The 57,671-nt window shown below is 47.8% G+C and carries 59 protein-coding genes, 1 pseudogene and 1 riboswitch (2 of these 61 cut by a window edge); of the genes and pseudogenes, 10 read left to right on the plus strand and 50 right to left on the minus strand.

All coding sequences use genetic code 11. From position 1 onward, the window contains the following. The 18 genes from GCU39_RS13470 to GCU39_RS13555 all read right to left on the minus strand — a co-directional run. Positions 1–646 carry the 5' portion of a pseudouridine synthase gene (locus GCU39_RS13470; protein WP_152393997.1) on the minus strand. Its footprint begins 101 nt before the window's first position, so the window shows 646 of its 747 coding nt (coding positions 1–646); the start codon lies at positions 644–646; its stop codon lies off the left edge, out of view. Between the two features lie 20 nt (positions 647–666). Beyond that, positions 667–1,005: a hypothetical protein gene (locus tag GCU39_RS13475; protein ID WP_152393998.1), complete on the minus strand. Its 339-nt coding sequence runs from the start codon at positions 1,003–1,005 to the stop codon at positions 667–669. Positions 1,006–1,094: 89 nt separating this feature from the next. Next, entirely contained in the window at positions 1,095–1,628 is a 534-nt protein-coding gene (locus GCU39_RS13480; protein ID WP_152393999.1) for a spore maturation protein, read from the minus strand. A gap of 29 nt (positions 1,629–1,657) precedes the next feature. Further along, positions 1,658–2,287, minus strand: a complete 630-nt coding sequence (locus tag GCU39_RS13485) for a nucleoside recognition domain-containing protein (RefSeq protein ID WP_152394000.1) — start codon at positions 2,285–2,287, stop codon at positions 1,658–1,660. Between the two features lie 21 nt (positions 2,288–2,308). Further along, complete coding sequence (locus GCU39_RS13490; RefSeq protein ID WP_152394001.1) at positions 2,309–3,514, minus strand: D-alanyl-D-alanine carboxypeptidase family protein; 1,206 nt, start codon at positions 3,512–3,514, stop codon at positions 2,309–2,311. A 231-nt stretch (positions 3,515–3,745) separates the two neighbouring features. Beyond that, on the minus strand, positions 3,746–4,237 hold the full coding sequence (gene ytfJ / locus GCU39_RS13495) for a GerW family sporulation protein (RefSeq protein WP_152394002.1): 492 nt from the start codon (positions 4,235–4,237) through the stop codon (positions 3,746–3,748). Then, positions 4,210–4,893, minus strand: a complete 684-nt coding sequence (locus GCU39_RS13500; protein ID WP_152394003.1) for a DUF2953 domain-containing protein — start codon at positions 4,891–4,893, stop codon at positions 4,210–4,212. Before GCU39_RS13500 ends, ytfJ begins: the two co-directional genes overlap by 28 nt. 303 nt (positions 4,894–5,196) lie before the next feature. Next, the gene (scpB, locus tag GCU39_RS13505) at positions 5,197–5,796 is read right to left on the minus strand and encodes an SMC-Scp complex subunit ScpB (RefSeq protein ID WP_152394004.1); all 600 of its coding nucleotides are present in this window, start codon (positions 5,794–5,796) and stop codon (positions 5,197–5,199) included. Further along, positions 5,765–6,562: a segregation and condensation protein A gene (locus GCU39_RS13510; protein ID WP_152394005.1), complete on the minus strand. Its 798-nt coding sequence runs from the start codon at positions 6,560–6,562 to the stop codon at positions 5,765–5,767. The genes scpB and GCU39_RS13510 overlap by 32 nt, the downstream gene beginning before the upstream one ends. 41 nt (positions 6,563–6,603) lie before the next feature. Beyond that, complete coding sequence (ribH, locus tag GCU39_RS13515) at positions 6,604–7,071, minus strand: 6,7-dimethyl-8-ribityllumazine synthase (RefSeq protein ID WP_152394006.1); 468 nt, start codon at positions 7,069–7,071, stop codon at positions 6,604–6,606. A 60-nt stretch (positions 7,072–7,131) separates the two neighbouring features. Next, the gene (locus GCU39_RS13520; RefSeq protein WP_152394007.1) at positions 7,132–8,370 is read right to left on the minus strand and encodes a bifunctional 3,4-dihydroxy-2-butanone-4-phosphate synthase/GTP cyclohydrolase II; all 1,239 of its coding nucleotides are present in this window, start codon (positions 8,368–8,370) and stop codon (positions 7,132–7,134) included. Between the two features lie 28 nt (positions 8,371–8,398). Next, the gene (locus tag GCU39_RS13525) at positions 8,399–9,067 is read right to left on the minus strand and encodes a riboflavin synthase (RefSeq protein ID WP_152394008.1); all 669 of its coding nucleotides are present in this window, start codon (positions 9,065–9,067) and stop codon (positions 8,399–8,401) included. A gap of 37 nt (positions 9,068–9,104) precedes the next feature. Next, entirely contained in the window at positions 9,105–10,205 is a 1,101-nt protein-coding gene (ribD, locus tag GCU39_RS13530) for a bifunctional diaminohydroxyphosphoribosylaminopyrimidine deaminase/5-amino-6-(5-phosphoribosylamino)uracil reductase RibD (RefSeq protein WP_152394009.1), read from the minus strand. A gap of 223 nt (positions 10,206–10,428) precedes the next feature. Next, a riboswitch (FMN riboswitch) is annotated at positions 10,429–10,589 on the minus strand. 139 nt (positions 10,590–10,728) lie between these two features. Then, positions 10,729–11,160: a peptidylprolyl isomerase gene (locus GCU39_RS13535; protein WP_152394010.1), complete on the minus strand. Its 432-nt coding sequence runs from the start codon at positions 11,158–11,160 to the stop codon at positions 10,729–10,731. A gap of 158 nt (positions 11,161–11,318) precedes the next feature. Beyond that, the gene (gene lysA / locus GCU39_RS13540; RefSeq protein WP_152394011.1) at positions 11,319–12,650 is read right to left on the minus strand and encodes a diaminopimelate decarboxylase; all 1,332 of its coding nucleotides are present in this window, start codon (positions 12,648–12,650) and stop codon (positions 11,319–11,321) included. 129 nt (positions 12,651–12,779) lie between these two features. Next, the gene (locus tag GCU39_RS13545; RefSeq protein WP_193726980.1) at positions 12,780–14,399 is read right to left on the minus strand and encodes a spore germination protein; all 1,620 of its coding nucleotides are present in this window, start codon (positions 14,397–14,399) and stop codon (positions 12,780–12,782) included. Positions 14,400–14,556: 157 nt separating this feature from the next. Further along, on the minus strand, positions 14,557–15,018 hold the full coding sequence (locus GCU39_RS13550; RefSeq protein ID WP_152394012.1) for a stage V sporulation protein AB: 462 nt from the start codon (positions 15,016–15,018) through the stop codon (positions 14,557–14,559). After that, entirely contained in the window at positions 14,981–15,616 is a 636-nt protein-coding gene (locus GCU39_RS13555) for a stage V sporulation protein AA (RefSeq protein WP_152394013.1), read from the minus strand. Before GCU39_RS13555 ends, GCU39_RS13550 begins: the two co-directional genes overlap by 38 nt. 161 nt (positions 15,617–15,777) lie before the next feature. On the opposite strand from GCU39_RS13555, the gene GCU39_RS13560 reads away from it, so the two are divergent. Beyond that, positions 15,778–16,110 (plus strand): ArsR/SmtB family transcription factor, encoded by a 333-nt coding sequence (locus GCU39_RS13560; protein ID WP_152394014.1) that lies wholly within the window; start codon positions 15,778–15,780, stop codon positions 16,108–16,110. Between the two features lie 34 nt (positions 16,111–16,144). Further along, positions 16,145–18,352, plus strand: coding sequence for a heavy metal translocating P-type ATPase (locus tag GCU39_RS13565; protein ID WP_152394015.1), 2,208 nt, complete (start codon positions 16,145–16,147; stop codon positions 18,350–18,352). A gap of 72 nt (positions 18,353–18,424) precedes the next feature. On the opposite strand, the gene GCU39_RS13570 is transcribed toward GCU39_RS13565, so the two are convergent. The 10 genes from GCU39_RS13570 to GCU39_RS13615 all read right to left on the minus strand — a co-directional run bounded on the left by GCU39_RS13570 (position 18,425) and on the right by GCU39_RS13615 (position 31,176). Further along, positions 18,425–21,334, minus strand: a complete 2,910-nt coding sequence (locus GCU39_RS13570; RefSeq protein ID WP_193726918.1) for a choice-of-anchor I family protein — start codon at positions 21,332–21,334, stop codon at positions 18,425–18,427. Positions 21,335–21,558: 224 nt separating this feature from the next. After that, complete coding sequence (locus tag GCU39_RS13575; protein ID WP_152394017.1) at positions 21,559–22,287, minus strand: NAD-dependent protein deacylase; 729 nt, start codon at positions 22,285–22,287, stop codon at positions 21,559–21,561. A 28-nt stretch (positions 22,288–22,315) separates the two neighbouring features. After that, positions 22,316–24,133 carry a methyl-accepting chemotaxis protein gene (locus GCU39_RS13580; protein ID WP_152394018.1) on the minus strand — a complete coding sequence of 606 codons (1,818 nt, stop codon included), beginning with the start codon at positions 24,131–24,133 and terminating at the stop codon, positions 22,316–22,318. Positions 24,134–24,301: 168 nt separating this feature from the next. Next, positions 24,302–25,057, minus strand: coding sequence for an RNA polymerase sporulation sigma factor SigF (sigF, locus tag GCU39_RS13585; protein ID WP_018755251.1), 756 nt, complete (start codon positions 25,055–25,057; stop codon positions 24,302–24,304). A gap of 11 nt (positions 25,058–25,068) precedes the next feature. Then, complete coding sequence (gene spoIIAB / locus GCU39_RS13590) at positions 25,069–25,542, minus strand: anti-sigma F factor (RefSeq protein ID WP_152394019.1); 474 nt, start codon at positions 25,540–25,542, stop codon at positions 25,069–25,071. After that, positions 25,539–25,892: an anti-sigma F factor antagonist gene (gene spoIIAA, locus GCU39_RS13595; RefSeq protein WP_152394020.1), complete on the minus strand. Its 354-nt coding sequence runs from the start codon at positions 25,890–25,892 to the stop codon at positions 25,539–25,541. Before spoIIAA ends, spoIIAB begins: the two co-directional genes overlap by 4 nt. 105 nt (positions 25,893–25,997) lie before the next feature. Further along, positions 25,998–27,197, minus strand: coding sequence for a D-alanyl-D-alanine carboxypeptidase family protein (locus GCU39_RS13600; RefSeq protein WP_407671677.1), 1,200 nt, complete (start codon positions 27,195–27,197; stop codon positions 25,998–26,000). A 463-nt stretch (positions 27,198–27,660) separates the two neighbouring features. Then, on the minus strand, positions 27,661–28,233 hold the full coding sequence (locus tag GCU39_RS13605; RefSeq protein WP_152394021.1) for a PadR family transcriptional regulator: 573 nt from the start codon (positions 28,231–28,233) through the stop codon (positions 27,661–27,663). Then, positions 28,187–29,758, minus strand: coding sequence for an MDR family MFS transporter (locus GCU39_RS13610; RefSeq protein WP_152394022.1), 1,572 nt, complete (start codon positions 29,756–29,758; stop codon positions 28,187–28,189). The genes GCU39_RS13605 and GCU39_RS13610 overlap by 47 nt, the downstream gene beginning before the upstream one ends. An 86-nt stretch (positions 29,759–29,844) precedes the next feature. Beyond that, positions 29,845–31,176: a pyrimidine-nucleoside phosphorylase gene (locus tag GCU39_RS13615; protein WP_152394023.1), complete on the minus strand. Its 1,332-nt coding sequence runs from the start codon at positions 31,174–31,176 to the stop codon at positions 29,845–29,847. Between the two features lie 84 nt (positions 31,177–31,260). On the opposite strand from GCU39_RS13615, the gene GCU39_RS13620 reads away from it, so the two are divergent. Next, complete coding sequence (locus GCU39_RS13620) at positions 31,261–31,467, plus strand: hypothetical protein (protein ID WP_193727021.1); 207 nt, start codon at positions 31,261–31,263, stop codon at positions 31,465–31,467. Between the two features lie 209 nt (positions 31,468–31,676). Here the strand turns inward: GCU39_RS13620 and GCU39_RS13625 are convergent, their stop codons facing one another. The 5 genes from GCU39_RS13625 to ald form a co-directional block, all read right to left on the minus strand. Next, entirely contained in the window at positions 31,677–32,480 is an 804-nt protein-coding gene (locus GCU39_RS13625; protein ID WP_152397233.1) for a purine-nucleoside phosphorylase, read from the minus strand. Positions 32,481–32,550: 70 nt separating this feature from the next. Continuing rightward, positions 32,551–33,738, minus strand: coding sequence for a phosphopentomutase (gene deoB / locus GCU39_RS13630; protein ID WP_152394025.1), 1,188 nt, complete (start codon positions 33,736–33,738; stop codon positions 32,551–32,553). A gap of 29 nt (positions 33,739–33,767) precedes the next feature. Continuing rightward, the gene (xerD, locus tag GCU39_RS13635) at positions 33,768–34,670 is read right to left on the minus strand and encodes a site-specific tyrosine recombinase XerD (protein ID WP_152394026.1); all 903 of its coding nucleotides are present in this window, start codon (positions 34,668–34,670) and stop codon (positions 33,768–33,770) included. Between the two features lie 77 nt (positions 34,671–34,747). Further along, positions 34,748–34,981: a DUF4227 family protein gene (locus GCU39_RS13640; RefSeq protein ID WP_152397234.1), complete on the minus strand. Its 234-nt coding sequence runs from the start codon at positions 34,979–34,981 to the stop codon at positions 34,748–34,750. Between the two features lie 97 nt (positions 34,982–35,078). Then, positions 35,079–36,185 (minus strand): alanine dehydrogenase, encoded by a 1,107-nt coding sequence (gene ald, locus GCU39_RS13645; RefSeq protein ID WP_152394027.1) that lies wholly within the window; start codon positions 36,183–36,185, stop codon positions 35,079–35,081. Positions 36,186–36,300: 115 nt separating this feature from the next. Here ald and GCU39_RS13650 point away from each other — a divergent pair, with 115 nt between their 5' ends. Continuing rightward, positions 36,301–37,461: a S8 family peptidase gene (locus tag GCU39_RS13650; RefSeq protein WP_152394028.1), complete on the plus strand. Its 1,161-nt coding sequence runs from the start codon at positions 36,301–36,303 to the stop codon at positions 37,459–37,461. 82 nt (positions 37,462–37,543) lie between these two features. Here the strand turns inward: GCU39_RS13650 and fur are convergent, their stop codons facing one another. From fur to GCU39_RS13670, 4 genes and pseudogenes are all read right to left on the minus strand, one after another. Then, a complete protein-coding gene (gene fur, locus GCU39_RS13655) occupies positions 37,544–38,008 on the minus strand; it encodes a ferric iron uptake transcriptional regulator (protein ID WP_152394029.1) in 465 nt (154 codons plus the stop codon). Between the two features lie 97 nt (positions 38,009–38,105). Beyond that, positions 38,106–38,741, minus strand: coding sequence for a stage II sporulation protein M (gene spoIIM / locus GCU39_RS13660; protein WP_193726919.1), 636 nt, complete (start codon positions 38,739–38,741; stop codon positions 38,106–38,108). A 147-nt stretch (positions 38,742–38,888) separates the two neighbouring features. Then, positions 38,889–40,094: an endonuclease Q family protein gene (locus GCU39_RS13665; protein ID WP_152394030.1), complete on the minus strand. Its 1,206-nt coding sequence runs from the start codon at positions 40,092–40,094 to the stop codon at positions 38,889–38,891. Further along, positions 40,091–40,650, minus strand: a pseudogene (locus GCU39_RS13670) (NUDIX domain-containing protein). The gene GCU39_RS13665 and the pseudogene GCU39_RS13670 overlap by 4 nt, the downstream one beginning before the upstream one ends. Positions 40,651–40,776: 126 nt before the next feature. Between GCU39_RS13670 and mciZ the strand changes: the two are divergent. Then, complete coding sequence (gene mciZ / locus GCU39_RS13675) at positions 40,777–40,941, plus strand: Z-ring formation inhibitor MciZ (protein WP_152394031.1); 165 nt, start codon at positions 40,777–40,779, stop codon at positions 40,939–40,941. 33 nt (positions 40,942–40,974) lie between these two features. Here the strand turns inward: mciZ and GCU39_RS13680 are convergent, their stop codons facing one another. Then, complete coding sequence (locus GCU39_RS13680; protein WP_152394032.1) at positions 40,975–42,099, minus strand: M20/M25/M40 family metallo-hydrolase; 1,125 nt, start codon at positions 42,097–42,099, stop codon at positions 40,975–40,977. Positions 42,100–42,191: 92 nt separating this feature from the next. Here GCU39_RS13680 and prli42 point away from each other — a divergent pair, with 92 nt between their 5' ends. Then, positions 42,192–42,293 (plus strand): stressosome-associated protein Prli42, encoded by a 102-nt coding sequence (prli42, locus tag GCU39_RS13685; protein WP_152394033.1) that lies wholly within the window; start codon positions 42,192–42,194, stop codon positions 42,291–42,293. On the opposite strand, the gene lipB is transcribed toward prli42, so the two are convergent. The 5 genes from lipB to lpdA all read right to left on the minus strand — a co-directional run bounded on the left by lipB (position 42,282) and on the right by lpdA (position 48,292). Next, positions 42,282–42,971, minus strand: coding sequence for a lipoyl(octanoyl) transferase LipB (gene lipB, locus GCU39_RS13690; protein ID WP_152394034.1), 690 nt, complete (start codon positions 42,969–42,971; stop codon positions 42,282–42,284). The genes prli42 and lipB overlap by 12 nt on opposite strands. Positions 42,972–43,258: 287 nt before the next feature. Then, positions 43,259–44,578 carry a dihydrolipoamide acetyltransferase family protein gene (locus GCU39_RS13695; RefSeq protein ID WP_152394035.1) on the minus strand — a complete coding sequence of 440 codons (1,320 nt, stop codon included), beginning with the start codon at positions 44,576–44,578 and terminating at the stop codon, positions 43,259–43,261. 163 nt (positions 44,579–44,741) lie between these two features. Then, complete coding sequence (locus GCU39_RS13700) at positions 44,742–45,725, minus strand: alpha-ketoacid dehydrogenase subunit beta (RefSeq protein WP_152394036.1); 984 nt, start codon at positions 45,723–45,725, stop codon at positions 44,742–44,744. Beyond that, on the minus strand, positions 45,725–46,753 hold the full coding sequence (locus GCU39_RS13705) for a thiamine pyrophosphate-dependent dehydrogenase E1 component subunit alpha (RefSeq protein ID WP_152394037.1): 1,029 nt from the start codon (positions 46,751–46,753) through the stop codon (positions 45,725–45,727). Before GCU39_RS13705 ends, GCU39_RS13700 begins: the two co-directional genes overlap by 1 nt. A 117-nt stretch (positions 46,754–46,870) precedes the next feature. Further along, on the minus strand, positions 46,871–48,292 hold the full coding sequence (lpdA, locus tag GCU39_RS13710) for a dihydrolipoyl dehydrogenase (RefSeq protein ID WP_152394038.1): 1,422 nt from the start codon (positions 48,290–48,292) through the stop codon (positions 46,871–46,873). Between the two features lie 165 nt (positions 48,293–48,457). Between lpdA and GCU39_RS13715 the strand changes: the two genes are divergently transcribed. After that, on the plus strand, positions 48,458–48,742 hold the full coding sequence (locus GCU39_RS13715) for a DUF2627 domain-containing protein (protein ID WP_152394039.1): 285 nt from the start codon (positions 48,458–48,460) through the stop codon (positions 48,740–48,742). 287 nt (positions 48,743–49,029) lie between these two features. Here GCU39_RS13715 and GCU39_RS13720 read toward each other — a convergent pair whose 3' ends face one another. Beyond that, positions 49,030–50,142: a C40 family peptidase gene (locus GCU39_RS13720; RefSeq protein ID WP_152394040.1), complete on the minus strand. Its 1,113-nt coding sequence runs from the start codon at positions 50,140–50,142 to the stop codon at positions 49,030–49,032. A gap of 426 nt (positions 50,143–50,568) precedes the next feature. Here GCU39_RS13720 and GCU39_RS31520 point away from each other — a divergent pair, with 426 nt between their 5' ends. Then, positions 50,569–50,739 (plus strand): hypothetical protein, encoded by a 171-nt coding sequence (locus GCU39_RS31520; RefSeq protein ID WP_193726920.1) that lies wholly within the window; start codon positions 50,569–50,571, stop codon positions 50,737–50,739. A gap of 67 nt (positions 50,740–50,806) precedes the next feature. Here GCU39_RS31520 and GCU39_RS13725 read toward each other — a convergent pair whose 3' ends face one another. Continuing rightward, a complete protein-coding gene (locus tag GCU39_RS13725; RefSeq protein ID WP_152394041.1) occupies positions 50,807–51,235 on the minus strand; it encodes a hypothetical protein in 429 nt (142 codons plus the stop codon). Positions 51,236–51,407: 172 nt separating this feature from the next. Here GCU39_RS13725 and GCU39_RS13730 point away from each other — a divergent pair, with 172 nt between their 5' ends. Both GCU39_RS13730 and GCU39_RS13735 read left to right on the plus strand, forming a co-directional pair. After that, complete coding sequence (locus GCU39_RS13730; RefSeq protein ID WP_193726921.1) at positions 51,408–52,238, plus strand: hypothetical protein; 831 nt, start codon at positions 51,408–51,410, stop codon at positions 52,236–52,238. Next, on the plus strand, positions 52,208–52,498 hold the full coding sequence (locus tag GCU39_RS13735; RefSeq protein WP_152394043.1) for a hypothetical protein: 291 nt from the start codon (positions 52,208–52,210) through the stop codon (positions 52,496–52,498). The genes GCU39_RS13730 and GCU39_RS13735 overlap by 31 nt, the downstream gene beginning before the upstream one ends. 469 nt (positions 52,499–52,967) lie before the next feature. Here the strand turns inward: GCU39_RS13735 and spo0A are convergent, their stop codons facing one another. From spo0A to GCU39_RS13760, 5 genes are all read right to left on the minus strand, one after another. Further along, a complete protein-coding gene (spo0A, locus tag GCU39_RS13740) occupies positions 52,968–53,789 on the minus strand; it encodes a sporulation transcription factor Spo0A (RefSeq protein WP_152394044.1) in 822 nt (273 codons plus the stop codon). Between the two features lie 198 nt (positions 53,790–53,987). Then, positions 53,988–55,316: a SpoIVB peptidase gene (gene spoIVB / locus GCU39_RS13745; RefSeq protein ID WP_152394045.1), complete on the minus strand. Its 1,329-nt coding sequence runs from the start codon at positions 55,314–55,316 to the stop codon at positions 53,988–53,990. A gap of 107 nt (positions 55,317–55,423) precedes the next feature. Next, positions 55,424–57,145: a DNA repair protein RecN gene (gene recN, locus GCU39_RS13750; protein WP_152394046.1), complete on the minus strand. Its 1,722-nt coding sequence runs from the start codon at positions 57,143–57,145 to the stop codon at positions 55,424–55,426. A 25-nt stretch (positions 57,146–57,170) separates the two neighbouring features. Beyond that, positions 57,171–57,620 (minus strand): transcriptional regulator AhrC/ArgR, encoded by a 450-nt coding sequence (ahrC, locus tag GCU39_RS13755; RefSeq protein ID WP_152394047.1) that lies wholly within the window; start codon positions 57,618–57,620, stop codon positions 57,171–57,173. Positions 57,621–57,628: 8 nt separating this feature from the next. Next, positions 57,629–57,671: the end of a hypothetical protein gene (locus tag GCU39_RS13760; RefSeq protein WP_152394048.1), read on the minus strand. Its footprint extends 392 nt past the window's final position; 43 of the gene's 435 nt are visible here — the last part of the coding sequence; its start codon lies beyond the right edge, outside the window; the stop codon is at positions 57,629–57,631.

Here is a 57,671-nt window from a genome sequence, read left to right on the forward strand (position 1 = left end):
TCAGCGACAAGTCGCCAAATTTGATCCGCTTCAGTCTGACAACAGGATGAGAGATCGCATCGAACATCCGGCGCACCTGACGGTTCCGACCCTCATAGATTGTAATTCGAATCGTCGCCTGCTTCTCCTCGACATTGATATCCTGGTATTCAACCTCGGCCGGTGCAGTCATGCCGTCCTCCAGCATAATTCCTTCTTTTAGCTTCTCGAGTTTATCGCCATGTGGAACCCCTTCAACCGTTGCGAGATAAGTCTTAGGCACGTGATGCTTCGGGTGCGTTAGCAAATTCGCAAATTCACCATCGTTCGTCAGCAATAACAAACCTTCCGTATCATAATCAAGACGGCCGACAGGGTATACCCGCTCCTTAATCCCGGTTACATAATCCGTAACGACCTTGCGTCCTTTGGGATCGGTTGCGCTTGTAATTACACCTTTCGGCTTATTCATCATTAAATACACTTTACTCTCGGATTGAATAGCTCGTCCATTCACAGTAATCACATCTTGCGTCGGATCCGCTTTGACCCCAAGCGTTTTCACCGTCTCGCCATTCACTTCTACTTTGCCCTCTAGGATTAATTCTTCGCATTTCCGGCGAGATGCAACCCCAGCAGCTGCTAAAATTTTCTGTAATCTTTCCATGCTTTATCCTTCACCTCGATCTAATGATACCTATCCTGCTCCGAAATCACAAGTTCATTCCATGGGAAAATGGATCCTGGGCATGATTCGGTATGCGAAAAGAGCTGAGCGGGATCAAATTTATACAATGCTGCGAGCGTAACCATCAGTTTCTGGGCAACAAAAAGCTGCTCCTGATGTTCGGGAGCCAGATCGATAATCTTCGAATAATCGCCCTCGAAGCAAATATGAATATATGCCTCATCCATGGGTACAGCAGCGGGAATAATCGTGGCATCCGTACAAATAAAAAAATCAAACCCTTTGCCATTAATCGAGGGGCAAACGGAATGATGAATAATAAATCCTTGCATCTGCATACAGTCCGCCTCATTTCTCGCGCCTCGCGCGAAGTAGAACTGTTACAGTATATGTAATTATGATCTATTGGTGCCCGCCACGTATTGATCTATGCGAACACCAAGAAACAGACCAGTACAGCGGCAACAAAGCCAATCAGATCGGACAGCAACCCAACTTTAAGCGCATAACGGCCTTTCTTGATCCCCACAGCGCCAAAATATACGGTCAGAACATAGATTGTCGTATCCGTACTCCCTTGAATGGTTGAGGCCATACGTCCAATCAAGGAATCAGGCCCGAATTGCTGAATTAAATCCGTCGTAAAAGCTAGTGAGCCCGCGCCTGTGATTGGCCGAAGCAGACCGAGCGGCAGTACCTCGCTCGGAATCCCCATAGCATCAAATAAGGGGCGAACGAACCCGACCATCAGATCCATAGCACCAGAGGCTCGAAATACGCTGATCGCCACCATCATCCCGACCAAATGCGGAATAATCTGAATCGCCGTATCGAAGCCATCTTTCGCTCCATCGACGAACGTCTCATAGACAGGCACTTTACGGAAAAAGGCATATAAAGGGATAAAGACAATAATGGCAGGAATTGCCCACGTCGAAATGGTTGAAATAAGCGAATACATGTCAGATCACCCTTTCATGTCGTCGATGCCTAGGCAGACCGGCTCGGCGGCGACTTCGTAAGAGGTGGGACCTTATTTGCCTTATAATATCGATACCTATACCACCGATCGATTAACATCGCAGCACAAGTCGCAATCATGGTCGCAATCAATGTCGTACCGACAATTTCGGCGGGGTTCGTAGATTCAAATTTGAGCCGAATCGCTATTAACGTTGTAGGGATTAAGGTTATACTCGATGTATTCAGTGCGAGCAAGGTACACATTGCAGGTGTTGCCGCATCCTTGTCTGGGTTTAATTTCTGAAGTTCCTGCATCGCTTTGATTCCCATAGGTGTCGCTGCATTCCCAAGTCCCAGCAGGTTGGCACTCATATTCGACATGATATAACCGAGTGCAGGATGATTCTTCGGGACATCCGGGAATAGAAACCGGACGACTGGGCCGAGCAAACGAGCCACTTTCTGCAGCAGCCCTGCATCTTCTGCGATTCGCATGATGCCAAGCCAGAAGACAAGAATGCTAATGAGGCCGAAGCAAACCGTCACGCCGGTCTCAGCGCCTGTAAAGAGCGCCTTCGTCACTTCCTCTACGCGCCCCTGCAGCACGGCCACAACAAATCCAACCAATATAAAGAACAACCAAATGAAATTGACCATGTCTTCCTCTCCCCCAATCCGTCAATCGAACGCTGTGAACAAAGCATTAAAAACCGCTCTAGCAACATCCACCAAGCTTCCCCGAGCTTGAGATGATGAATGACTAACATAAGCTGTCTTTCCTTGCTCATTGGCGAACACAGATCGATCCTTTGTTCTTAACAACGCGCTGTCCTTCTCATACAACGGAATAACGCCTAGCTGCTTCGTCCCAAGCATCACGAACAGCTTCCCGCGTTCTCCAAATGTGTAATCCATCGATGTACGAACCGTGAGTACAAGCTTGGTTCGGACCTGTTCCATTTCCCCTTCAGCGAAAGGATAAGCGAATGACTTCCCCACCTGGTAGGGGTAGTTCTGCACACCTTGTCCTTTCTGATAAATATCCTTGAGCGGGAAATGCTCAAAGCCGTAATCTAGCATATGTTTATGGTCTACCCAGTCCGTCCCATCATTCAACGTAACTGCAACAAGCTGTTGACCTTGGCGGGTCGCCGAACTGACGAGACAGCGAAGCGCTTTTTTGGTATAGCCTGTCTTTACGCCATCCGCACCCTCATACATTTGCAGCATCTTATTTTTGTTCAACCAACTATAATCCCATTTATCATTCGGATTAGGCGCTTTCTTCACTTTCGTCTTCACAATATCGCGAAAAATGGGATTCTTAAGCGCATATGCCGTAAGAACGGCCAAATCATTCGCAGAAGAATAATGACCTTCCGCATCCAGGCCATGAGGATTCATGAAATGGCTGTTATGCAGCCCTAACATTTCTGCCTTCTGATTCATCATGTATACGAATCCCTCTTCCGAACCGCCAATATGCTCAGCGATAGCCGTCGCTGCATCATTGCCAGAACGCAGCATGAGTCCGTACAGCATGTTCTCCAGCGACATTTCCTCACCAATCTTCAAATAGATCGATGAGCCTTCCTTACCTGATGCGCGTTTGCTGACTTCCACCTTATCAGACAATCGTCCATGTTCGATGGCGACAATCGCTGTCATTATTTTCGTCAAGCTAGCAATACGCATGGGTTCATCGCCATGACTGCTCCATAATATACGCCCCGACGTAACATCAATCAGCGCAGCTGCCTTTGCATTCGTCTGGACTCCCGAATCTATTGTTCGATTTCCTGTCGCCCAAGCAGAAGCACCTGAAATTCCCCAGAATAATACGAAGAATATCATCATCTTCGGTAAACTTATGGCCTTTCTCATTGTCGCCCTCCGTGTTATAGGTTCCTTGTCTTCTCATCTATATGCTTATCCACATCAGAGTATGTCCTAATCAAAAGATCTGTATCCTTAAAAAGGAATGTTACTATTCATCCTTATTGCACCCATACGATAATTATGAGAAAACCTCTATCGAAGCCTTTCGAAGATGAATTCTATTGTGGTTACAAAAAAACCGCCTCGCGCTCATCGTGCAGCGAAGCGGTGTTCTTGTTAACTCGAGAAGTTCGAAGGAGGCATATATCCACTCGGTTCTGGCGGATTCATCGTCGAATTCGCACTGGACTTTGCATTTGATTTATTCTCCATCATCGTCTGATACTTCTCCATAAATTGCGGGATCGAATCGATAACCCGTTCAACAAGATGTGTCTGATTATCCAGAGATACGATACGCACGCCATGCGTTCCTACAACGAGGAATGCAATCGGTGTGATGGATACACCACCGCCGCTGCCGCCACCGAATGGAAGCGCAACATCGGCATGATCTTGTTTTAGATCGTTCGATTTGGCTTTAGTCCGATCATCCGTTTGGAACTCACTTCCCCCTGCAGCAAATCCGAACCCGACCTTACTGATCGGAAGAATAATGCTGCCGTCAGGTGTTTGAACCGGCTCGCCAACAATGGTGTTAACTTCCACCATTTTCTTAATATTTTCCATTGAAGTCTGCATTAGGCCTTGAATAGGATGCTCTGCCACAACTTCAGTCCTCCCTTCACTCTCACAATGCGTACAAGAAGTACAACGCCTGCAATCATAGCGTGTCCGAAGCGAATTTTGGCTATGCAGCGCAATTCAGTGGTAAATTGCGGGTCATTGAAATGGGTATGTACTTGAAGCTGAGGCATATGCTCTAATTGAATCGTATGGGATAACCAGCCGGTTATGGTTCCCTTCATAGCCCAGACGATCCCCGTAGCCATTCCTGTCTCTACAACATCCCCGAACCCGATATGTGTCTCCCACGTTAGAACATCACAATGCACATGACGGAGCAGCTTCCTCACCCAGCGCTTGAAATCCGCTGTAAACCGAATAATGAGTGCGATTTGATTGTAAATGTGCTGAATGAATTCAAAATTGATAGAGATATGTTCGCGGGAATCATGACCATGCAGAATATTATCCTTTTCCTTTCTTTTCATAAGAAAGCCTTGATCGAACCCCTTGAACTTGATTTGTCGGATCTGATAATTCAATTTCACGAGTCCGAAGAGCATTCGCACCTTAATGGTGAAGTAATCATCTTTCTCCACTTTATTGAACAAAATCTTGATATCGATATATGTACATGCTGCGATGAGCAGCGCAACGAGAATACAACCTATGATGCCAATAACAATCCAGATCCACACGAGCAAGAACCCCCTGACTCTAATTCCCTCCGGTTAGAGGTAGTTCAAAAAGTCATCATTTGATCACGAAGTCATTCGAAGAAACATGATCGGCATCGAATCTTACGTTCACCTTCGAAGTCCGGTACTCATTTAGGTTTTGCCTAAACTCCGTTCCTCCTTCTTCAGGTTCTCGCAACCTTCTCGGTGCTGAAATGCCAACTTTTTGAACACGCACGGTTAGTATGGCTGAATTACATTCTTTTCATGACAAAAAACAGCCTACCACGGTTCAACCGAGATAGACTGTTCTTGTGAGACGTTCTATTTCATATCATCAATCGTCATTTGACGACCATCGAGCTTCTCGAAGAGCAACTGCGTCTCTTCATCCAGATCCATTTCACTCTCAAATTGGGAAGAATCGGGCAATCCCTTAAGACTATCGAGTCCAAAATAATCCAAGAATGATTTCGTCGTTCCATAGAGGATCGGACGGCCTATTGCTTCCGCACGTCCAACTTCCTCAATTAAATCTTTGGCGGTCAACGTCTGCAGTGCACGGTCCGACTTCACGCCACGAATCTCTTCAATATCTACACGCGTAATCGGCTGCCGATAGGCAATAATCGATAACGTCTCCAGTGCCGCTTGGGATAAGGTTGAACGTGAAGGCGAATAAGCCAATCGCTCAAAATAGGGTGCGTGCGCAGGTAATGTCGTTAATTGAAAAGCACTTGCAATCTCCGTAATCTGAATGCCTCGCTTGTTGCGTTTGTAATCCCCCTTCAAATCATGGATCACATCCAATACCAGATCAAGCGGCTGTTCGACGACTTCGGCGATCTGCTTTGCAGTTAATCCTTCGTCGCCCGCAACAAATAGTAGTCCTTCAATAATTGATTTCATGGTCTTGAAGTCCATCGATGCTCTCGTCCCCCTTCCATTCGATCACAATATCATCAAATAAATGGTCTTGATAACATCGGATCTGTTTCATCTTCATCAGCTCTAAGATGGCTAGAAAGGTTACGACAATCTCATGCCGGTCCATCTCTTCATTTAGCAGCTTCGAGAATAATACTTTACCGCCTCTTCCTACGCGATGTAAAGTAGTAACGACATCTCGAATACGATCTTTCACAGAAATTTCATCACGCTGGATTCTTGCAACGGTATTGCGACGCGTTGCTTTACGTAGTGCCTTCTGAAAAGCTCTGACCAGATCCGCCGTATGAAGTCCTTCAACAGGATTTTCGATTACCGTTGGCATGAAGGGTGTTAAATCCTCCGGTTCGCGAGAGTAAATCAAGCTTCGCTCGAATTCTCTCTCCCGAAGATGGTCTGCAATGCCTTTATACTTCCGATACTCAATCAGCTTCTGAATCAATTCCGCGCGTGGATCGAGCTCATCCTCAGGATCCATATAAAAATCTTCTTCCCATTCAATAACCGGAGGTTTCGGTAGCAGCAGCTTGCTTTTCATGGAGAGAAGCGTTGCCGCCATCACCAGAAATTCGCTCGTGACATCGAGTTCCAGCTCCTGCATCGTATTTAAGTATTCCATATATTGATCCGTAATTTCACTGATCGACACATTCTGGATATCGATTTCCGCCTTATCAATGAGGTGCAGCAGCAAATCGAGCGGTCCTTCAAATGTCTCCAGCTTATACGTTACCGTGGTCAAAATGACTTCCTCCCGCTTATCTTCTTACTAATAGATAAGCATTATTTCAACTGTTTCGTCAAGTTCGCCATTTCAATTGCCGTCACAGCCGCTTCCCAGCCTTTGTTCCCTGCTTTGGTACCCGCACGCTCAATGGCTTGCTCAATACTATCCGTTGTGATGACACCGAAGATGGTAGGGATACCTGTCTTTAAGTTAATGGCGCTTACGCCTTTCGCAACTTCGCTGCATACGAAGTCAAAATGAGGTGTCGAACCGCGAATCACTGTACCGAGTGTAATGACGGCATCATATTTACCGCTCTCCGCCATTTTCTGAGCGATGAGAGGAAGCTCAAATGCACCAGGAACCCAAGCGACATCAACCTCTTGATCTTGGGCCCCGTGACGTTTGAGTGCGTCCAATGCGCCGCTCAACAATTTCGTTGTGATAAATTCATTGAACCGTCCAACAACAACCCCATATTTTAATCCTGTCGATACTAAATGTCCTTCGAAAATGTTAGCCATGCTTCAACAATCCCTTCTTTTTATCTTCTTTTCTCATGCGATGATTTTATCGTCAACACCTTATTTGACTTCATTCTGCTCGACATCATCGAACTTCAGCAGATGACCAAGCTTCGATTGCTTCGTGTGCAAATATTTGGTGTTATCTTTGTTCTCCTGCATCTGGATCGGGACACGCTCAATGACTTCAAGTCCGTACCCTTCCAGCCCTTTAATCTTACGCGGATTATTCGTGAGAAGACGAATTTGCCGAATGCCAAGATCCTTCAGAATTTGTGCGCCAATTCCGTACTCGCGAAGGTCGGCGGGAAAGCCTAACTTCAGATTCGCTTCCACGGTATCTAGCCCTTGCTCCTGTAATTTATACGCACGGAACTTATTAATGAGCCCAATGCCACGTCCTTCTTGACGCATATAGAGCAATACGCCTTGGCCCTCTTGCTCAATTTGACGCATCGCTGCCTCGAATTGAGGCCCGCAGTCACAACGATGGGAATGGAATACATCCCCTGTCAGACATTCGGAGTGAACACGAACGAGCACAGGCTTCGATGGATCTATTTCACCTTTCACGAGCGCGATATGTTCTTTGCTATCCACTTCATTCGTGTAAGCAACGGCATGGAACTCACCGAAATCCGTCGGGAGCTTCACTTCCACTTCGCGTTTGACCAGCTTATCTTTCTCGTTCCGATAATGGATCAGCTCTTCGATCGTAATTAGCTTCAGATCATGCTTCTTCGCAATCTCGACGAGATCCGGAAGTCTAGCCATCGTGCCGTCTTCTTTAATCACTTCACAGATCACTCCAGCAGGATAGGATCCGCATAAGCGAGCCAAATCAACGGCTGCCTCGGTGTGTCCTGCACGGCGCAGTACGCCGCCCTTCTTCGCAACAAGCGGGAACATATGGCCCGGTTTACGGAAATCTTCTGGCTTCGATGCCGGATTGATCAATCCCTTCACCGTGCTCGAACGTTCAAAAGCCGAGATCCCTGTTGTCGTATCCACATGATCTACAGAGATGGTAAAGGCGGTGCCATGATAGTCGGTATTATGGGATACCATGGGCGCCAAATCTAGCTCTTCCGCACGCTCTTCGGTGATCGGCACACAGACAAGACCGCGTCCTTCCGTAATCATGAAATTAATGACATCGGGAGTCGCTTTCTCTGCAAGCGCAATGAAGTCCCCTTCGTTCTCGCGATCTTCATCATCCACGACGATGACAACCTTCCCCATCATCAGATCATATATAGCTTCCTCAATCGGATCGAACCGATAACGTTCTTCACTCATCTCTCCATCACCTTCACTTTCTTCTTGATTAGATAAACCCATTCTCCGCTAGAAATTGTTCCGTTACGCGATTTGCAGGTCTCGCTTGATCTCCGCTTGAACGATAATGCAGCAGGTGATCGACATATTTGCCCAGCACATCGCATTCGATATTGATGGTTGCTCCCGTACCCTTCTCCTGCAGCACCGTCTCAGCCAAGGTGTGAGGGATGATGGATACAGAGAAGACGCCATCTGCCTGATCAGCCTTCACCACCGTCAGACTAATACCGTCCAATGTGACAGAACCTTGCGGGATAATAAATTTGAACATGGAAATCTCATCTGGTCTGATCCCGAATACGACGGCATTCGCGTCTTCCGATCGGCTAATAATTGTCCCCGTGCCATCGGCATGCCCTTGCACAATATGACCGCCAAATCGTCCATTCGCTCGCATGGCTCGTTCGAGGTTAACTCGACTCCCAGGTTTTAACTGAAATAGATTGGTATGGCGGAAAGTCTGGGGCATCACATCCACGGAGAAAGACCCCTGGTCATAAGCAACGACCGTCAGACAAACCCCATTGACAGCAATACTGTCTCCAAGCTGCACATCATCCATAATCTTAGAAGCTCCAATATGTAAGATCATGGCTTCCCCTTTGCGATAGATCCGCCGCATGGTTCCGATCTCTTCGACCAATCCCGTAAACATCGTATCCTCCTCCTTCCATTCAATCCTTCGTATGACATTAAGCTTGAGCAGGGTAACCTGTTATACAGACATTATCTCCGAGCTGCTCCACCGTTAATTTCTCTAATACGATCGCTTCGCTCATCTTCTCGTATCCTTCGAAGACGATCGTACCCGGAGCCATAAATCCTCCAATAATCTTCGGTGCAAAGAAGAGCATGACCTTATCCACACAGCCCGCCTCGAGCATGGAGCCGTTTAAGCGGCCGCCACCTTCCAACAGAATTGAGCTAATCTCAAGCTCACCCAATCGTTCCATCGCGAGCGCCATATCAACATGTTCGCCAGATCCACATCGGATGATTTGTGCCCCTAGTGCTTCTAACTCCAGTACCCGTTCCTGGCTTGCTTGATCCGTCGTTAGAATCATCGTTGGCGCAGTGCCATCCTGAAGAACCTTAGCTTCTCGTGGAATGCGAAGCTTGGAATCCACAACGATTCGGGTCGGATGAAGACCCGGGACTGACAGTCTCGTCGTCAGGCTTGGGTCGTCTGCAAGTACCGTACCGATCCCGACCATGATCCCTTGATGCTGATGTCGCAACGTATGCACGATTTCACGAGCTGCCTCATTCGAGATCCACTTGCTGTCGCCCGTCTTGGAGGCTACTTTGCCATCCAACGTGCTCGCCGTCTTCAACGTGACGAATGGGCGTCTCGTCGTTATATATTTAATAAATTTTTCATTGAGCTTGATCGCTTCAGCTTCTAGAACTCCTACCTCAACTTCAATCCCATGGGACCGAAGCATTTCAACCCCTGTTCCCGCAACTTGTGGATTTGGATCTAGACAAGCAACAACGACGCGGTTAACCCCTTCACGAATCAATCGTTCGCTGCATGGCGGTGTCTTGCCATAATGACTGCAAGGTTCCAAGGTCACGTAAGCCGTACTTCCTACGGCCTCTGCTCCTGCCATATTCAGTGCATGAACCTCTGCATGTCCTGTTCCACGCTGCAGATGTGTGCCTAGCCCGACTACACGCCCGTCCTTCACAACAACGCATCCTACGACAGGGTTAATTCCTGTCTGGCCGACAGCTCGCTCAGCCATTTGAAGTGCAAGTCGCATATAAAATGCATCATTCATGACTTCCACCCTGATCCCCACCTTTCTCTCTCCAGTTCTCTTCTCTACATAGCATGGCAAAAAACCCCTTGGTACATGCCCAAGGGGTTGTAGAAGTTCGGTTCAACGTGAGACTAATCCCTATGAAGCGAATCCAGATTCATCAGCAAATAGACGTCACCAAATAGAGTCTACGCGATAGCCTTTTGTTAAAAAAGCGCGTGTACTCTCGCAGATTCGATTCTGTGTCTTACGTTTCCTTCTCCCATCCAGACTATACTGTCGGTCTCGGATTCTCACCGAGTCAGCCTTCACCCGTCTTGCAGCCAAGACATGGATCCGGGTCACGGACTTTACGAGTCTTCTGCTCGTATCACCGCCGGTTGGGATTTTCACCCGACCCCGAAGGAACATCACATTTTCTCCCACAGCTTATCATCTGCGCTTACAAAAAGCAAGCACATCCATCACTGCATGTATTACAGTAAGATGTTATGGCGACATGTAAAAACCCCGCAGGCCAATGCCTACGGGGTCTTCTGTCTTGCGACAATTAAACTTCTGTTACTTCCACTGTTTCCATACGATCTTTGCCTTTGAATGTATCAACATGCTCCATGCCTGATACAACTTTACCAAATACCGTATGTTGTCCGTCCAAATGCGGTTGCGGTTGGTATACGATATAGAATTGGCTTCCGCCTGTGTTACGTCCTGCATGTGCCATTGCAAGCGCACCGCGCTCATGTTTGTTCGGGTTGATCTCGCAATTGATTGTGTAACCAGGACCACCAGTTCCGTTACCTGTTGGGCAGCCGCCTTGTGCAACGAAGCCAGGAATTACACGGTGGAAAGTAAGTCCGTTATAGAACCCTTCGTTTGCTAGTTTTTCAAAGTTCGCTACTGTATTCGGTGCGTCTTTATCGAATAATTCAAATACGATTTCGGCGCCATTGGCCATTTTAATTTTTGCTTGTTTTGCCATGTGTGAGAACACTCCTTATCTATATGTCAACAACTAAACCCTAGTGTACTATGAAAATGCTGGAGAAGCAAAACTTCTATGACAGAATCATCAAAAAATAAAAACGGCCTCCCTTCCAATGAAGGGAAACCGCTATGAATTCGCTATTGTCCAGTTGATTACTTCGTAAGCGCGACTTTCTTCATCCGCTCAGGAATTAAGTCGTTCCCGACAATGTTATCAAATGATTCACGTGCCACAACTAGATCCGCTTGCCCATCCTTTGCGAATACAACGGAAGGACGACGAATCCGGTTGTAATTGCTCGCCATTGCATAATTATACGCACCCGTGCAAGCAACAGCTAACAAATCGCCACTGTTCACTTTCGGCAGCTCTAAATCCCAAATCAGCATATCTCCGCTCTCGCAGCATTTCCCTGCGATCGATACGGTCTCAACAGCCTCTTCTTTGGCACGGTTCGCCAGAATGGCTTCATATTTGGATTCATATAAGGCTGGACGCGGGTTGTCCGTCATCCCGCCGTCGACAGCGACATATTTACGTACACCTGGAATTTCTTTGCTCGTCCCTACGGTATAGAGTGTCGTTCCTGCATCCCCAACGATACTGCGGCCCGGCTCGACCCAGATCTCTGGAAGCGTATCTCCCAATGCTGCGAAATGCGTCTTCACACCATCCGTGATCGCTTTAACATATTGGGAAACTTGTAGCGGAGTATCACCCTCGACGTAACGAATACCGAAACCTCCGCCAAGGTTTACGACTTTGAAGGTGACTTGAAGTTCATCACGCACACGAAGTGCGAACGCTGCAACGCGCTCAACCGCCATCTGGAATCCTTCTACTTCGAAGATCTGGGACCCGATGTGAGAATGAACGCCCAGCAATTCAAGATTCGCGAGCTCTGAAGCCTCACGAACAGCGACGAACGCAGAGCCGTTACCAATATCGAAGCCGAACTTCGAATCTGTCTGCCCCGTCGAAATATATTCATGGGTATGCGCTTCTACGCCAGGTGTTACACGCAAGAGAATGTTCACTCGTTGGCCTTTCTCAGCTGCGATGGCGTTGAGCAAATGCAGTTCGATAAAGTTATCGACAACGAAGCAACCGATACGCGCATCAATCGCCATCTCAATCTCTTCTACCGTCTTATTATTTCCGTGGAAATGAATGCGGTGGGCCGGGAAACCAGCTTGAAGCGCAGTATAGAGTTCGCCATCCGATACAACATCGAGAGACAAGCCTTCTTCATCAGCCAGACGGCACATCGCCATGACGCAAAATGCCTTGGATGCATACGCTACCTGGAAGTTCAATCCGGATTCACGGAATGCTGCGATATATTCACGGCAACGTTTGCGAACTAATTCCTCATCTACAATATATAAGGGGGTTCCGAATTGCGCTTTCAAATCTGTGACATCGCAGCCACCAATCTCTAAATGTCCTTTGGAATTAATTTTACTTGTGCCATGTAAGTACATATCATTTCTCCTCTACTTTTTCATCTATATGTCGGATTGGAAATATTTATCGTTCCAAATTTTACAACATTATAGCAAATAATCTGTAGAAGAAGAATGGACTAATTTGCAGATCATTTGTATTTTTATTTAATCGGATTCATTCTTTCTCATCTTCGTACTATCGACAGTTTGGTTGTAACTCGGGCGTTTCCGCATATTCAGCACAGGTTGACGAATGAAAATATTGAGAAGCGCCTTTGCATTAAATGGTATGAACGGCCAGAGGTACGACGAGTTGTAGGAACGATGCACGGATAGAAACAGGATGACAAGCGTCGATCCGACAATAAATCCAGCGCCTCCAAAAATAGCCACGGCGATCAACAAGAACAAGCGTACAATTCGGTTGGCCAGCGATAATTCGTAGCTGGGTGTTGCGAACATGCCGATCGCTGCGACCGCCATGTATAAGATTACTTCGGGAACGAATAACCCTGCCTTCACCGCGACATCGCCCAGAAGAATCGCCGCCATTAACCCCATCGCTGTCGAGAGCGGTGTCGGTGTGTGAACGGCAGCCATCCGCATCAAGTCTACCCCGATTTCTGCGATGAGAAACTGAACCAATAGAGGCAGCTTACTCGCTTTTTGCGCCCCGATAAAATCAAAAACAGCCGGTTTAAATTCAGGATGCGTTGCGAGAAGCAGCCACATCGGCAGGACAAATAGCGATGCGAAAATTCCGATAAATCGCACCAGCCTGAGGTATGTTCCCATAAAAGGTGTCTGCCGATTCTCTTCCGCATGCTGGCATAAATCGAAATAGGTTGTCGGCAGCAGCATCACCGAAGGGGAGGTATCCACGAATAAGACGATATTGCCTTCCAACAATTGCGCAGCGACAACGTCGGGACGCTCTGAATACCGAACGAGGGGGAACGGATTCCAGTTCTTGTTGATGATGGCTTCCTCTAACTGCTTATCCGCAAGCGGCAGCCCGTCAATATCCAGGCCTTTAATCTTCTTGCGTATCGCTTCCACATCTCGTGAATTGGCAATATCATCGATATACGCAATTGCAATATCCGTCCGCGTTCTTCGACCCACTTGCACGAGTTCATATTTGAGCCCTGGATCCCGAAGTCTTCGACGCACCAGTGTGACGTTCGTGAGCAGGGTCTCTGTAAATCCGTCACGCGCCCCGCGTACGACCCGCTCCAAGCTAGCCTCTTCCGGCCCCCTGCTCGGGAAGGTCTTGACGTCCATTACAATCGCAATGGATTCATGCTCAATGAACAATGCGCTTCCACCAGCAAGCACCTTATTAATGGTTTCACTCATCTTATGCGTTTTCTCTACTTGAACGTGTGGGATGTAGCAATCAAAAAATGTTTTCACCACATTCACCGTTAATTGCTCCGATTTCAAGAAAGTTAACCGCTCCAAGATTAGCGTCATCACTTCATCTTTAATAAATCCATTCAAGTACAGGAGCCCCGTTCGCCGTTCCCCGAAGGTCATTTCTCGAAACACGACATCAAAGCTTTTTCCCAGACCGACAACATGCTTGAGGGTGCTTTTCACTTCTTCCAGTCGTTTGGACACACGGTCATGTTCCTGCCAATAAATGATGGATTCTTCGATGGTATCCGATCTCTCGCTATTATACTTGCCGTGCTGCTCATCTTTCTTCGAATTCCGTTGACGACCCTGGCCCTGATCCTGCGATTGATCCGGATTGGAATTTTGTTGACCCTGTCCGTGCATGTCTTGACCATGATCGTGATCCGATGGCAATGACTCTGGTATCGTGTCCGCATCTTTCCCTAACAGATTCATCGCTTCATTAGGAACATCCTGTTCATAAGGGTTGTTGTTATTCGTCTGCATCATGTTACTCCCTTTGTACTCATTTCGAGCTTGTCTAGTGATATATTAGCCAATCAAATAGTGATCCGGTCACTTTACCTAGCACCATTGCCATTAATAGTCCGAACATATAGCGTACAATGCCAAGTCTTTTGGCAAGGATCGGCAGCACGTTCAGCACTTCAGTTAGTGCAGCAGCGAGCAGCCCGATAAATAATCCATGGAGAAGGCCAATCGATCCGGATAATATCGGTGTGAGCCATGCAACACCGAATTTGAAATCCCAGAAATCAGCAACCGTCCAATATAACGAACCAGAGACCATCGCTCCCTCGAACCAATGCACCTTATCGTAAGAGCGTGTTAATTGAGCTAGCCGCGGTATAATATCCAGCACGATAAATAATGCAACGAGACCCCCTCCGACAGCGATGCCACCGGCGAGTCCGATGAATAGATTACTGAATATCACAAGCGCATCAATCACGCGAATCACCTTGTTTCTGCAGCCGATCATACTCTTCGGACACCACAAAATGATTCAAATTCTCTTGATACAGAAAAATTTCAAGCTCTAGCGGCGTCGGCTCTTCATTAAATTTCTTCTTGAATACGTGGTTAAAAAACACGACCATACCAAAACCGATGCCAATCGAATAGGCAATCTGGAACAAGATCGGCCGCTCTGTCTTCTGACCCGATATGAGCTCAACAATCCGCTGCTGGACTTCGAGCATACTCACATCCGCATGGAAATTCATAATGGCGAGACCAGAACCGAAAAATAACAACAACCACACTAGAATGAATAGTAGTACACTGGGCTTCTTCGGGCTGCCTACGATATCGACAAGTACATGGGGCTCGCCAAAATATTCTATTCTCATTCCAGGCTCTATCTGATGAACAGCGCTCACAATGCGCATCATATCAATCATGATGATGTTACCATCCGCTTTCCGCGGTTGGTATAGCACAAGGGCCGATAGCCGGTCATACCACATGGGATCAATGAGCAGCTCAGCAATGTGGCCAAGCGTGATCGATTTTCCTCGCTGAAGTGAAACACGTCGGCGAAGACGTAAATATAGTGTAGGGGGGGATCGAAGTTCCATCCAAAAATGATCCTCCTTTTTTCGGATTTCGTTCCAAGCGTACCCTTAGTATGGGAAATGATGTAGAAAACTAGTCACTTAAATCTCTTGCATCTGTCGAGAAGATGTATTACATTATATGTATAGATACTCATATATTCATTAAGGTGGTGTACATATCCATGCATGATCCAAATCAACGTCCTGAAGAATCTCTACCCTGCACAACCTTGGATGAGGAGACCCTATTTATGGTGTCACAGACCTTCAAAGCACTATCAGATACGACACGCATTCGCATCCTCCATCTACTCTCACAGCGGGAATGCTCTGTGAATGAAATTGCGGATGAATTATCATTACTGCAATCCACCGTGTCCCATCAATTACGGTTTCTTAAAAATTTAAGACTCGTCAAATTTCGCCGGGCTGGAACGACCCTATACTACTCGCACGATGATCAGCACGTCATGGATTTACTATCTGAAGCGATTCACCATGCATGTCATGACTAGCTAGGACCAAGAATAGCATGAGAGGTGAGCAGTGATGGAACAACAACAATACCGCGTAAGAGGACTTAGCTGCGCAAATTGCACACGTGAAATGGAAGAAGAGATTCGCAAGCTCGAACATGGCGCTGAAGCAACACTAAGTTATAACACAGGCAAACTAACCGTGAGTTCGAATATTGCACTAGATAAAGTTCAACAGATTCTGCGTCGCGACGGTGCGCGCATGGAGCCGCTCCATGCCTCCGATACCCATAAGGCGCATCATCATGACGAACAAGAACATCATCATGATCACGGACATGGCGTGGACCATCAACATGCAGACCATGCTCATGATCACCATCACGGACACGACCATGCGCACGGTCATGATCACGATCATTCGCATGCGGGTGGTCAACGATTACCGATGATTCTTATCGCATCCACGTTATTATTCGCGATCAGCGTTATCTGGGGCAGCGCACTTGGGAATGCCGTATCTATTGGAATGTACCTCATTGCGATCGTGCTTAGCGGGTACGGCACCTTCATGCAAGGCGCCCGCAATCTGTTCCGCTTGAAATTCAATATTGATACGTTAATGACGATTGCATTAATCGGGGCTATCGCGATCGGAGAATGGAAAGAAGCGACACTCGTCGCCATCCTTTTTGGACTTAATGAGTGGCTTGAGGGGCTTGGTATGGAGAAAGCTCGCAGATCCATGGAGGCATTGCTCCAAGTCGCACCGAAACAAGCTACACGAATTCGTGACGGGGTTGAATCTGTGATTCCGATCGCGGCTCTTCAGGTCGGTGATATTGTGCTCGTTCGTTCTGGGGAGAAAATACCGTCCGACGGCACCATCGTGGAAGGCCATAGCTCCGTGAACGAAGCAGCCATTACCGGGGAGTCGCTCCCGGTCGATAAGAACATCGGCGAACCCGTCTTCGGCGGCAGCATTAATAATGAAGGCGTCTTAAAAGTGCGAATCGACAAAGCATACGCGGATTCCTCCCTATCGCGAATCCTGCACCTCGTCGAGGAGGCGCAAGAGACGAAGACGCCTACGGAACTGTTCATTAATCGATTCTCAACGTACTACACACCAGCAGTTATCGTCATCGCGATTCTCGTCATGCTGGTACCTCCTCTCTTCCTCGGCGCGAACTGGGGAGATTGGTTCTACCAAGGGCTAGCCGTTCTCATTGTGGGTTGTCCATGTGCACTTATTCTCTCTTCACCGATTGCAATTGTATCCGGTATTACACGCAACGCCCGGAACGGAATCTTGATCAAGGGCGGCGTCCATCTGGAACAGCTCGGCAAAGTCGACACGCTCGCATTTGACAAAACAGGTACGCTCACGAAAGGCGAACCGCATGTTGAACGGACGATCATCTATAATCATGAACGCTTCTTCTCGGTGGCGGCCGCAATTGAGCGCTCCTCTTCGCATCCGCTAGCCACAGCGATTATGAAGAAGATTGCACAGGAGAATATCAATCACCTGGAACCGGAATCGATCCAGACAGTTCCAGGTCAAGGGATCCTTGCCGTTATTGAAGGAACAAGATACCGTGTCGGGAATGAACGCAGCCTGACCGATTTCGACATCCAGCCTAATGAGCAGGCTGATATCGAATCACTCAAGGAACAAGGTCTTACACTCGTCCTTATCGCGGATGAGCATCATATTCTGGGGATGTTCGGGATCGCAGATGAGATCCGTCCGGAGAGCGCACATGTGATTGATGAGCTTCACCGCCTCGGTATCCGTCGCACCGTCATGCTCACAGGCGATCATGAACGGACAGCGAGCAAAGTCGCAAACGCCGTTGGCGTGCGGGAGGTCTACAGCGGACTGATGCCGGAAGATAAAGTCGCGCAGATGCGAACACTTGCTTCGCAAGGCACGGTTGCGATGATCGGCGATGGAATTAACGATGCCCCTGCCCTCGCTTCCGCACAATTAGGGATTGCGATGGGCAAAGGAACAGACAGCGCCATCGAAGTTGCTGACCTCGTACTCATGCAAGACCACCTCGGCAAGCTACCGGAAGCGGTACGTATTGCAAGACGCGTGAATCGCGTCATCCGTACGAATATCGTATTCGCGCTTGGACTCAAAATCATTGCGCTTCTTCTCACCATTCCAGGATGGTTGACCCTGTGGTTCGCCATCCTATCCGATATGGGTGCGACGATTATTGTCACCTTACTCAGCTTGACGATATTGATCCAAAAGAAGCAACATTAATGGCAAGCAAAAAGAACCTTCAACGCCCGATCACGGGATTGAAGGTTCTTTTTCTTTATGCATATCGTACGCCTAGGATAGAACAGCAGCGACCATCTTCGCGACTTCAGCACGCGTAATCGTCTGCTTCAGCTTGAGATCGCCATTCGATCCGCCCTGAATGATTCCAGCCTGTACTAAAGCGATAACGGCATCTCTGGACCAAGACGAGAGTTGCGAAGCATCCACTTGCTTCGCCCCCGCACCTGATGGAAGCTTGTTCTTCCAAGCCCGATAGAGGATCACGCAAGCTTCTTCGCGTGTCATGACTTGATTCGGCTGCAAGCGGCCATCCGGGAAGCCGGTGATAATGCCTGACACGGTTAGTGCCCCCACATAAGGACCATACCATGCTTCTGGCGAGACATCCGTAAATGTTGAACCTGCATCTGCGATTTGCTCCATATTTAGTGAGCGGAACAGCACGGCCATATACTCGGCTCTGGTTATTTTATCATTTGGTTTGAAGCTGCCGTCGGGTCTTCCTACGACAATGCCTTTGTCTAGTAGTGTCTGAATATAGCTTGCTGCCCAATGTCCCTTCACGTCAGAAGGCAACGGAACGGAAGGCTGCGGCACCTGCGGTGTTGGCTCTGGTTGCTTCTCAGGCGTAGGTGCCGGTGTGACGACAGGTTTAGGTGTTGGTGTCGTCGGCCCCGGTGTAGCCGGAGGATTAGGTTTCGGACTTGGGCCTGGATTGTCGATGTTATTCGCAGTAACCTTGACGATAGATTGCGCACTGCCATATCCATCGCTACTCACTGCCGTAACGACAGTTGTACCAACCTGACGGGGTTGAATGGTGCCTTGCGCATCGACCGTCGCCACCGAGGTATCCGAGCTCGACCAAGCCACAGATGTATCGCTGCCTCCTGCCGGTCGAACAACAGCATTCAATTTCGTGGAAGAACCTCCTGCCGTTAAGGATACGGTATTGTGATCCAAAGTCACTTGCGTCACGTTCAATTGATACACACCTACTCTGCCGCCAACCTCAAATGCAGCGAGCAAGAGTGGTTGCCCCGTAGGACTGTTCACAGCTGGAATGAATTCTATCCCTTCCGGACCCGTATCCGTGTCTAAATTCGCCTTGCCATTGCTGTCTTGGAATATGCGGGTATTCGTATAATTCACGAATGCTGGCGTCTCTGGATTCGTAACATCATAGGTCATAATTCCGCCCACGCGCTCCAAGCCGACAAACGCTAGCGTTCTGCTGCCTACAACGCCAAGCTCGATCCCTTCTGGCTCGGGGCCTTTCTTCGTGCTTCGGTCATCCTTGGCGATCTTGCTATTGCTTGCGTTGAAATAATCAGGCAGACGTTGACCAGTTATTGTCTCAAAATCGCTGCCGCTGTCAAAAACCTGCTCCATGGTATCAGCCTTCCAGATGGAGAAAGAGCGCCCTCCGAACAAGTAAATGCCGTTCTTCCCAAAATCAGCCGCAGCTTCAACCTTATCATACTTCGTTGTACCGCGGAGGAAGGAATATGCCTCTGAATTCGGATCCAAGTTGGCTTTCAAATCTTTTACAGTCACAGCGTTCGTCATCCCTGGCCATTCCGTTGCATCACCTTCGTTCGCCGTGAATAGGTAAGTCTGCCCGTTCATTGTTGCGGCTTTGATCCCATCCGGCATGTACACACCTTGAAATGGCGCATTTTCAAGCAAAATATTACCATCTTTCTGAAGATCAAGCGCATTTACTACTGTATTGAAGTCTTTATACCCGAGACTCTTGACGGATAAGACTTTCTTCGATGCGATATCCACGGTAGCGATGGCATTATTCTCCTGCAGCGCCACATATGCCGTCTTATGATCCTCCGACAACGCGATATATTCTGGCTCTAGGTCATATTTCGCCTCTTCTTTGCCGGCAGCTTGCGCAATGACCCCATTGACCAGATTTCTTTTATCTCGAATATGTACGGCATCATCAATGACTTGTGGATGATCAAAATATAATTGCGTACTCTCTCCCGTGTCCGTATCTACAATCGTGATGCTGCCTGGCGCATCTTGTGAGCCTAATCGCGGCTCTGCTTCGTCAGCGGTCAATACGTATCTGCCATCAGCTGTCACCTTCACCATATCCGGCTGAACGCCCGCCGTGCAGGAAGCTGTAAGGTTCCCTTCATAATCTAGAGCAAGAATTTTACCTTGCTTCATCGGATCCTTCTCTTGCACCGCAACGTAGACGCGTTTCTTCACATGATCAATATCCACACTCGTCAGATCACCGAACACGAAGCCATCCGTCTCGGAGAGCTCCTTCACGAGAATCGTCTTATCCAATTGCGACTGTCCCTTGCCTTGACCCAGCTTGATGATCTCAAGACTTGGCGGCGTAGCAGAGCCGTTGACTAGATACATCTTTCCATTGTCCTTATTATATTTCACGATCTCGGCGACTCCGCCATCCGCATTGGTCATTCCGACAGCATACTCTCCGATTTTCTCAATGTGGATGCGATCTGCGATGTCCGAGCGATGGTACACGGTTTTCAAGGAATATGACTGCTTCGCTTGTAAAGGAATTGGCACACTGGCATCTGACACAACGACCGATACAGCCGCCCCACTCGTAATCGATGTTGGTGTTCCGCTAATGATGCCATCCGGCGAGACATGCATCCCTTTCGGCAAGCCAGTTACCTGGAACGAATACGGCGCAATACCGCCATAGACGTCAATCGTCACCGAATACGGCTGTCCAACCTCAGCCTCTGGCAGCGTCGTCGTCTTAATCGACAATGGCGCAGGAGCAACCATCATCTCTGCTGTTGTCGGATTCTCTTGCGATGTCGATGCTTCTCCATGATGTATATCCGGAATGACTTCACCCTCTGCTTTAGCTAGCGTACCGCCGGTTACCATGCCCCCGAGCACTAATTGTGATGTTAATACGAGCGCAAGCAGTTTCTTGCCATGCTTGTTCACAATCCATTCACTCCTATACATTAAAATTTGCAGCAACGCTGTACAAGTAGAAGTGTAATGTGTGTTTATTAAGGCATTGTTAATGGATATATGAAGAGTTTGTAAAGAGGGAGCGACGCCAAAATAGCAAAAAAACACCCCCAAGAAATCTCTTGAAGGTGTCTTGATTCGCGCTCGAGCCTTGCGATGCTGGAATTGTCCAGGCGAAATGCTATTTTATTTCTCTAATCGACTAAATCGTTGAATACCTTGACGATACTATCCGCTATGACGAGATCCGCCATCCGATCCATCGGCGTAGGACTCTTATTAATCAGTATAAATTTGTGTCCTCGATACAGCCGGACTAACCCGGCTGCGGGTTGGACTGTTAACGAGGTGCCGGCTACGATCAGTATATCAGCCTCACGGATATCTTGCGCGGCTTGATCGAGCAGCGCCATATCCAGGCTCTCTTGGTACAAGACAACGTCCGGCTTGATCACACCGCCGCATGCCGAGCAACGCGGCACAATCTCGGGTGAGCTCGTCACAGCATCCAATCCATAGTGCTCTCCGCAATCGGTACAGCGATTTCGATGGATCGAACCGTGTAATTCGAGCACGTTCCGGCTGCCCGCTTGTTGATGGAGGCCGTCAATATTTTGCGTAATGATCGATTTCAGTTGCCCCCGCTGCTCAAGCCGTGCGAGCGCTTCATGCGCGGGATTCGGCATCGCATTCGGATAGACCATCTTCGATTTGTAGAAGGTATAGAAATCTTCCGGCCGCTCCCAGAAGAAGTCCCGGCTCAGAATATCCTCCGGCGCATACTTCTCGTTCGTATTCGTGTTATATAGACCGCTCGCCGAGCGGAAATCCGGAATCCCGCTCTCCGTCGACGTCCCTGCGCCACCAAAGAACACGATATTCCTGCTCTCACGTATCCATTCCTTCCATTCGCTCCATTGCATATCACAACACCTGCCTGCTTTACGATTTCTACGACGATTTCTTCGATCCTTCTATTGTACCAGACCCCGCATGAATCTTAAATTGCCCAGCCATCTCCCGCAGCTCTTCCGCCATCTGATACAGACGTTCGGAAGAATGCGATATTTCCTCCATGGACGCGAGCTGTTCTTCCGTTGTTGCCGAGACGGTCTGAGAAGCCTTTGCCGTCTGATGAGACATTCTCTCCATCTCCTGAATCGATAAGGCCACTTCTCTACTGCTTCCTGAGATCTGTTCCGACACCGTCGCCGCTTCTTGGCATTGCTCCACGACACGTTGACCCGCTTCCAGAATACGAGCGAAGACTTGACTCGTCTCTTGGATGGCATGAGCGGCTACCCCAAATTCCCGTTTACCTTGATCCATGGATGATTTCGCAAGCTCAACCTCTTGCTGAACTCGGATAATAACTTCGCTAATCTGTGCTGCGGATTGACTGGAACGTTCTGCGAGCTTACGGATTTCTGCCGCCACCACAGCAAAGCCTTGCCCAGAATCGCCAGCTCGCGCCGCTTCAATAGACGCATTCAATGCAAGCAAATGGGTCTGATCAGCAATTTCGCGAATCATTTGTACAATCTCGTCTATTTCTGAGGATTGCCCGTGCAGTACGGAAATCGTCGTACTGAGCCCATCCACGGTGCTAGCAATTTGATTCATTTGCAGCAGGGATTGGTGCAAATGCTCGTTCCCTTGTTCCGCTTCCTTCATGGATTCTTCCGATGCGCCGTAGGACTGTGTTGACGTTGCTGCGAGCTGTACGATACCCTCTGAAGCTTGTCCGATGGCTCTCGTCGCGCCATGCAAGTTTCGTGCTTGATGATCATTCATCGCCGCAATCTCAATGATCGAATCCGCCGTATGGGCTGTACCCTGAATAGACTCCTTCAATACTTGCGTTTGGCGCTCGGATTCATGGGACAATGTCTCGGCGTTTACGGTAATGCTCGCTACCAGTTCATGCAAGCTCGTCTGCAATTGGTTAAACGACTGCACCAGCCGTCCAATCTCATCTCGATTGTTAAAGTGAAGGGACTCTCCGGTTAGATCTCCCCGGGCAATCCGTTCCGCTGCTACCGTTACGCTTCGAATCGGTCTGGATACATGTCTTGCGAATATCGTTAGAATTGCAGCTCCGACGAGAAGGCAGCTCACGAGCGTGATGATAATCACCCGCAGAATATGAACTTGGCCTTGATTAAAGTCCTGCATATACGAGCCGGCTGCGATGACCCATCCCCACGTGGGATCTTGGTCCGCATAGACGATTTTGAGCGCTTCCTTCGTAGGATTCGCCTGATCGTCCGCCTTCGGTAAAGGCCAGTTATAAAATACGGATCCTCCCCCGTCCTGTGCTTTCGCAATTAATTCCTGAATATAGAATTGACCATCCGAAGTCTGCTTGTCCCATATACTCTGCCCTTCCAGCAAAGGATGCGCAAGGAGCTTCCCTTTTGCATCCAGTACATAGAAATAGCCGTTCGCGCCAAGATCAATCTCCTCATTAATTGGGCGGTGCCCAGCTGCATCCTTTTTCCCTAATATGATCTCTTTGAATCTCTCCTGCGCCTGCTGCTCGGTCATATCCCCTCGTTCCACGTTATCCTGCAATGATCCCATAAGTTCCATTGCAAAGTGCACATTGTTCCGAATATCCCGCTCAATCAGCGCATTGCTCTCTTGTTTCGCGGATTGATAACTCACGATCCCTAGCGTGATAATCGGAAGAATAAGCAAGCACAACCCGACAATGAGCAGCTTGCTACGAATCGTTAGTCCTTGATAACGGAGCACTCGTGTTCTCATCTCTTCATTCCCCCAAATTCCAATGTCCTGCTGCGAATAGTAAATAATGACAGTCAGATGCCTATATATTACATGAAAGCCTATCTTTTGAATATTGCAAAATTTTGAAACTTTTGATCACAACAAAAAAAGTCATGACTGGATGTCAGTCATGACTTCAGGTATTCCCTATTGGGCAATCTGCTCTTTGATGAGCTGCAATATTTTCTTCTCTAGCCTTGAAACTTGTACTTGCGATATACCGAGACGCCCTGCGACCTCAGATTGTGTCTGGTCTCGATAATAGCGCAGATACACGATTAGCCGCTCTCGCTCGGACAATCCTTCAATCGCATCGCTCAGCGCAAGCTTATCGAACCACTTCTCTTGCGATTCATCCGCAATTTGGTCCATGAGGGTAATTGGATCACCGTCATTCTCGAATACGGTCTCATGAATCGACGTTGGAGGCTTATTCGCTTCCTGTGCGAAGACGACATCTTCAGGCTCGATGCCGAGCGCCTCCGCAACTTCCTTCACCGTCGGCAACCGATTCAACGTCTTCGATAGTTCATCCTTCATCTTACGCACTTTATTCGCGAGCTCCTTGAGCGATCGGCTCACCTTCAGGGTACCGTCATCGCGCAGGAATCGTTGGATTTCGCCGATAATCATCGGCACGGCATAAGTGGAGAACTTCACGTCATAGGACAGATCGAACTTGTCGACCGATTTGAGAAGTCCAATACATCCGATTTGAAACAAATCATCCGTCTCATAGCCCCGGTTCATAAACCGCTGAACAACAGACCAGACGAGCCGGATATTACAATTAACAAGTGTATCTCGCGCGATCGAATCACCGCTTTGGCTCAGCGCGATCAGACGTTTGACTTCCGTATCGTCGAGATAACTTTGCGAAGTTTTCTTCAAATCGACATCCATACGTCCAACCCCTAATTGTATAGAGCTTTCTTAGATTCAATCCGTTTCTTCATACGGATCCGTGTGCCTGAGCCGAGCTCACTAATCACTTCGAATTCATCCATGAAATTCTCCATAATGGTGAACCCCATCCCTGATCGTTCAAGCTCAGGCTTTGATGTATAGAGCGGCTGCTTCGCCAGCTCCAGATCCTCGATGCCCTGACCGTTATCTTCAATTGTGATCGAAATCGTCTCATCCACAATCTCAGCCGAGATTTTTACAACCCCGCTCGGATCATTGTCATATCCATGGATGATACAGTTCGTGACTGCCTCCGATACGACCGTCTTCAAATCCGTTAGCTCGTCCATCGTAGGATCAAGCTGAGTCACAAAAGCTGCGACGGCAACCCTAGCAAAGGCTTCGTTCTCCGAACGGCTGGCAAACTGCAATGTCATGAAATTACCGCCGTTTTGTGCTACATCCTCAAGCTTTTCGCTCATGATACGACCTCCAATTCTGTGAGCGCTGAACGCTCGTTTTCGTAGATGGCCAATATTTTGAAAAGCCCAGATAGTTCAAATAGACGGTGAACCGAAGGGTTCACATGACAGACCACCATTTTACCGCCTAAATTTTTAATTGCCTTATATCGTCCAAGAATGACACCCAGACCAGAGCTATCCATAAAGGTTAAGTCTTCTAAGCTTAATACTAAATGTTCCACTCTTCCCCGTTGTATCGCTTCATCCATCCGTGTCCGAACCGTCTCAGCGGTATGATGATCCAATTCCCCGCGAAGTCGTACGATGAGCACTTGGCGGCGCTGCTCTAGCTCCAATTGTAGATTCATTCAGCTCATTCTCCTCTCCAGATTGCATGGCTTTTTACTCCGCATACATTTCTACAACGGAAAAACCAATTCCTGCCTCCCGACAAAACTAGAAGAAACGCGCTATTAATCTACAAAAAACAACTTCGCACAGGTCCGTTTGAAAAGTGTCCAATAGCTGGCCTTGCTAACGGCTTCTGGCGCTTCAAGAGCGAACTCCTTCACGACTTCGTCCCCTTGATAGACGACGAGCTTCCCGATTGGATCACCTGCCGCGATCGGCGCTTTAAGTTCTTTCGGTACAACCAGCTCGTGGCGAATATTATCGGAGGACTGTTTGCCTTTGCGCAGCAGAATGCTGTATTGCTGCTTCGCAACGATCTGGAGCGTCTCGACATCGCCTTTCTCAATTTTCACCGACCCTATCGTATCGCCGGATTTGAAGATCGGATGATTCGTATATTGTGAGAAGGCGTAGTCGAACATTTGCGTGACTTCCTGATTCCGTGTCTTCGTGTTCGGCTCGCCCATGACGACAGCAATCATGCGCAGCGAGTCACGCTTTGCTGTACCAGACAGGCAATATTTCGCTTCGGAGGTGAAACCTGTTTTCAACCCATCCGCACCGGTATAGAAGCGAACGAGTTTGTTCGTATTCACCAGCCAGAATGGCTTGGCCGAGTCTTTGCGGAGATAATCCTGGTAGACGCCTGTATACTTCGTAATCCCGTTATATTTCAAGAGCGCTTGTGACATCAGCGCAATATCATGTGCCGACGTATAATGGTCCACTACAGGAAGTCCATTGCAATTCTTAAATTGCGTATCTTTCATACCCAGCTCTTTCGCTTTGGCATTCATCATCTGCACGAATGCTTCTTCTGTCCCTGCAATTTTCTCAGCCATCGCTACGGACGCATCATTCCCGGATGCCATGGCGATGCCCTTGAGCATCTCATCAACCGTCATCTCTTCGCCTTGCTCAAGGAAAATCTGAGATCCTCCCATCGAGGCTGCGTATTCACTCGTCTGTACTTTATCCGTCAGCTTGAGCTTCCCTTGATCGACTGCTTCCATCACCAATAGCATCGTCATAATTTTCGTTATACTCGCCGGCGGCAGCCGGTCATGACTGTTCTTCTCAAAGATGACGGTCCCGGTATCCGCATCCATGAGCACGGCAGATTTCGCATTGGCTGCTAGCTCTGATGAGGCAGCAGAAGGCTCCGTTGCAGGTTTCTTCGCCGGTTCAGCATAGACGGACCATGGTGCTGCAATCGAACTGATTAATAGGATGCAGCACCACATCATTATCCTTTTTCTCACAAGAATTCCCCTCCTAAAATAATATGGCCTTATCAAATATAAGAGCAGTCCTTCGACAGACTTGTAGGGCCATTTTGCTGCTTCTCCTCAGTGTTGGCTATTTGATTGGAAAATATTCCATTGCAATATTTCATTTTTTCTGCTATTGTATATAGATTCACCGCAATAAAATATTTATTTCCTCTAGAAGTTCCTCTGGAAAGTTAGATCACGACGTAACACAACCCACTACAGATTTTCGTATCATCTTTTCTCACTTGAATTTCATGATTGATTTCGTACTAATTCACACTGGCGCGGTCTTCGGAGCCGCAAGGATGGAAGAGAGGTAGGGCTTTCATTGTTTTAGTTAGGCATGTATTTTCGAATCAAAAGGAACAACAACATACGCAACAAAAAAAAGATCCGATACGCGCAAGGGACACTTGCAACGCTTCGGATCTTGTCAATTTTATAGAGAAACTTACGGAATCGGTTCCCAATGGTATGGGTTCCCTTTCACACCGAGCTGGCCTTTCACAGCTTCTTCGTATACTTCACGAATCCAATGCAATTCAATCAAGCAGTGCTCGTAAGAACTGCGATACACATAGAGCTGAGACAACGGTGCAGTTGTTAACGCATCATTATACAATTGCTTCAAATGATTTAACCGCTGCTCCGTCTGGATTAAATGGGTCTTCAGCTTCTCTTGGAACTTCTCGGGATCAGCATACTCGGAGAACGTTAATACGCCGCAGATCGGCTTCAAGATCGACATCGGCTTCTCCATTTCTTTATCAATGGAACGCTTCAGCAATTCGACCCCGGAGGCTGTAATCCGGTAGATCGTCTTATCCGGTCGGTTACACCCCTTCTGAACCTCACATACTTCGATATGCCCGTCTTTTCGCAATTGATCGATGGCATAATACAGCGAGCCTTCTTGGATCTTCATGTAGAATGACATCGAGCCTTCTGTCATCCGCTGCTTGAGCTCGTAGGGATGACTATCGGACTCCATCAGCAGTCCGAGGATGGCTAGCTTGATCGACATGACCGTCACCTTCTTTGCCGCCTTTGGTCTTGCCAGGCACTTCTAATCGCGCATTCCCCATCAAGAAGATGAATACTGCAGCGAATGCTGCGATCACAATGGACCACTGGAATACATATGCGATGGAATCTGCAAGTCCGGATAATAACTCATGCAGTGCATTCGCAGGAATCATCTCTCGAACCTCCGGCTGCAATAATCCGCGTCCATCCCCTAATTTCTCTGCGAAGGCTGGATCAATCTTCGACTGAATCGCATCCTGCAAATGACGGGATTGCAGTGTTCCATAGATCGTAACGCCGATGGCTGAACCAATCGTACGGAAGAACGTATTCAAGGAATTCACCGTCCCGCGTTGATGGAACGGAATATTCGTTAATGCCGCGATCGGAATCGTCGAGAACGACGCCCCGATGCCTAGACCCATGATGACCATGTAGAGCGTAATCAACGTCTTGCTCGTATCAATCGTAATCGTACTAAGTAAAATGACGGACAGGAGGACAAAAGCAACGGATACACTCAAAATCGCACGGTAGGAGAACTTATTAATCAGTCGTCCACCTACGATGCTGCTGACGACGTTCGAGAACATCAGCGGCATGAGCACGAATCCAGCACTGGTCGCCGATCCTTCGAATACCCCTTGAATGAACAGAGGAATATACGTTGCGCCTGCAATCATCAATGCCCCATAGAAGAATCCGACAGCCATACAGGATCTGAACAATTTGTTCTTGAACAGGCCCAGCGGTATAATCGGCTCCTTCGCAATCGTCTGCTGCCAGAGGAAAAGCGCTAATAATACGACAAAACCAGCGAACATCCCGATGATTGGCCATGAATCCCAGCCGTATCCGTCCTTACCGCCAAGCTCCAGCGCGAACATTAAGAACAGAATCGACGCGATCATCAGAATGGTGCCAATCCAATTGATCTGCTGCTTCTGACTGTCCTTCGATTCATGATATGCCGTCAAAATAATAAAGAAAGAGATGACGCCGAGCGGCAAGTTAATGTAGAATATCCACGTCCAATCGACATAATCCGTGAAAAATGAGCCTGCTAAAGGACCCATCACCCCGGAAATACCGAATACAGCACCGAATAACCCTTGCATTTTCCCGCGTTTCTCCGGTGGGAAGATATCAAATACAATCGTGAATATAATCGGCATTAACGCGCCGCCGCCGATCCCTTGGATCGCACGGTAAATGATGAGTTGGGTCATATCCTGCGCCAGCCCGCATAGCGCAGAACCAGCCATAAAGACAATCAACCCGAACATGAAAAATCGCTTCCGGCCGAACATATCCGACAGTTTACCGAAAATCGGCATCCCTGCTACGCTCGCGATCATATAAGCCGAGAATACCCATACGAATTTATCCAAACCGCCGAGCTCCTTCACGATGGTCGGCATTGCTGTGGATACAATCGTCTGATCCAGCGCTGCAAGCAGCAATGCGAGCATCAAGCCGGTGACGATCAGCGTCTGATTCCCCTTTTTAACTTCTGTAGACATCCTTCATTCCTCACTTTTTTTTCACAAAATAAACCACTTCATAAGTATACTCAAATTTGAGTAACTTACAAGCTTTTTTCTTGTGATCAGAAGCGTTGAACTCCATCCTTCGTCACAATCGCATAGACAAGCGGCTTCATTTCTCCGCGCTGCGCTGCGATTTGATATGCTTCGCGCACACGTGCGATAGCCGTCTCGCGCTGCGCTGCATCTTTGCCATTCACATGCAAAGTGGCAAGCGTATCGCCCACTTTCACTTCGTCCCCGATCTTCTTGCGCAGCACGATTCCTACTGCAAGGTCAATCTGGGATTCCTTCGTCTCCCGGCCCGCTCCTAACGTCATCGCCGCAAGTCCAATTTCCTCGGCTTGGATCGCGGTGACATAACCGTCTGCCGTAGCCGTCACATCGATCAGCTCTGACGCCATAGGAAGCTTCGAGGTGTCTTCGATTTGCGAGCTGTCGCCTTGCTGAGCTTCGACCATTTCTTTTAATTTCGTAAGTGCTGTACCATCTTGAATTAACCCCTCAAGCTTACGCTTCGCTTCCTCTACGGTTGAAGCTTGTCCACCTAGCATCACCATGTAAGCTCCTAAGATCAACGTTAGCTCCTCGAGGTCTTTCGGCCCTTCGCCGCGTAATGTCTCTACCGCTTCCTTCACTTCAAGCGCGTTCCCGATCCCAAAGCCAAGTGGCTGGTCCATATCCGTAATCAACGCGATCGTATTGCGGCCTACTTCTGTTCCGATATCGACCATCGCCTGAGCGAGCGCAATGGAATCATCCAATGACTTCATGAACGCCCCGCTACCGGTCTTCACATCGAGGACAATAGCGTCTGCGCCTGCAGCAATCTTCTTGCTCATGACGGAGCTTGCGATAAGCGGAATGCTCTCGACAGTCGCCGTCACATCACGCAGTCCATAGAGCTTCTTATCCGCTGGCGTAATATTACCGCTCTGACTGATAACGGCTGCACCGATTCGGTTCACTTGCGCGAAGAACTGTTCACGTGTCAATTCAACGGAGAAGCCTGAGATGGATTCTAACTTATCAATGGTGCCGCCTGTATGTCCTAGTCCTCGCCCAGACATTTTGGCAACCGGAACGCCTGCTGCCGCAACAAGCGGTGCAAGCGCAATCGTCGTCTTATCCCCAACGCCGCCCGTGGAATGCTTGTCCACTTTAACGCCATGCACGGGGCTCAAGTCGATCACGTCGCCGGAATGCGCCATTTCAAGCGTCAAATCTGCTGTCTCCCGTGCCGTCATCCCTTTATAATAGACAGCCATGGCCCACGCAGAGATTTGATAATCCGGAACGGTCCCATCGCTATATCCTCGAATCAAAAATGCAATCTCTTCACGTGTTAATTCCTCGCCGTCTCTTTTCTTCTGAATGATGTCTACTGCTCTCATGGTTTCTGCCTCCTGAAAAGTTATATTGTGACAAAATTGTGAACGAATGAATTTTTGATTATAGCTGCTTCAAAACTGGAAAAGATGGTGAATATCAAAGATGAAGGAGTGATACCGATCGAAGCTCATATGAACGCCGATGATGTCATTGATCAGATTCGAAGATTACACCAAAAAGGAGAATCTTTGAATAAGAAAAGTATCAAAAAATCTCATCCCGAGCTGATGCAAAACGCACTCTACTATTACCCAAGTTGGGACCATGCCTTGCAAAAAACAGGGATACAGTAACCAACTGCGATGCTGCAACAACGCCAAGATGCTCACCATATGCATAAACGACTTCACCGTCCTTCTAATAAGACGAACAGCGTTTAAGCGAGAAATATAAGAACAGTTTATTCGTAAAACTAATAAATTCTTATATTTTAAGAAAAAAGAACCGGCAGGCCTGCTTTATGCGGAACCTGTCGGTTCTTTGTTGTGAACGCATGGTGTATTTATATTCGCGGAATCAATGCGATGACGAGCCGCAGAAATTTATCCTTCACGCGTTCCGTCGTCTCCATCACTTCCTGATGGGATAGCGGTTGATCCAGAATGCCCGCCGCCATATTGCTGATGCATGAAATCCCGAGTACCTCAAGACCAGCATGACGAGCGACGATGACCTCTGATACGGTAGACATGCCGACAGCATCCGCCCCCAAGGTGCGCAGCATACGTATCTCCGCAGGCGTCTCATAATTCGGACCTAGCAGACCGGCATAGACACCCTCCTGAAGCGGTATGCGCTCAGCCTCCGCAACGTCCTTCGCAATGGTTCGCAGACGGCGAGTGTAGGCATCCGACATATCTGGAAATCGAGCGCCCAGCTTATCATCATTCGGTCCAATCAACGGATTCTGACCTGTCAGATTCAAATGGTCTTCAACCAGCATGAGATCGCCTGGATGATACGCCGTATTGACGCCGCCTGCCGCATTGGTCACGAGCAGTGTCTTGACGCCAAGCGCCTTCATGACTCGGACAGGGAAAGCTGTCGCTTGCGGTCCATAGCCCTCGTACATATGGAATCGACCCTTCATCATCACAACAGTACGCCCATCGATTTCACCTATTAGCAATTCTCCTGCATGCCCTTCAACCGTTGAAATTGGGAAATGCGGTATTTCACCATAAGGAATAACGACGCCTTGTTCAACCAAATCCGCTAAAATACCTAGACCTGATCCCAGGATTAACCCTACTTCCGGTGCGGTCGTAATTTTCGCCGAGATATAATCGGCGGCTTCTCGAACCATCTCATACGTTAATGATTTCACCAGATCTCCCCTCTCCCATGCTGGATCATAAATCTTGCCACTTACATCTTTATTGCAGCTGTTGCAAGAAACTCGTACCATGATATGGCGGTTTCACGTCGAAGTTCTCCGCGATTGTCGCGGCCAGATCGGCGTAAGTCGATCTCACACCAAGCGAAGCTGGATGCTGCAGTGCCGGATTGTAGACCAGAAGCGGCACGTATTCACGGGTATGGTCCGTTCCCGCGTGAATTGGGTCATTCCCATGATCCGCTGTAATCACGAGCAAATCGTCCTGCCCGATCCGCTGCATAATTTCAGGCAACCGCTCGTCAAAGGCTTCAAGCGCATGACCATAGCCCTCAGGATCGCGACGATGACCGTATAACGAATCGAAGTCGACCAAATTCGTGAACAAAAGGCCTTCGAATGCTTGATCAAGCGCATCGATCGTCTTCTGAATGCCGTCATCATTGCTCTTCGTGGAGTGTGATGCCGTCACCCCTTCCCCGGAGAAAATATCATTGATCTTGCCTACCGAAATAACATCTCGTCCCGATTCTTGTATTGCATTCATCACGGTTGGCTCTGGCGGCTTCACCGCATAATCATGACGATTCGGTGTCCGCTTGAACGCACCCGGTTGACCTACATAGGGCCTTGCGATCACGCGGCCGACAGAGAATTCAGGCGCCATCGTCAGACGACGGGCAATTTCACAGGCGCGATACAATTCATCGAGCGGAATGATATCTTCATGTGCCGCCAGTTGGAACACACTGTCGCCTGATGTATAGACGATCCAGGCGCCCGTACGCATCTGCTCTTCGCCGAATTCATCCAGAATTTCAGTTCCTGAAGCCGGCTTATTCGCCAGTACCTTACGCCCCGTCTCTTCCTCGAATTTTGATATCAACTCGGCAGGAAATCCATTCGGGTATGTATTGAATGGCTTATTGATCTTCAGTCCCATGAGCTCCCAGTGTCCGGTCATGGTATCCTTGCCTACAGAAACCTCTGCCATTTTCCCGTAATATCCCGTGGGAGAAGCTGCCGGCGCAACTGAACCGAGCGGAGCGATATTCCCGAGTCCTAATGCAGCCATGTGAGGCAGCTTAATATTCGGCATACGCTCAATAATGTGCCCTAGTGTATGGGAACCACGATCCCCGAACTTATCGGCATCGGGCAGTTCTCCAATCCCGACGCTATCGAGCACAATAACACAGATACGCTTGAAAGATTTTTTCTGACTCATCGCTGTTCAACATCCTTTCTGTCTCGTCATCAAGTCAATCGCGCTCTTGGGTGCGCATGCTCATACACATCCTTCATGCTGCGCTTGGAAGGCAGCATATACATCTGTGTTGTAGAAATATCCGCATGTCCAAGCATCTCTTGCACCGAGCGCAAATCCGCACCGTTAGCTATCAAATGGGCAGCGAACGAATGCCTTAACGTATGCGGGGTAATTTCATGTGTAATCTCGGCTTCCTTCGCATACTTCTTCATAATTTTCCAGAATCCTTGCCTTGTGAGCCGTGTCGACAGCTGATTGACAAATAGTGCTTGCTCCATCCTATTGTCCTTCAGCAATTTCTCACGACATTCATGAATATATTCTGCTAAATGCACGGCGGCAATTCGCCCAAGCGGAATAATCCGTTCTCTGCCATTTCCCGCGGTACATCGGATAAAGCCAAGATCCAAATGAACATGCTCCATATCCAGCGAGATGAGCTCCGTCACCCGGATACCAGTCGCATAGAGAACTTCGAGCATCGCCTTATCTCGTATGCCTTGCAATGTATCGCTTGACGGCGCATTTAACAGTCTCTCGATCTCCGCAATCGTTAATACATGTGGTGCCTTCTTCTCCAAGCGTGGCGCTTCCATGTCAATCGAGGGATCCATCAAAATCCGTTGATGGCTTAGCAAGTAATGAAAAAAAGACCGTATCGATACAATATTGCGCGACAAAGTCGACGGCGCGCGTCCAAGCTGCTTCATGTACATGATGTACTGCGCAACATCCGTCTTCTTAACCGCTCCAATATCGTCAATTTGCCGATTCTGATTCATATAGGAAATAAACTGCGTGAGATCGCGTTCATACGATTCTAGCGTATTCCGAGATAATCCCTTTTCCTCCGAGAGAAAATGTATAAAGGCTCGCAGATGTTTGTCCATTCAATCAAGCTCCCTTACCATTATCATCTCTATTTTATTTCAACATAGAGTCTCTAATTTCCTGCATTTGAACGGGTTCACTCGCCGTACCAATAAAAAAGTTTCAATCTTTCCTTCATCGATTCCGATTCGACCTCAGACATATCCTGATGGAAAACCTTCATCGCCTTACCTTGCGGCTCGCGGTAACGATCAACGGGCGTAATCCATGTGGACACAATATTCAGAACTTGAACCATGAAATACGTAAACGCGAGGAATAGAATTAAGAAGCGGAGCCGCTCCAGCCACTTGCGAACGGAGAATATCATATTATCCACCTGCTTTACGACAAAGTTATTTACCTCATCGTATGACAAGTCCTGTGAATTTATGATCCCTCGCAAGAACAGAAGAAGCCCCATCCTCTTAGATATTCAGCGGCGCATAAGGTTTACCTACCGCCTCCGCTACAGCTCTGTACGTCACCTGACCTTTATACGTATTCACACCGAGTGCAAGAGCAGCGTTACCTTGTAAGGCAGCAACCAGCCCTTTACTCGCAATTTCAAGCGCATAAGGAAACGTTACATTCGTTAATGCAAAGGTTGATGTACGTGGTACTGCGCCCGGCATATTCGCAACGGCGTAATGAATAATACCGTGCTTCTCATAGACGGGATTGTCATGCGTTGTAACCCGGTCAATGGTCTCGATCGATCCACCTTGATCGACAGCCACATCCACGATGACGGCGCCTTTTTTCATCGTACGTACCATCGCATCGGTTACCAACCGCGGCGCACGCGCTCCGGGAATTAATACAGAACCGATTAATAAATCGGCGTGCTTCACCGCTTCGCTTATATTGTGCTGATTCGACATCAGCGTCTTCAGCCTGCCGCCGAACAGATCATCCAAATAACGCATCCGATCCGCATTGCGCTCAATGATCGTGACGCTAGCGCCAAGTCCGATAGCCATTTTCGCCGCATTGGTTCCTACGATCCCCCCGCCAAGAATCACAACTTCCCCTACGGGCACGCCTGGAACGCCACCGAGGAGAACGCCACGCCCGCCAAAATAAGCCTCAAGGAAGTGCGCGCCGACTTGCACGGACATGCGGCCTGCAACTTCACTCATCGGTGTTAGAAGCGGCAGACTGCCATTCGGGAGCTGGATCGTCTCATAGGCGATTCCGGCAACATTCTTCGCGAGCAGCGCATCCGTTAATCCGCCTGCAGCCGCAAGATGCAAATAGGTAAATAGGATTTGATTGTCTTGGAATCGGTCGTACTCCTCGGGCAGCGGCTCCTTCACCTTCATGATCATCTCGGCTTGCTGCCATACGCGGTCCACGGAAGTAACGACAGCCCCCGCTGCTTCATATTCCTCATCCGTGAAGCCACTTCCTACGCCGCAGCCCTGCTCGACGAGCACCTTGTGGCCGCTGCCAATCAACTGCGCTGCGCCTCCCGGAATAAGCGCTACACGATATTCATTATTTTTGATCTCCTTCGGAACGCCAATAATCATTCGAATTCCTCCACTGTCATCATAATAATCAGGCTATCGCCCTGTAGCACCCCATGTCTTTCGTCCACATACGCTAATGGTAGTTCATTCGTTGAAAAGGTGGGATTGAAGCCTCATGGGGAAACTGCATGCCGTACTTGCTGCTGCGATTGAAACAAAGGCTACGAAGCACAGTCAGCGGAAAATCATCATTTTTAAAGACAACAAAAGCTATAATCAGTGTGTGCGTTTTTTGAAAAACAAAAACATCATTCCGCTGAAACAAGTAAAATCAGCACGAATGGTCTGCTGCCATGTCCGAAATCCGAGGCAACTGCAGGGTCTGTCGAAGCATCCTAGCGTTCACAGTATCGAGACTGATGTTCCTGTCAAAGCGCATGGCAGGGTAAAGCACATTAAGTCCGCACAGCCCTCATTGTCGCGTCCCTTCAAAATCCCATGGGGGATCCAGCGTATCAAGGCCCCTCAGGTATGGCCCACTTCACTTGGCCAAGGAATTCGTGTAGGCATCATCGATACGGGTATCGGACCGAGTACCGATTTGTTGGTCTATGGCGGGATCAATACGATCAATAATAAGAAGTCCTTCCGAGATGATAATGGCCACGGGACATTTGTTGCTGGGATCACAGCCGCCCGTGGGAAGCGTAACATGATTGCGGGCGCAGCTCCGTATGCTAAATTATATTCGATCAAGGCATTGGATGCTTCTGGCAGCGGCTTTGTCTCCGATATTATTGAAGGGGTCGAATGGTGCATCCAGCACCGGATTCGAATCATCAATATGAGTCTTGGACTCAATCAGCCTAGCCCTGCCCTTCGCCGTGTTGTTCGCAAAGCGAATCGAAAAGGCATTGTCATTGTCGCTTCTGCAGGTAATGGCGGCAAAAGCGCCGGAGGAATCGATGAGCCCGCGAAATACCCCGAAGTCATCGCTGTCGCTGCTTCCAATAAACGCAACAAAATCGCAAATTTCAGCAGCCGCGGGAAAGGGATTGACCTGACGGCTCCAGGCGCAAATATCGTATCGCTGAAGATCGGCAATGGCACGACCACCGGTTCAGGCACTTCCTTCTCTGCGCCGCATGTCACAGGCAGCTCCGCCCTTCTCCTCCGCATCAACCGTCGCCTAACACCAAATCAAATTAGTCGATTAATGACATCGACGGCCGTGAAGCTGAAGGGCTTCTCTAAGCAAGCCCAAGGCGCCGGGCTGTTGCAAGTGAATCACGCAGCACGCAAACTTATGATTGCCAGCAAGGAGCGCAAGCATTAGGTAGATTCTTGATGTTCCGTAAGCGTAAGAGTGCACAAAAAAAGCTCTTCGCGTCTCATGACGAGACCGAAGAGCTTCTGTGTTAGGAATCTGTTCCTTTATTCTTTTCCTTTTCCTTGCATCTGCTGCATATGCCTTGAAAGTCAAGCCGATGGTCAATTACGGTGAAATTGAACTCTGCTTCTAGACGTTCCTCTAGTGGTCCAAGCCAATCTTCACGAATCTCATCCATGGCTCCACATTGAACGCAAATTAAATGATGATGGTGGTGTTTGTTACTGTCCGTACGCAGGTCGTAACGGGCAACCCCATCGCCGAAATTTAATTTCTCAACAACATGCAGTTCGCTGAGCAGCTCAAGGGTTCGGTATACAGTTGCCAATCCGATTTCAGGCGCTTTGTCTTTCACGAGCATAAAGACATCTTCGGCACTGAGGTGATCTTCCTCGTTCTCGAGCAATACTCGGACTGTCGCTTCACGCTGCGGGGTTAGCTTATAACCTTGCGATTGAAGCTGCTGCTTAATTTTATCGATCCGCTCTTCCATCTTGCCCCCCCTTTACACCTTTCCGCATGCCTTTTCATTGTTTTCATTATAGGGGGTTAAGGCGAATAAAGTCAATTCATTTACTAGATTCGATCCCTTACACGACCTCTAAGAGCATCGGAGCAACCCATTGCATCAGAGTCGGAGAGACGAAGGTCTCAAACGCCGAAATCCCGAGCAATGTGACAGCCATGGTCGCAGTTAAAGTGACATACGTTAGAAATGGCTGCTTAATCATGAATTTGCGGCGCACCATCACGCGGCTGCGGATCATATACAAGGAGAACGATATGGCGGCGACGCTGACAATGAAGAGCACTGGAATGGCGATCATGTTCTGCGGCGCGATGGAGACGAGGGCAAATAAGACCCCTTTCCATGCAAATTGTCCTGCGAGCAACCCCACTGAAAATCCGATTAAGACCCCTTTGACGAAATCCAATACCAGAATAAACGGTAAGCCAACAACGGACAAGCCCAGCACCCAGATCAAGAGCACCCATTTCATATTGTCAAATGCGCTCGACCAGAAGGTCTGTGAAGCATTCGTTACGCCCTTCCCATCCATTGTATGAATGAAATTACCAACGTACCCGCTTAGTTCCTGCTGCTGCTCGAGCGAGAGTGCATTGACCATCAACGCCCCGAATACGACCCCTACAATAAATAAGACGGCCACAAAAACATATAAACTCATTTGATCGCGAAATGTCTGGCGAATTAACTGCACCATGGTTGTTCCCTCCCCGAATAATCCCTTGTAGATGTTGTTCAATCAGAAGCACAACCCGCCGACTTTTTGAACACACACTTGTACTACAAACTCTGTTACTAGATTATGAGAGAGAACGATAGAGTATGATTAATGTTTCGTCGATTTTCATATTTTCGTAATTTTGCCGTATGTGCCCCCGCCGCCTGCTACGATGCCAAGATTACCGGTTCGCGCTTGGATGATCTCATCTGCTAGCAAATCTCCGACCACCTCTGCCAGCTCTTCTGCCTTTGCCCGGTGCAATATATGCATCTCCGTCCCAAAACGAGCCAATAGCGCTTCACGCTTCTTCGGACCGAATCCAGGCAAAAATTCAAGCGGCACCTGATAATGGTATGGCGGACGGTAATCAGGCAGGATTGGGGCATCACGATCTGCAATATCACAGATACGGTCCATCACACCCCGAACGAACTTGGCTGCACCGCAATACGGGCATCGAGCCGCTGTAGACGCAGCTTCATCAATGATCGATTCACATTGCTTGCAGTACGTTCGATGGTATTTGCCAAGCCTTGGGTTGAGCCCATAATTCGCTGCGACATGCCTACCCGCTTCCCTGCGAAGCACACGGGCAAACTCCTCGAAATTCGGTGCTGCCATCTGCAGCACATTATATTCTCTGCCGATCTTCGCTAGGGAATGCGCATCGGAATTCGTGAGGAACGAGTATCGATCCAGTTCCGATATTAATCCTGCCATCTCTGAATCTGCGCTTAATCCCAGTTCAACGCCATCAATGTGATCCAGGTCGAGCAAATCTGCCATCCGTGCAGAACAGCTTCCGTAAACACTCTTATGCGGTGTGAAAATATGCGCTGGCACAAACAATCCGCCGCGAGAAACGATCTCGGATTGCAGCTCTCGCGCAGTCACATAAATACGCTGCGAGCTAAGCTCGACATTTTTCATATGCTGAGACATCCAGACGGTGAACTCCTGCATATCAGCAAGGGTCGGCAAATAGATCAGCAGATGTGCTGCGCCCATGCCAGGATCACGTACCTCAATTTCACTTCCGAGCAAGATCGTCGTATCTTTGTAACGTATCCCTCCGCCAGCGACCTCTTCCATCTCGCCTCGATTCAGGCAGCGCATAATATCCGTCTGCACAGAAGGCGCATGACAATCGATGATGCCTATCAGTTCAATGCCCTTGCGGTTGGCCGCCTCATGCCCAATATTCGCAAACGTCAAATCCCGGCTCCCACTAATCTTCACCGCATTCCCCTGCTCGGTTCGGCCAATATGAATATGAAGATCGGCAAAGTAAGGTCGAAGCTCTTCTTGCCTTATATCGCTCTGGATCATCCGAGTTGCCCTGTTAATGTGTAGAGTTTCCAGGCATAGACCGCCATCATCGTCTTTGCGTCACGAATACGTCCGTCCGCGATATATTGTTCCGCTTGCGCAAGCGTAATCACTTTCGCATCTACGAATTCATCCTCATCGAGGTGAACCTCGCCTTGCTCGAGTTCTTCCGCTAGGTAGAGATGAATGATCTCATCGGCGAACCCTGGGACGTATAGAATGAGCTATGATGCCGAATATGACCACAGCGATATCCCGTCTCTTCTTCTAACTCTCGGCGAGCCGCATCCATCGGATCTTCCCCAGCATCCAGCTTCCCTGCCGGGATCTCAACTAGGGATCGACCTAACGGTTTACGATACTGTTCGACGACCAACATGCCCTCGGGAAGCAGCGCAAGAACACCAACAGCCCCAGGGTGCTTCACTATTTCTCGCTTCGCAGTGTTCCCGTCCGGAAGGCGAACGGTATCCACTTGCAATGAAATAACTCTCCCTTGAAAGACGGGCTCTGTGCTAATTGTAACCTCTTCGAATTTCTCCAACTGATCCGTCATCTTCTCAGCACTCCTTATTTATTTCTAATTTTCGAATAGGGCTGCATAACTTGTCCCCTGTGCTCATATGACTGAATTATATCAAATTTGCAAACCCAAAACCTTAATCTCAGGGGGACAATCGGAATGAAAATGTATGTCGCACAGGAACAAATGCAAATGGTCGGTAAAGCATGGGAAATTCGCCATCATCTTCGCGAGCTGCATAAAAACAACGATCGTCATACATCCTTGCATTCCCTTATCCAAGCTCGGATATCCCTTTCGCCTAAAAACCCAAAAACTCCCTAACGATGGAACGCATCGTTAAGGAGTTTAGACACATTATTTTACTAATTTGACGATTTCGATGACCAGCTGGGTCAAGCTCACCATATCTTCAATCTTAATTCGTTCTTTGGTCGTATGAATATCTTCATAACCTACGGATAAGTTAACCGTTGGGATCCCAAAGCCGTTGAAAATATTTGCATCGCTGCCGCCGCCTGTATGGAACGTTCGCGGTGTCTTACCGATATTCTGAATCGCCTTCATGGCCAGTTGTACTACTTCATCTTGCTCCGTGTATTTGTAAGCAGGATACAGAATCACATGCTCGAATTCCGCACGCGCCCCCATATCAGCCGCCGCCGATTCCAAGGCCTCTTTCATCGAAGCGACTTGCGCTTCCACTTTGTCTTGGACAATGCTGCGCGCTTCTGCATCGATCTGAACAAAGTCGCACACGACATTCGTTGCGCCGCCGCCCTCGAACTTCCCGATATTGGCTGTCGTCTCGTGATCAATACGTCCTAATTTCATACGTGAAATCGCTTTGCTTGCCACTTGAATCGCACTAATGCCATCCTCTGGATTCACGCCCGCATGCGCAGACTTTCCATAGATTTTCATGAAGATTTTCGCTTGCGTAGGTGCAGCGACCGCAATGCCGCCGATTTCACCGTTCGAATCAAGCGCGTAGCCATACTTAGCCACCATGTGCTTCGCATCCATTGAACGCGCACCGTACAATCCAGACTCTTCGCCTACGGTAATGACAAATTGAATCGGTCCATGCGGGATATGATTCTCTTGCATCACTTGAATCGCTTCGAACATCGCAGCAAGACCTGCTTTGTCATCCGCGCCGAGAATCGTCGTGCCATCGCTTCGTATGTACCCGTCTTCTCCGATGCTAGGCTTAATCCCCTTTCCTGGAGTCACCGTATCCATATGTGACGTGAAGAAAATCGTCGGGAGATGTTCCTGTCCAATCGTTGCCGGAAGCATCACGAACAAGTTCCCCGCCCCATGACCTGTTTTCTCTGCAGCATCATCTTCTGTCCACGATAAGCCGAGATCCGTGAACTTCTGTTTTAACACCTTGGAGATTTCTTGTTCATATTTCGTCTCACTATCCACTTGAACCAGGTTGATAAATTGCTGCACTAATCGTTCTTGTTGTACCATCAGACTTCCCTCCCGTGTCTTCATGCGTTAAAATAGAACTCAACCCGACAAACTCAAACATTCAACTCTAGTTAAAGGAGAATCCATCCACAATGAATCAAAAGAAATGGTTTCGCGTTGTCATTTATATTATGCTGGCCGCTATGGTAGGATCAACCCTCTTCATGGTCATTGAGCCGTTCCTATACTCCTGATGACGGCTGGACAAGTTCAAATCCGAACTCATCTAAGAAGTATGGAGTGATCTCGGAAGCGACTTGCTCCACGGTAAACGGCAAATTCGTTATATCTTCGAGCGAAGTGACGCCGTACTGCTGAATGCCGCAAGGGACGATTCCCGTGAATCCTTCATGTTGGATCCCGGATTTAATGTTAAAAGCAAATCCATGGCTCGTCACGAAGCCGCGCCGGTGTCTGCGTTTATTGAACTTGACTCCGATCGCGGCTATTTTCATATCTCCAACCCATACACCCGTATATTCAGGCTTACGGCTTCCCTCGATATTGTATTTTGCCAGATAATTAATAATGACTTGCTCCAAATGTCTTAAATATCCGCGCAAATCAAGCTTTTCCCCATCCAAAATGACAAGTGGGTACCCCACCAATTGTCCTGGACCGTGGTATGTGATATCGCCGCCGCGATCAATTTCGAATACAGTAATACCCTTTTCCTGCAATTCAGACTCATCTAGTAATAAATGTTCTGGATGACGCTGCGAACCAATGGTGTAGGTCGGCGGGTGTTCGAGCAGGATCAGAGAAGAGGGAACCTCTTCTCGATCGATTTGCTTCACAAGCGATTTCTGCATATCCCACGCTTGACCGTATTCCATCATCGGATAGTAATGGACCTGTAGTGTCTGACTCATGTTATTGTTTCACACGCTTTCCAAAGTACACTTATAGGTTGTTCAAAAAGTCATCTTTTGATCACGAAGTATTTCATGTAGCCAATCGACATCGAATCTTGCCCTCACCCTCGAAGTCCGGTACTCATTTAGGTTTTGCCTAAACTCCGTGCCTCTAAAATTCGAAGAAAAACTCGCTACGGAAGCATAGGCCCTTCGCGTTCACGCAACCTGAGCATATTCTTACGATGTAAGTTTTCTTTGAAAACTTTCAGGTGCTGAAAAGCCGACTTTCTGAACAAGCAAATTTAGTACAATTTAGTATCGAGATCATAACTTTCCATATTCTCTTTGACACGCTGCAAAAAGCGGCCGCAAATGACGCCGTCTAGAATCCGGTGGTCAAGCGACAGACAAAGATTCGCCATCGAGCGAACCGCAATCATGTCGTTAATCACGACAGGACGTTTGACGATCGATTCGAAGGTCAGAATCGCCGCTTGCGGATAGTTGATGATCGGATAAGACAGAATGGAGCCAAAGGACCCTGTATTGTTAATGGTAAACGTTCCGCCTTGCAGGTCATCTAATTTCAATGTCCCTGCACGTGTCGCTTTCGCAAGACGATCCGCTTCACGCGCTAGTCCGGCAATATTCAGCGTATCGGCTTTTTTAATGACCGGCGTAAGAACCGAATCTTCCGTGCCGACCGCAAGGGATAAGTTAATATCCTTCTTCACGATGATTTTATCAACCGCCCAGACGGAATTGATGATCGGATAGTCTTTGATCGCATTGACAACAGCTTTAAGCAAGAACGCCAGATATGTGAGGTTAATGCCTTCCCGACGCATGAACTCTTCCTTGTATTTGTTCCGCAGTACCACAAGATTGGTCACATCCACCTCAATCGTCGTCCAAGCATGCGGAATTTCGGTTACACTTTGACGCATGTTGCGTGCAATGGTGTTGCGAATTGGCGTTACATCGATGAAATACTCATTGCTCCCGACTGTCTGTTGTTTCTCCACTTCGATCTTCGGAATGCGCGGTGACTCGGACAAATGCAATCCTGAATGACGAACGGGGACGACAGGATTGAAGGATACCCCTTGATTCGATACTGGAGCCGACTCTGCTGCTGTATTTTTGCTGGCCGATTGGCCTTGTTCCACGAACTGAAGAACATCTTTCCGTGTAATGCGACCGCCTAATCCGGTTCCAATCACTTGATTCAGGTCAACACCATGTTCACCAGCAAGTTGTTGTACAGCCGGTGAATAACGGTGTCTCATACTCTGATCGCCTTGTAATACAGGCTCTTCGCTCGAAGCCGTGCCACCAGACGTTTCCGGTGCCGCTTCCACTCCTGTACCTGCAACTTCCACATATGCAATCACTGTGCCCACATCAACCGTCTCTCCGGCTTCCACGAGAATCTCACGCAGAATCCCTTCTACAGTTGATGGCAGCTCAGCGTTAACTTTATCCGTAAGGACATCACAGAGGGGCTCATACTGCTCCACTGGATCTCCAGGCTGCTTCAACCACTTTCCAATCGTTGCTGATACGAGCGATTCAGCGAATTGCGGCATCGTAATCTCTACGAATGTAGTAGGTTTTGACATACTCTCATCTCCTGAACTTTTTCAATATACGTATCGCAGAGCCAAGCGATCAAACCATGAGAAAACCTCTAACGGGGCACGTCAATGTGCGACCGCGTATAGAGGTAGGTTGAATCGCCAATTAGGATCTGAAGGTTCCCTTAGCTGCGAAATTTTATTGTGGTTAGAATAATGCCAGCTTGCGCATTGCCTCTTGGACTTTATCTTTATTAAGCATGAAGAACCGTTCCATTGGCGGACTAATTGGCATCGCAGGGACGTCTGGACCGCATAGGCGCATGATAGGCGCGTCTAGCTCGAATAGCATTTCCTCGGAAATAATTGCGGATACTTCAGCTCCGACGCCGCCTGTTTTGTTATCCTCATGGATGATGAGCACTTTTCCCGTCTTCTTCGCAGCTTCAAGAATCGCTTCTTTATCGAGCGGCTGGATGGTACGCAAATCTAGAATATGTGCGCTAATGCCTTCCTTCGCAAGGTCCTCAGCTGCTTGCATCGCAAAATAAAGAGGAAGACTATAACTAATGACGGTAATATCCGTTCCTTCACGAAGGACATTGGCTTTGCCGATCGGCACGACATAATCGTCCTCCGGAACGTCGCCTGTAATCAGCTTATAACATTTCTTATTCTCAAAGAAAATAACCGGATCCGGGTCACGAACCGCTGCTTTGAGCAGCCCCTTCGCATCATACGCAGAGTACGGAGCGATAATCTTCAGCCCAGGCGTTCCGAAAAAGACAGATTCAGGGCATTGGGAATGATACAATCCGCCAAAGATCCCTCCGCCGATCGGTGCACGAATCACGACAGGACATGTCCAATCGTTATTCGAACGATAGCGGATTTTAGCCGCTTCACTAATGATTTGATTGGTCGCTGGGAACATGAAATCCGAATACTGCATTTCGGCGATCGGCTTCATGCCAACCATTGCTGCCCCAATCGCCACGCCCGCGATCGCTGATTCTGCTAAAGGTGTATCAAGTACTCTTGCTTCTCCAAATTGATCTAATAGACCTTTTGTCGTCGTGAATACGCCGCCTTTCTTTCCGACGTCTTCTCCAAGAAGAAATACATTCTCATCGCGTTCCATCTCTTCTCGCATCGCAAGACGAATGGCATCAATATATTCCATAACTGGCATTATGCATTCACCTCTCCCTCTTCCGCATACACGTGAAGCAGCGTATCTTCCGGTTTCGGGAATGGCGCATTGTCTGCATATTCCGTTGCTTCTTTGATTTGCTTCGCAATTAGGGCTGTCAGATCAGCCTCTTGTTCTTCCGACCAGATTCCGCATGACACCAAATAGTTCTTGAATTGAACGATCCCGTCTTTCTTCCGGTTCTCTTCCACTTCTTCCTTTGTTCGATAGAGCAGATCATTATCCGATGTCGAGTGCGGTGAGAGACGATACATCATGGCTTCGATTAAGGTTGGTCCTTCGCCGGCAATCGCACGCTCGCGCGCCTCCTTCACGACACGGTAGACCTCCAGTGCGTCATTCCCGTCGACTTGGAAACCTGGGAATCCGTAACCTAGCGCACGGTCACTCACTTTGCCAGCCAACTGTTTATGTACCGGCACCGAAATCGCATATTGATTGTTCTCACACATAATAATGACAGGCAATTTATGGACACCTGCGAAGTTGCAGCCTTCATGGAAATCTCCCTGATTGCTTGATCCTTCGCCAAATGTAACGAATGACACATGGTCTTGCTTCTTCATCTTGGCTGCAAGCGCAATACCCACAGCATGCGGCACTTGGGTTGTTACAGGACTTGAGCCCGTTACAATCCGCAGCCGTTTGTGACCGAAATGACCCGGCATTTGACGTCCGCCGCTGTTCGGGTCCTCTGCTTTGGCAAAGAGCGATAACATAAGCTCCTTCAAAGACATGCCTGCAGCAAGGACAAATCCATAATCCCGATAATAAGGAAGGAAATAATCTTTCTCGCGATCCAAAGCGAATGCAGCAGCCACTTGCGCTGCTTCTTGTCCAATCCCTGATACGTGGAAATTAATTTTCCCCGCCCGCTGAAGGACAAGACAACGCTCATCGTACATTCTAGCCATACGCATATATTTGTACATATCAATGACTTGCTGATCGTTTAGTCCAAGCAATTCATGTTTTGATTGTTGTTGTACGGAAGTTTCTGAATTCACGTAAACACCATCCTTTTTCTTCCCGTTTGGTTTTATAACCTGGTACTAAGACTAGGAGATAAACTTATTATAATCCCTTTTCAGAAAAAAAGAAAATGTTCTTTAATCCAGACTTGTCTAGATACTCGTTGCTTTCCCATCAATCGCAAGCATGGCTTCGCCCATAATTTCCGACAACGTTGGATGCGGGTGAATCGATTGGCCTACTTCCCATGGCGTCGCATCTAGAATCTGAGCAAGTACAGCTTCCGAGATTTGGTCGGTAACATGAGGTCCAATCATATGAACACCTAGAATGTCATTGGTCTCTTGATCCGCAATGACCTTCACGAACCCGTTGTTATCGCCGTAGACCAAAGCCTTGCCAATCGCTTTATAGGAGACTTTCGCTACCTTCACTTGTCTGCCTTGCTCGATCGCTTGCTTCTCCGTCCAACCTACACTTGCAACTTCAGGTCGAGTATAGATGCAACGCGGTACGAGATGCGATTCTGCTTGATGCGGATGGAGACCTGCAATACGCTCCGCTGCCACGATCCCTTCGTGGGCTGCTGCGTGTGCTAGCTGTAGACCTCCGATCACATCGCCAACAGCATAGATATGCGGTTCGGTCGTCTGCATATATTCGTTCACGACGATCACGCCGCGATCCACTTTGATATCTGTATTTTCAAGTCCAATCTGGTGGACATTCGCTTGTCGACCTACAGATAAGAGGAGCTTCTCAGCTTGGAGCGTCTCTTGCGATCCTTTCACCGTGACTTGAATATGAACGCGGCCCTGTTCGGTACTATAACTCTCAGGATGGAGCGTTGCTCCTGTAAGCACACGAACACCGCGTTTTTTAAGTAATCGCTGTAGCTCACTGCCTAGCTCTTGATCTTCTGTCGGTAATAAGTGAGCAGCCATCTCAACGACGGTCACTTCAACGCCAAAGTCGCTCAGAAGGGACGCCCACTCCGCGCCAATGACGCCGCCGCCAACGATAATGATCGACTTCGGCAGCTCCTTCATATCAAGCGCTTCATCACTTGTCATCGCATATTGGCCATCAATCTCAATACCTGGCAGCGTCCGAGGACGCGAACCTGTCGCAATGATCAAATTCGTCGGAACAATCGTCTCCATCTCACCATCCTGCAGCTCTACCGCCACAGCACCGCTCTTCGGCGAGAAAATCGACGGCCCAATCACGCGTCCCTTACCTTGAATTACATCAATTTTATTTTTTTGCATGAGGTACACTACGCCGCGATGGAGCTGATTCACGATCCCTGCTTTGCGCTGCTGGATTTTATCAAATTGTACGGAAATATTGTCCGCATAGATACCAAATTGCTCACGTTCCTGGAGCGTCGCGAACACTTCTGCACTCCTTAAAAAGGTTTTGCTCGGGATACAGCCACGATGAAGGCATGTGCCACCGAGTAAATCTTGCTCAATGATCGCCACTTTCTTACCGAGTTGGGCTGCGCGTATCGCTGCCGTATAGCCGCCAATCCCGCCACCAAGTACTGCTACATCATAATTCAATGCCATCGTTTCTCGAACCTCCCGGGTATGTAAACATTCATTTCATCTTCGTTTTCCTGTGACTATTGTACCTTGTTTTGAGGTGTTTACCAAGTGAGCTTCTTTCATTAGACAACCTATCCTATCCATTGTATGATAGAAATATATACAAATTCAGGGTGAGGGCAAGTTATGAAACTAATGATCTCTAGATTTATCGCAATATTGCTGCTCGTAATCCCCGGTCTCGCTGCGACCTACGGATTTCTGCTTATGAAGGATGCTTTATTCAACTATTTCTCAGACCATGGCAATACTGGCATATCGCCGGACTTTACATGGCTGCCATTCCTTGGCGGGCTTGTCCTCTTTGCCTTCGGTATCGTCTTCATTGGCGGATGGACATTTTATCGCGACCGTAAACGCAATTATGTCGCACCGCGATTTAAGAAGAAACGTGCGAGATCGCAAGGATAACACTTGCTTTGCGGTAGAATTCCATAATTTATGATCTATTAGCCCCTTGCTTCAAAGCCATCGTCTTTTGTGACGTGAGCGAAGTAAGGGGTTTATTCATCTTCTTTTTCGACGTTTTTTTCTTGGGCTTTACCGCTGCTTCCAAGGCTTCGAACAATGCTAATGAATCATCTGTCAGATTGTTCGGAGAGAATGCGCCCTCTGCTGCCCAGTAGAGGTTCCCAGCGACGCAACAAGCCCCCTGATTCCATTGCTGGTTCAGAGGGCTTACCCCATTTATGCTAGTTCTATTGAACGACACTACCGCCGAACAAGAAGCGATGTTCCCAAGCTGTATTCTTGATCGTATCAACGCGGACGCCGCCTGATTTCTTTGAATAGGTATGTAAAATTTGATTATTGCCTAGATAAATCCCAACATGAGTGATGCGTTCTGTATCTTTATTCACACCGCTATAATTGGATGCCTTGGAGCCTTTGTACGACATGAAGAACATAAGATCGCCACGTTTCAAGGAGCTAATGCTCTTCTTCGCTGTCGAATTGCTCTTGACCCAAGCACCCTGCTTACGGGAGTCCGAAGGCAATACGATTCCTAACGCTTCTTTGTAGGCTTGTCTCACAAAGTCAGAACAATCAAACGTTGACGTCGTATTCCGATTCGAACCGAACTCATAAGGAACACCTAAATACTTCATTCCTGTCGAAATGGCCTTCTCCACGCGTGAAGAGGACGAAGTTGGCGGAGTTGTTGGTGGAGTAGTAACTTGACCGCCGATATCGATGTATTTATTGCTTGAACTTATGTACCCTACCTTACCTTCGCCATCCCATACTTGCAGCCAGTTTGCATCAACTTTTTTCAGGATGCCTACGACATGACCAGCTTTTAGGTTCTTAATGATCTTTCCGTTCGTCGATGGCGCGTTTCTTAAATTAACGCTGGCTACAATGCGTCCAGATTCCGCATTTCCCGTAATATTAAGGTATTTGGAAGCTGTACTCAAATAACCGATATTTCCTAAGCTATCTTGCGCATGATACCAGCTTGCATTCGCTTGACCAAGAATCGTTATTTTCTCGCCAGTTGGTAAATTACGGAGTACTTTCGTTGCTGTAGATGGCCCTACGCGCAGGTTGACCTGATTTTTCACTGTTGCAAGTTTGGCACCCGCTGCAGCTTTCTGAACCGCTCTAGATGATACTGCGGAATAGGTTGTCACTTCTTCCAAATCCGGTACATCCGGGTCACTTTCGTCTTCAAGCGAGTTCAGTGTGTTCGAAGCTTGTACCCCATTCGCTTTCTGATTAGCGGCTGGCGCGCTAGCTGCACTGATTGTGGTTGCGCCCATTTGGAATGCCATCGTACACATAATAAGGCCTAATAACATCTTTTTCATGATTATGTATCCTCCTAGTTGTCCGATCCTGCGATTCGCAGTATCGCTTATGAATGTGATGTGATTGGATTAATACTGTTAAAATATTGCAACAATAACTTTTACTATTTAGTTGTTTGATTCACTTCCATTTACTCTATTAACTATACCAGTCGTCTTCCAAACCTACTATCGGACTAAATTCATATTAGTTACGTTTTTGTAACTTTTATTTTAGGACTTTAGTCGTTAAAACCACTTGATTATGTAAATGAATGTTAGATACTGGATTGCATAAAATAATGAAAAATTACAATATTGTAAATTAAAGATTGAAATAGGAAATAATATCTAGCAAAAATGTGGGAAATGTATCGCCATATCATGTGCATGAAAATCCTATTTCGAGGAAACCTAAGGCTGTTATGGAATAAAGGAGGTGTCTACATGAATCAAAATTCCCACAATCAAGCTTCGAAAGCGGATGTCCAATCCACGGAGCTGAATAAACTGCCTGTTGCGAACAAATCCGATACGGAATTTTCGGCCGAAGAAGCGGCTGAAGCTTTTACAAATCAGTCTTCGGCTGCTGCACAATCTACAAATGATCAACAATAAGCATTTGAACCACACAAAAAAACCGTCCAGTATCCTAAACTGAACGGTTTTCTTCATGAAGAGACCTTTATAGATGAACGATCTCACCGCAAATTTGACATTCTAATGCAGGAGCATCCGCACGAAGGACATGACCATGCTCATCGTAGATAGTATCTTTAATCTGCTCCATCTGATCAACAGCTCCACATTCGGGGCACACGCTACGCTGTGCAGTTGGTGCTGATACGTTAAGCTGGGGCATCCCCGCAGTTGCAAATCCCCCCGTAGTTACGACACCCGCATGCTCTGCTCTAGCATCATGGTTCATGATCGAGAGCATTTTCATTGATTTAACCTCTTCCTTCAAACCGTTTATATCTGACTTCAGCTCTTGTGTCATTCCGTTCTGTTTGAGACAAAAATCGAGAATCACATTTAATTTCTCATCCAACGCATGGATTTGCCGTGTAAGATCCGTTAATTTCTGTTCTATATTCGATTCATGTGATTCCATTTCCATTTACTCTCCCTATGCCAATAATAGTAGGTTATGATAATCAAGTTTAACTGACATGATACAGGAAATGCAGCAGAAAATCCAACATATCGCTACACTGTCCCCCACTCTATTCTCTGCCGACATGTATATACTGATTACAACAATATAGTAAAAGAAGGTGATAGATTTGGCATTGCACGAGCGTCTCATTCAAGAGTTCATACAGGAACTCCATCAGATGAACAATCAACTCAGAGATATCTTAACAGAAGTACAACATAATAATGTGCAAATGAAGGAAATCTATCAAACCTATCGCGACAATCACGACACGCTTCGTTCGATCACGAACAACTTGCATGATTATCAGGGTATCATCGATTACCAAATGGCACATGCTACGCTAGACGATCGTGAGAAAATATCGACCATGAAACGATTGATAACAAACATCAGCAGTGTGCTAGATCCGGATATGACGGGAATCAGCGCGTTGAATACCATCCCAATTACTTCTGATGATGCTCCCATTTACACCAATTCTAAATCCTTCCTTCAATATCTCGCAGAACTAACGAACTTAGGAACGAATACAACCAGTCGATTGTATTATCGATTAGGTTTTCTAGAGAATGTATCCACAACGACGCAACAATTTCTAGATGAAGGCTTCACAACAGAACCTGCCGGTGTAAATGCGAATGGCTTGATTCTTCAGGTCTTCTCATCCTCTACGAATGATTCCGCAGCAGGAACCAGCGCACAGAAAGTGTTTATTAGTGGAATCGACGCTAACGGGCTAAGAGCTAACGAGACCGTCACCATGTCAGGCACAACAAGGGTTAACACGGTAACAACTTGGAAGTATCTCGATTTCTTCTGCATTACCCAAGTCGGAACCTATAATGGCACAGCTGCTGGCAATATTAGCTTGACCAATACAGCCGAGACAACCACCTTCGCCTCCATACCTACGGGTCGCCGTTCGTGCGAAGCGGACGAATCCATGTGCCTGTGAATGGGAGAGGCTATATTCATCAATGGGTATTTGGCTCCTTCAAGAATGACGTTTCCTTCGAGCTGCTCGTCACGCCGAATACGGACAAGAATACAGTAATCGGACGCTCCGCTACCAATACTACCGGTCAGAGTACAAATATTTTATTTCCTGCCCCAATCTATATCCCATCCAATGGTCGAACGACCGTGCAAGCAATCGCCGCTGGTACTGTGAATCAAGCCGATACCAGCTTTAGTATTCATATGGAAACCATCTAGCTGACATGTGAAAAGGCTGCAAAATCGCAGCCTTTCTTAATTCAATATCATATGCTAACCTTGCTCAGTCCGCAATTTATCTGTGACCATCATGATCATTCTGGAATTATCCTGTGTATTTAATGGTCATTTTTGAACCTATTTGATTGATAATCACCCAGCCATTCGGTCATGGAGTACCGATCAGAACGGTGACTGTAGCGCCTATGGGGGCTCCAATGAGGTTTTTGATCCACACTACACTGCTTGCGGCAGCTTCTGCAATAGGTGAGAGTACACTCACGTTCACACCTAGCGAAATGCTCAACAACAGCGCAAGTATCATCACCCTGGATATACCTCATTTGATCATTGATAAGGCATCCCTTCTCTTATTTATCTACATAAAAACACCGCTAATGTAGTGATTATCATCAACCAATACATTAGCGGTGGTGTTCATTTATGATCTTGTGGCCATCTATACGTCTTAGCTCACCTTATGCTCAATCCGCAGCTTATCCGCCACCATCGCGATGAACTCGCTATTCGTCGGCTTCGACTTTGAGATGTTGATCGTATAACCGAATAAGTACGAGATGCTGTCGATGTTGCCGCGCGTCCAAGCCACTTCAATCGCATGGCGAATCGCGCGCTCGACGCGGGAAGGCGTTGTCTTGAATTTCTCAGCAATCGCAGGATACAATGTCTTCGTAATCGCACCGAGAATTTCGATGTTATTGTAGACCATGGTAATCGCTTCGCGTAAATATTGATATCCTTTGATGTGGGCAGGTACACCAATTTCATGAATAATGGATGTGATATTCGCGTCTAAGTTCTTACCGCCCTTGGCGATCGGCACCACATTGCTAGACGATTTTACGGTATTCGAGATTGGCATACTGCTAGCGGAGGAACTCAGGCTCTGCGAGCCCACCAATTGACGAACACGATTCGCAAGAATTTCCAGATCAAACGGTTTAAGTATGTAATAGGAAGCTCCAAGCTGTACGGCGCGTTGTGTAATATTTTCTTGACCAAATGCCGTCAGCATAATAACTTTTGGTTGTGGACTCAAATTCATCTCACGCAACCGTTCTAGAACGCCAAGTCCATCCAGATGCGGCATAATAATATCTAGAATAATCACATCAGGAACCTGACGGGATTCTTCAATGATACGTAATACTTCCTCCCCATTATAAGCTATGCCTGCTACGCTCATATCTCCTTGCTCCGAAAAATACTCTGCCAACAAGTTCGTAAATTCCCGGTTGTCGTCTGCTAATAACACCTCGATCTTTTGCACACGATATCCTCCCTTAATCCTTGTAAAATTTTCTTTTTTTACCTGTCCGAGAATAGAAATTCGACATACACCATTAAATTCCTTCTGTCGAATAATTATTTTCTTTATTTTTTTCACAAAATATTTTATAATGATTATTTTGCTACAATTCACTACATCGTTCGCTTCGATTCGACAAAAAATAAAATCTTAAGGCAGCTAGCTCGCCTTAAGATTTGAGTTCGAGGATCGCAGCATCACGCCTGCGTCCTGCAGCATCCATTCAATAAAGCAGCCATAGCCGGATTTCGGATCATTGACGAATACATGAGTGACGGCGCCGATTAATTTCCCATTCTGAATAATTGGACTACCGCTCATGCCTTGTACAATCCCACCCGTCTTATCAATCAACCGCGGGTCAGTAATGCGAATCACCATGCCTTTGGTCGCTGGACTTGATTGGTGCGTCACATGCGCAATTTCAATATCAAAGCGTTCCACTTGTTGCCCCTCAATAACGGTAAGAATCTGCGCTGGACCGATCTTCACATCCTCGGCAAAAGCAACCGGAATTCCTTCTTTAAACAAACTGTGATCGGGATTCTCTTTCATTTTACCAAAAATACCGAAATGCGTGTTTCGCTCAACATTCCCAAGAACTTTGCTTTCTTTGAGGAAATACGCTTTCTTCTCACCGGGTTCCCCGTTCTGGCTCTTCGAGATGGAGGTAACGTTCGATTGAACAATTTCGCCATCCCCAACCACGATCGGGGTCTGCGTGTCCATGTCCGTAATGACATGCCCTAGGGCGCCGAATACGCCCTGATCCGGAGCATAAAAAGTCAGCGTCCCAACACCAGCGGCCGAGTCCCGAATATAGAGTCCAAGACGCCAAGTCTTCTCCTCTACATCATAAGCGGGAACAAGCTTGGTCGTGAACTCGGATTGATTCCGCTTGATCGTCAGCTCGATCGGCTGTTTGGACTCGCCGGCGGCATTCACAATCGGAGCAACTTTGGTGACATCATTGAGATACTTCCCATTCATCCGTGTAATTAAATCACCCATCTGAATGTTCGCATCCTCGCCAGGTGACACTTTACGCTGTCCCTTCACGGCAACCAGATGATGTCCGACAACCAGAATACCGGCTGATTTCACTTTGACACCTATGGTCTGACCGCCTGGGATGACTTTCAGATCAGGAACAACATTCACTTTTACGGTCTTCAACGGAATTTTGCCGAATAAACGTAGCTTCAGTTCCGCTTGACCGCTCTGCTGCGTCTTCAGACGAATCGGCTCCCTCAAGGAGACGTTCTGAGACGGCTGTGCTGTTCCATTCACCTGAATGACATCAGGCCGATCAATCACCGCCTGCGCCATCACCGGCATATCCAGCCGGAGTTCCTTCTGTTGTCCCGAGAATAACCTAATTTCGCTCGGAAACGTTGAGAAATACTGAAAAGGTGCCGTTGTACTAAGCATACAAACGAAGAAGACAAGTAAAAGACCAAAAAATCTTTTGCTCTGCTTGGAGTTCAAGATGTCACACGCTCCCTTTCCTTCTATCGCTTGACGAGAAAGGTTGTCGCCAATTGCGTACCTTTAAGATAACCTTGGCTAGAGCGTTTTATTACTGCAAATGATTCCTAGACTGCTTTCCTTGTATCCGCTAAAATTAACATTTCTTGCGCGTGATGAAGTGTTTTTTCGGTGATTTCCACACCGCCAAGCATCCGCGCTAATTCCTTAATTCGCCCGTCTTCCACAAGCTCTTCGACCTGAGTCATGGTGCGCCCTTCAAAGACATTTTTCTGGATTAAATAGTGATGATCCGCCATACAAGCCACTTGCGGCAAGTGCGTAATCGAAAAGACCTGACATTGACGGGATAAGGACGACATTTTCTCCGCAATCGATTGTGCAGCGCGACCACTTACGCCTGTATCCACTTCGTCGAAGACCAAGACCGGAACACGGTCAATGGCAGCGAATATCGATTTCAATGCAAGCATCATCCGGGACAATTCTCCGCCGGACGCAATTTTATGTAACGATCGCAAAGGTTCTCCAGGGTTTGGAGAAATGAGAAACTCTGCCGAATCATAACCATGCTTCGTGAATCTGACAGGCACGCCATCAACATCAAGGCCATCCGGCGCTTCCATCCTCTCCAGTTTGACCTCAAGCCGAGTCCGTTCCATCTGAAGACTCTTCAGTTCTGCTTCCATCTGAGAGGCGAGCTGCTCCGCACATTGCTTGCGAAGTGCACTCAGTTCTCCAGCCTGTTTCACCAGCTCCACGAACTCCTGATCCACTTGCTGCTGCAGCTTCTGAATCATCTCATCTTTATTCTCAATCATATCTGTTTCTTTACGAATCCGCTCGAGATAATTCAAGATCTCCTCGACGTTATCTCCATACTTCCGGCGGAACGATGAGATCATATCTAAACGTTGCTCCACTTCCTCAAGACGAATCGGATTGAATTCAATTTCTTCCCGATAATCCCTCAGCTGGAATGCAACATCTTCAATCTGATAAAAAGCGGACTGTAGCTGTTCCACGATCGGTCCAAGCCGCTGTGAATCAAAGGACATAATATCCTCTAACTTCGTTACAGCCTTGCCAATGGCGTCTAGCCCTTTATTTCCATACACTTGTCCATAAGCGTCGTTAACAGAGTCCATCATTCGCTCGGCATTCGCGAGCTTGCGTTTCTCCTCTGCGAGCAGCTCATCTTCACCGATTTTAAGTCCGGCATTCGATATTTCTTCGATCTGGAATCGATACAAATCCAACATCTGGTAAGCTTTCTGGCTGGAATCCTCAAGCTCCTGCAGCTCTCGGCGCAGCTTGGAATGACGCGCATAGACCTGCTGGTACGCGTCTTTCACCGGTCCAATTGTCGCTTCGCCGAACGTATCAAGCAAGGACAAGTGCTGATCTACTTTTAGAAGTGATTGATGCTCATGTTGACCATGGATATTGACCAGATGTTCGCCGATTTCGCGCAGCATCGATAAGTTCACCAATTGCCCGTTAATGCGGCTCATGCTCTTCCCTTGTGAGCTGAGTTCACGACGAATGACCAAATGTTCCTCGGCCGAAGCCATAATCCCCAGATTCGCCATGACGGACCAGACCGGGTGATCCGGAGGCAATTCGAACAAAGCTTCAACTTCTGCCTTATCACATCCGTACCGCACCAAATCCGCAGATCCACGCCCGCCAATGATTAAACTTAACGCATCAATAATAATTGATTTACCCGCACCGGTCTCCCCTGTCAGTACATGAAATCCGTTATGAAAAGAGACGGTTACCGCCTCAACCACTGCCAGATTTCGTATTGATACTGCCGCTAACATCCAGCCACCCCCAAGTACGCAAAAATTATGAAATAAAGGACATGATTTGCCCAACGATCTTGTCGCTATCTTCTTTGGTCCGGCAAATGATTAACATGGTATCGTCTCCGCAAATCGTTCCCATAATCTCCGTCCATTCGATACTGTCCATTAAAACGGCAATGGAATTCGCCGTACCTGGTAGACACTTCATGACAATCAAATTATTCGTCGAATCAATATGCACGAAGTTGTCGACAAGCGCCCGTTTTAGCTTCTGCACCGGATTGAACCGTTGATCCGTCGGTAGAGAATATTTATAACGTCCATCATCCATGGGCACTTTAATTAAATGCAATTCCTTCATATCTCTCGATACCGTCGCTTGTGTCACATGAAAACCAGAAGAACGTAAAGCCTCCACCAAATCATCTTGCGTCTCAATTTCACGATTCGTAATAATTTCACGTATTTTGATATGTCGATTTCCCTTCATAAAATCCCTCACTCTTCTTCAAGTTGAAAATGTATTTGTTGTAATTGCTGT

This window comes from Paenibacillus guangzhouensis (genome assembly GCF_009363075.1).
GTDB lineage: Bacteria > Bacillota > Bacilli > Paenibacillales > Paenibacillaceae > Paenibacillus_K > Paenibacillus_K guangzhouensis.

Excerpts from the sequence above, each read along its gene's own strand:
- GCU39_RS13475 (WP_152393998.1), bottom strand. The coding sequence starts at position 1,005 with ATGCAGATGCAAGGATTTATTATTCATCATTCCGTTTGCCCCTCGATT.
- GCU39_RS13480 (WP_152393999.1), bottom strand. The coding sequence starts at position 1,628 with ATGTATTCGCTTATTTCAACCATTTCGACGTGGGCAATTCCTGCCATT.
- GCU39_RS13485 (WP_152394000.1), bottom strand. The coding sequence starts at position 2,287 with ATGGTCAATTTCATTTGGTTGTTCTTTATATTGGTTGGATTTGTTGTG.
- GCU39_RS13490 (WP_152394001.1), bottom strand. The coding sequence starts at position 3,514 with ATGAGAAAGGCCATAAGTTTACCGAAGATGATGATATTCTTCGTATTA.
- scpB (WP_152394004.1), bottom strand. The coding sequence starts at position 5,796 with ATGGACTTCAAGACCATGAAATCAATTATTGAAGGACTACTATTTGTT.
- ribH (WP_152394006.1), bottom strand. The coding sequence starts at position 7,071 with ATGGCTAACATTTTCGAAGGACATTTAGTATCGACAGGATTAAAATAT.
- GCU39_RS13520 (WP_152394007.1), bottom strand. The coding sequence starts at position 8,370 with ATGAGTGAAGAACGTTATCGGTTCGATCCGATTGAGGAAGCTATATAT.
- GCU39_RS13525 (WP_152394008.1), bottom strand. The coding sequence starts at position 9,067 with ATGTTTACGGGATTGGTCGAAGAGATCGGAACCATGCGGCGGATCTAT.
- GCU39_RS13535 (WP_152394010.1), bottom strand. The coding sequence starts at position 11,160 with ATGGCAAAACAAGCAAAAATTAAAATGGCCAATGGCGCCGAAATCGTA.
- lysA (WP_152394011.1), bottom strand. The coding sequence starts at position 12,650 with ATGTACTTACATGGCACAAGTAAAATTAATTCCAAAGGACATTTAGAG.
- GCU39_RS13545 (WP_193726980.1), bottom strand. The coding sequence starts at position 14,399 with ATGCACGGACAGGGTCAACAAAATTCCAATCCGGATCAATCGCAGGAT.
- GCU39_RS13550 (WP_152394012.1), bottom strand. The coding sequence starts at position 15,018 with ATGATCGGCTGCAGAAACAAGGTGATTCGCGTGATTGATGCGCTTGTG.
- GCU39_RS13555 (WP_152394013.1), bottom strand. The coding sequence starts at position 15,616 with ATGGAACTTCGATCCCCCCCTACACTATATTTACGTCTTCGCCGACGT.
- GCU39_RS13560 (WP_152394014.1), top strand. The coding sequence starts at position 15,778 with ATGCATGATCCAAATCAACGTCCTGAAGAATCTCTACCCTGCACAACC.
- GCU39_RS13565 (WP_152394015.1), top strand. The coding sequence starts at position 16,145 with ATGGAACAACAACAATACCGCGTAAGAGGACTTAGCTGCGCAAATTGC.
- GCU39_RS13575 (WP_152394017.1), bottom strand. The coding sequence starts at position 22,287 with ATGCAATGGAGCGAATGGAAGGAATGGATACGTGAGAGCAGGAATATC.
- GCU39_RS13580 (WP_152394018.1), bottom strand. The coding sequence starts at position 24,133 with ATGAGAACACGAGTGCTCCGTTATCAAGGACTAACGATTCGTAGCAAG.
- sigF (WP_018755251.1), bottom strand. The coding sequence starts at position 25,057 with ATGGATGTCGATTTGAAGAAAACTTCGCAAAGTTATCTCGACGATACG.
- spoIIAB (WP_152394019.1), bottom strand. The coding sequence starts at position 25,542 with ATGAGCGAAAAGCTTGAGGATGTAGCACAAAACGGCGGTAATTTCATG.
- spoIIAA (WP_152394020.1), bottom strand. The coding sequence starts at position 25,892 with ATGAATCTACAATTGGAGCTAGAGCAGCGCCGCCAAGTGCTCATCGTA.
- GCU39_RS13605 (WP_152394021.1), bottom strand. The coding sequence starts at position 28,233 with ATGTCGATCAAGCTAGCCATCCTCGGACTGCTGATGGAGTCCGATAGT.
- GCU39_RS13610 (WP_152394022.1), bottom strand. The coding sequence starts at position 29,758 with ATGTCTACAGAAGTTAAAAAGGGGAATCAGACGCTGATCGTCACCGGC.
- GCU39_RS13615 (WP_152394023.1), bottom strand. The coding sequence starts at position 31,176 with ATGAGAGCAGTAGACATCATTCAGAAGAAAAGAGACGGCGAGGAATTA.
- GCU39_RS13620 (WP_193727021.1), top strand. The coding sequence starts at position 31,261 with ATGGTGAATATCAAAGATGAAGGAGTGATACCGATCGAAGCTCATATG.
- GCU39_RS13625 (WP_152397233.1), bottom strand. The coding sequence starts at position 32,480 with ATGGTTCGAGAAGCCGCCGATTATATCTCGGCGAAAATTACGACCGCA.
- deoB (WP_152394025.1), bottom strand. The coding sequence starts at position 33,738 with ATGAGTCAGAAAAAATCTTTCAAGCGTATCTGTGTTATTGTGCTCGAT.
- xerD (WP_152394026.1), bottom strand. The coding sequence starts at position 34,670 with ATGGACAAACATCTGCGAGCCTTTATACATTTTCTCTCGGAGGAAAAG.
- GCU39_RS13640 (WP_152397234.1), bottom strand. The coding sequence starts at position 34,981 with ATGATATTCTCCGTTCGCAAGTGGCTGGAGCGGCTCCGCTTCTTAATT.
- ald (WP_152394027.1), bottom strand. The coding sequence starts at position 36,185 with ATGATTATTGGCGTTCCGAAGGAGATCAAAAATAATGAATATCGTGTA.
- GCU39_RS13650 (WP_152394028.1), top strand. The coding sequence starts at position 36,301 with ATGGGGAAACTGCATGCCGTACTTGCTGCTGCGATTGAAACAAAGGCT.
- fur (WP_152394029.1), bottom strand. The coding sequence starts at position 38,008 with ATGGAAGAGCGGATCGATAAAATTAAGCAGCAGCTTCAATCGCAAGGT.
- spoIIM (WP_193726919.1), bottom strand. The coding sequence starts at position 38,741 with ATGGTGCAGTTAATTCGCCAGACATTTCGCGATCAAATGAGTTTATAT.
- GCU39_RS13665 (WP_152394030.1), bottom strand. The coding sequence starts at position 40,094 with ATGATCCAGAGCGATATAAGGCAAGAAGAGCTTCGACCTTACTTTGCC.
- mciZ (WP_152394031.1), top strand. The coding sequence starts at position 40,777 with ATGAAAATGTATGTCGCACAGGAACAAATGCAAATGGTCGGTAAAGCA.
- GCU39_RS13680 (WP_152394032.1), bottom strand. The coding sequence starts at position 42,099 with ATGGTACAACAAGAACGATTAGTGCAGCAATTTATCAACCTGGTTCAA.
- prli42 (WP_152394033.1), top strand. The coding sequence starts at position 42,192 with ATGAATCAAAAGAAATGGTTTCGCGTTGTCATTTATATTATGCTGGCC.
- lipB (WP_152394034.1), bottom strand. The coding sequence starts at position 42,971 with ATGAGTCAGACACTACAGGTCCATTACTATCCGATGATGGAATACGGT.
- GCU39_RS13695 (WP_152394035.1), bottom strand. The coding sequence starts at position 44,578 with ATGTCAAAACCTACTACATTCGTAGAGATTACGATGCCGCAATTCGCT.
- GCU39_RS13700 (WP_152394036.1), bottom strand. The coding sequence starts at position 45,725 with ATGCCAGTTATGGAATATATTGATGCCATTCGTCTTGCGATGCGAGAA.
- lpdA (WP_152394038.1), bottom strand. The coding sequence starts at position 48,292 with ATGGCATTGAATTATGATGTAGCAGTACTTGGTGGCGGGATTGGCGGC.
- GCU39_RS13715 (WP_152394039.1), top strand. The coding sequence starts at position 48,458 with ATGAAACTAATGATCTCTAGATTTATCGCAATATTGCTGCTCGTAATC.
- GCU39_RS13720 (WP_152394040.1), bottom strand. The coding sequence starts at position 50,142 with ATGAAAAAGATGTTATTAGGCCTTATTATGTGTACGATGGCATTCCAA.
- GCU39_RS31520 (WP_193726920.1), top strand. The coding sequence starts at position 50,569 with ATGAATCAAAATTCCCACAATCAAGCTTCGAAAGCGGATGTCCAATCC.
- GCU39_RS13725 (WP_152394041.1), bottom strand. The coding sequence starts at position 51,235 with ATGGAATCACATGAATCGAATATAGAACAGAAATTAACGGATCTTACA.
- recN (WP_152394046.1), bottom strand. The coding sequence starts at position 57,145 with ATGTTAGCGGCAGTATCAATACGAAATCTGGCAGTGGTTGAGGCGGTA.
- ahrC (WP_152394047.1), bottom strand. The coding sequence starts at position 57,620 with ATGAAGGGAAATCGACATATCAAAATACGTGAAATTATTACGAATCGT.